Source organism: Hyphomonas sp. (genome assembly GCF_046313975.1).
Classification (GTDB): domain Bacteria; phylum Pseudomonadota; class Alphaproteobacteria; order Caulobacterales; family Hyphomonadaceae; genus Hyphomonas.
Genome location: NZ_JBKBXB010000025.1, coordinates 1 through 47,387, shown reverse-complemented (window position 1 = coordinate 47,387; position 47,387 = coordinate 1). Strand labels below are relative to the sequence as shown.

Annotated in this window: 33 protein-coding genes and 1 pseudogene; 25 read left to right on the top strand and 9 right to left on the bottom strand. The window is 62.9% G+C overall.

The genetic code is table 11. The annotated features are described in order from the left end of the window. Positions 1-214, top strand: a 214-nt coding sequence (locus ACK4TE_RS10280) for a hypothetical protein (protein ID WP_409911418.1), incomplete at its 5' end; no start/stop codon positions are given. A 172-nt stretch (positions 215-386) separates the two neighbouring features. Here the strand turns inward: ACK4TE_RS10280 and ACK4TE_RS10275 are convergent. Together ACK4TE_RS10275 and ACK4TE_RS10270 are read right to left on the bottom strand one after the other, a co-directional pair. Next, positions 387-647 (bottom strand): hypothetical protein, encoded by a 261-nt coding sequence (locus tag ACK4TE_RS10275; RefSeq protein WP_409911417.1) that lies wholly within the window; start codon positions 645-647, stop codon positions 387-389. A gap of 811 nt (positions 648-1,458) precedes the next feature. After that, a pseudogene (locus ACK4TE_RS10270) lies at positions 1,459-1,827 on the bottom strand (integrase core domain-containing protein); the annotation flags it as partial. Positions 1,828-1,918: 91 nt separating this feature from the next. Between ACK4TE_RS10270 and pelA the strand changes: the two are divergent. Genes pelA through ACK4TE_RS10255 form a run of 3 tightly spaced genes read left to right on the top strand, consistent with a single transcriptional unit; the run spans position 1,919 to position 5,177 of the window. Then, positions 1,919-3,082, top strand: a complete 1,164-nt coding sequence (pelA, locus tag ACK4TE_RS10265; RefSeq protein ID WP_409911416.1) for a pectate lyase — start codon at positions 1,919-1,921, stop codon at positions 3,080-3,082. Next, positions 3,073-4,623: a carboxylesterase/lipase family protein gene (locus tag ACK4TE_RS10260; RefSeq protein ID WP_409911415.1), complete on the top strand. Its 1,551-nt coding sequence runs from the start codon at positions 3,073-3,075 to the stop codon at positions 4,621-4,623. Before pelA ends, ACK4TE_RS10260 begins: the two co-directional genes overlap by 10 nt. Positions 4,624-4,649: 26 nt before the next feature. Then, a complete protein-coding gene (locus ACK4TE_RS10255; RefSeq protein WP_409911414.1) occupies positions 4,650-5,177 on the top strand; it encodes a hypothetical protein in 528 nt (175 codons plus the stop codon). A gap of 167 nt (positions 5,178-5,344) precedes the next feature. Here the strand turns inward: ACK4TE_RS10255 and ACK4TE_RS10250 are convergent, their stop codons facing one another. Then, positions 5,345-8,194: a TonB-dependent receptor gene (locus tag ACK4TE_RS10250; RefSeq protein WP_409911413.1), complete on the bottom strand. Its 2,850-nt coding sequence runs from the start codon at positions 8,192-8,194 to the stop codon at positions 5,345-5,347. 170 nt (positions 8,195-8,364) lie between these two features. Next, positions 8,365-9,216: a 2-keto-4-pentenoate hydratase gene (locus ACK4TE_RS10245; protein ID WP_409911412.1), complete on the bottom strand. Its 852-nt coding sequence runs from the start codon at positions 9,214-9,216 to the stop codon at positions 8,365-8,367. A 187-nt stretch (positions 9,217-9,403) separates the two neighbouring features. Here ACK4TE_RS10245 and ACK4TE_RS10240 point away from each other — a divergent pair, with 187 nt between their 5' ends. The 9 genes from ACK4TE_RS10240 (at position 9,404) to ACK4TE_RS10200 (ending at position 18,630) form a co-directional block, all read left to right on the top strand. Continuing rightward, positions 9,404-10,804 carry a polysaccharide lyase family 1 protein gene (locus ACK4TE_RS10240; RefSeq protein WP_409911411.1) on the top strand — a complete coding sequence of 467 codons (1,401 nt, stop codon included), beginning with the start codon at positions 9,404-9,406 and terminating at the stop codon, positions 10,802-10,804. Positions 10,805-10,885: 81 nt separating this feature from the next. Next, on the top strand, positions 10,886-11,977 hold the full coding sequence (locus ACK4TE_RS10235; RefSeq protein WP_409911410.1) for a LacI family DNA-binding transcriptional regulator: 1,092 nt from the start codon (positions 10,886-10,888) through the stop codon (positions 11,975-11,977). Between the two features lie 90 nt (positions 11,978-12,067). After that, positions 12,068-12,913, top strand: coding sequence for a 5-dehydro-4-deoxy-D-glucuronate isomerase (gene kduI, locus ACK4TE_RS10230; protein WP_409911409.1), 846 nt, complete (start codon positions 12,068-12,070; stop codon positions 12,911-12,913). 9 nt (positions 12,914-12,922) lie between these two features. Further along, a complete protein-coding gene (gene kduD / locus ACK4TE_RS10225) occupies positions 12,923-13,681 on the top strand; it encodes a 2-dehydro-3-deoxy-D-gluconate 5-dehydrogenase KduD (RefSeq protein WP_409911408.1) in 759 nt (252 codons plus the stop codon). Positions 13,682-13,705: 24 nt separating this feature from the next. Beyond that, the gene (locus tag ACK4TE_RS10220) at positions 13,706-14,704 is read left to right on the top strand and encodes a sugar kinase (protein ID WP_409911407.1); all 999 of its coding nucleotides are present in this window, start codon (positions 13,706-13,708) and stop codon (positions 14,702-14,704) included. Between the two features lie 111 nt (positions 14,705-14,815). Beyond that, positions 14,816-15,835, top strand: a complete 1,020-nt coding sequence (locus ACK4TE_RS10215) for a TRAP transporter substrate-binding protein (RefSeq protein ID WP_409911406.1) — start codon at positions 14,816-14,818, stop codon at positions 15,833-15,835. After that, the gene (locus ACK4TE_RS10210; RefSeq protein WP_409911405.1) at positions 15,832-16,338 is read left to right on the top strand and encodes a TRAP transporter small permease; all 507 of its coding nucleotides are present in this window, start codon (positions 15,832-15,834) and stop codon (positions 16,336-16,338) included. The genes ACK4TE_RS10215 and ACK4TE_RS10210 overlap by 4 nt, the downstream gene beginning before the upstream one ends. Next, positions 16,338-17,618 carry a TRAP transporter large permease gene (locus ACK4TE_RS10205; protein WP_409911404.1) on the top strand — a complete coding sequence of 427 codons (1,281 nt, stop codon included), beginning with the start codon at positions 16,338-16,340 and terminating at the stop codon, positions 17,616-17,618. Before ACK4TE_RS10210 ends, ACK4TE_RS10205 begins: the two co-directional genes overlap by 1 nt. A gap of 10 nt (positions 17,619-17,628) precedes the next feature. Continuing rightward, complete coding sequence (locus tag ACK4TE_RS10200) at positions 17,629-18,630, top strand: alpha/beta hydrolase (protein ID WP_409911403.1); 1,002 nt, start codon at positions 17,629-17,631, stop codon at positions 18,628-18,630. Positions 18,631-18,788: 158 nt separating this feature from the next. On the opposite strand, the gene ACK4TE_RS10195 is transcribed toward ACK4TE_RS10200, so the two are convergent. After that, entirely contained in the window at positions 18,789-20,723 is a 1,935-nt protein-coding gene (locus ACK4TE_RS10195) for a sialate O-acetylesterase (protein ID WP_409911402.1), read from the bottom strand. A 169-nt stretch (positions 20,724-20,892) separates the two neighbouring features. On the opposite strand from ACK4TE_RS10195, the gene ACK4TE_RS10190 reads away from it, so the two are divergent. From ACK4TE_RS10190 to ACK4TE_RS10180, 3 genes are read left to right on the top strand one after another with little or no spacing between them, the layout of a single operon-like run. Then, complete coding sequence (locus ACK4TE_RS10190; RefSeq protein WP_409911401.1) at positions 20,893-22,797, top strand: glycoside hydrolase family 9 protein; 1,905 nt, start codon at positions 20,893-20,895, stop codon at positions 22,795-22,797. 6 nt (positions 22,798-22,803) lie between these two features. Beyond that, positions 22,804-25,284 (top strand): glycoside hydrolase family 3 N-terminal domain-containing protein, encoded by a 2,481-nt coding sequence (locus tag ACK4TE_RS10185; protein ID WP_409911400.1) that lies wholly within the window; start codon positions 22,804-22,806, stop codon positions 25,282-25,284. 50 nt (positions 25,285-25,334) lie between these two features. Further along, positions 25,335-28,211 (top strand): glycosyl hydrolase 115 family protein, encoded by a 2,877-nt coding sequence (locus ACK4TE_RS10180; RefSeq protein ID WP_409911399.1) that lies wholly within the window; start codon positions 25,335-25,337, stop codon positions 28,209-28,211. A 10-nt stretch (positions 28,212-28,221) separates the two neighbouring features. On the opposite strand, the gene ACK4TE_RS10175 is transcribed toward ACK4TE_RS10180, so the two are convergent. Beyond that, entirely contained in the window at positions 28,222-29,283 is a 1,062-nt protein-coding gene (locus ACK4TE_RS10175; RefSeq protein WP_409911398.1) for a cupin-like domain-containing protein, read from the bottom strand. A 99-nt stretch (positions 29,284-29,382) separates the two neighbouring features. After that, positions 29,383-32,592, bottom strand: coding sequence for a TonB-dependent receptor (locus ACK4TE_RS10170; RefSeq protein ID WP_409911397.1), 3,210 nt, complete (start codon positions 32,590-32,592; stop codon positions 29,383-29,385). Between the two features lie 306 nt (positions 32,593-32,898). Here ACK4TE_RS10170 and ACK4TE_RS10165 point away from each other — a divergent pair, with 306 nt between their 5' ends. Genes ACK4TE_RS10165 through ACK4TE_RS10150 form a run of 4 tightly spaced genes read left to right on the top strand, consistent with a single transcriptional unit; the run spans position 32,899 to position 38,895 of the window. Continuing rightward, a complete protein-coding gene (locus ACK4TE_RS10165) occupies positions 32,899-34,410 on the top strand; it encodes a tryptophan halogenase family protein (RefSeq protein WP_409911396.1) in 1,512 nt (503 codons plus the stop codon). Beyond that, positions 34,407-35,834 (top strand): tryptophan 7-halogenase, encoded by a 1,428-nt coding sequence (locus ACK4TE_RS10160; protein ID WP_409911395.1) that lies wholly within the window; start codon positions 34,407-34,409, stop codon positions 35,832-35,834. Before ACK4TE_RS10165 ends, ACK4TE_RS10160 begins: the two co-directional genes overlap by 4 nt. A 3-nt stretch (positions 35,835-35,837) precedes the next feature. Continuing rightward, complete coding sequence (locus ACK4TE_RS10155; RefSeq protein WP_409911394.1) at positions 35,838-37,358, top strand: tryptophan halogenase family protein; 1,521 nt, start codon at positions 35,838-35,840, stop codon at positions 37,356-37,358. A gap of 13 nt (positions 37,359-37,371) precedes the next feature. Further along, positions 37,372-38,895 carry a tryptophan halogenase family protein gene (locus ACK4TE_RS10150; protein WP_409911393.1) on the top strand — a complete coding sequence of 508 codons (1,524 nt, stop codon included), beginning with the start codon at positions 37,372-37,374 and terminating at the stop codon, positions 38,893-38,895. Here the strand turns inward: ACK4TE_RS10150 and ACK4TE_RS10145 are convergent, their stop codons facing one another. Further along, complete coding sequence (locus ACK4TE_RS10145) at positions 38,896-40,605, bottom strand: glycoside hydrolase family 43 protein (RefSeq protein WP_409911392.1); 1,710 nt, start codon at positions 40,603-40,605, stop codon at positions 38,896-38,898. Positions 40,606-40,794: 189 nt separating this feature from the next. On the opposite strand from ACK4TE_RS10145, the gene ACK4TE_RS10140 reads away from it, so the two are divergent. From ACK4TE_RS10140 to ACK4TE_RS10125, 4 genes are all read left to right on the top strand, one after another. Further along, entirely contained in the window at positions 40,795-41,916 is a 1,122-nt protein-coding gene (locus ACK4TE_RS10140; protein WP_409911391.1) for an endo-1,4-beta-xylanase, read from the top strand. Between the two features lie 15 nt (positions 41,917-41,931). Next, positions 41,932-43,395 carry a xylulokinase gene (xylB, locus tag ACK4TE_RS10135; RefSeq protein ID WP_409911390.1) on the top strand — a complete coding sequence of 488 codons (1,464 nt, stop codon included), beginning with the start codon at positions 41,932-41,934 and terminating at the stop codon, positions 43,393-43,395. Then, the gene (gene xylA, locus ACK4TE_RS10130; protein ID WP_409911389.1) at positions 43,392-44,702 is read left to right on the top strand and encodes a xylose isomerase; all 1,311 of its coding nucleotides are present in this window, start codon (positions 43,392-43,394) and stop codon (positions 44,700-44,702) included. The genes xylB and xylA overlap by 4 nt, the downstream gene beginning before the upstream one ends. 99 nt (positions 44,703-44,801) lie before the next feature. After that, positions 44,802-45,875, top strand: coding sequence for a LacI family DNA-binding transcriptional regulator (locus tag ACK4TE_RS10125; protein ID WP_409911388.1), 1,074 nt, complete (start codon positions 44,802-44,804; stop codon positions 45,873-45,875). A gap of 3 nt (positions 45,876-45,878) precedes the next feature. On the opposite strand, the gene ACK4TE_RS10120 is transcribed toward ACK4TE_RS10125, so the two are convergent. Then, positions 45,879-46,508: a hypothetical protein gene (locus tag ACK4TE_RS10120; protein ID WP_409911387.1), complete on the bottom strand. Its 630-nt coding sequence runs from the start codon at positions 46,506-46,508 to the stop codon at positions 45,879-45,881. A 229-nt stretch (positions 46,509-46,737) separates the two neighbouring features. On the opposite strand from ACK4TE_RS10120, the gene ACK4TE_RS10115 reads away from it, so the two are divergent. Then, the coding region (locus ACK4TE_RS10115; RefSeq protein ID WP_409911419.1) for an MFS transporter at positions 46,738-47,387 on the top strand (650 nt) is incomplete at its 3' end.

Below are 47,387 nucleotides of genomic sequence, written 5' to 3'. Positions count from 1 at the left end.
GGGAAGTCCATACGTCATCGCTTTCCTTGCCCATGTCGAAAACTGGCAGGCAATCCTGTCGAGCGCGGCGGGGGCGGTGTCGCAAGCCGACGAAATTGCACCTTATCCGGAAGACTTCTCCCGACGGATCGAAGAAGCCTACCTTGACGTTGCGCGCCGGCACACAAAGCTCGTCGGCAAGGTCCGCGGAAAGGGTTTGCAGAAGCTGACGTAAAATCGAAAAAACCGAGATTGGGTCGTCGCTTCGAATCTGGATTCCTGATAGGGAAAAAGGACGCAAAAATATTCCTACTGAAATTCCTACAAATCTCCCTACAAATCGAAAATTAAACACCCCTAAGTGCTTGATAAATAACGTAATTAAATTTTGGATGGAGCGCTTCGCCCTATTCGGTCTGCCGCTTTGGATTTTCAGAATCTGTGTCATTGGTCGGCAGGTACGCGTTCAGCCTGTCTTTGCGGCTATTTCGCTCCTTAAGCTCCGCTTCGAGGCGTTCAAACAGCGGCCAATATGCATCACCGTAACGGTCTATAAGCCTGGCTAAGGAGCGGACAGCTTTCTCGAGTTCGGCATCGCTCACAGCCATCCGAACCGCTTGATCACGCACCTCAGGCGAAAAATGAGGTCTCTGCTTCTTGTCTGTCATTGGGCCACTCTCTCAAAGAAAATAGCCTCAGGCAAACCTGGCGCGGTTGGCTTTGCCGGTAATGGCAAACCGACGCCCGTGCCCTGATGTGTCGTGACGAAATCGGCAAATCACATTAGTAACGAACTTGTCGCTGATGGGCAGCGTCGAACTCAGACAAAAAGGAGAACGTGCACTACAGTTTGCACTACAAGTTGCCGACTTTTTGCACTACAATTGGCGAAACGTGACCGACTAATAGGTTGAAAAACATAGGATTTTAGGTGGGTTTTAAGGCGCGTCACTCGCGCCATCTGGCACAATGGTATTCAATAAAATCAAGAACGTAGGGCGCAGCCCAAACTGCTGATCCCTTCGCCCCACAGGCGATGGATGGATCGGTTTGACTCAGCAATTGGCTCTATCTGGATTGAATTGTTTCCAGGGGCTTCTTGCATGAGCTGGCCGTCGTTTTGAACGAGCCTGCCTGTAAAGATCCCATTGAGCGCGCGAGCCCCAACTTGAAGCGCTCGCCAGGGCAGGGGTCTGGCTATTTCATCGCGTCCAGGTCTTCAGGGCAGAGGCCCGGATACCGAACACAGGCATGGTGATGGAGAGCCGCTGACGTTGGGCTTTCGGCCGGCGAGAAAGGCGCTGCACCCCGTGCAAGAGTGCGTATCACCGCTTAGCCAAGGCGCGCATCGATTGCCGGACCGTGGCTTGTCCGGGCATCATGCATCCGTCAGCATACGGAGTTCATGCCTTGCTGCCGGTGGATCGTGTGCGGAGTCCATCACTCATTCTGGTCCTGACCCCGACTTTGGTCCGACCGTCATGCGACTTTTCGGGCTGGTTCAAGTAGGGCCGCAAAGGCGCTTGGCGTCAAGTTTCCAAGCGCGGAATGCGGCCGGTTTTGGTTGTAATCATCTCGCCATTCATTCAGCCGGCCTCGGGCGTCGGGCATTGACAGGAACCAGGCGGCGTTGAGGCACTCCTGCCGAAGCCGGCTGTTGAAGGTCTCAATGTAAGCATTATCCGTGGGTTTTCCGGGCCTTGAGAAGTCGAGTTCGACCTTGTTGAGATACGCCCATTGATCGAGCAGCCGCCCGGCGAACTCCGGACCGTTGTCGATTCGAATGCTTCGAGGTTTTCCCCTCAGCCGGGCGATCCGGTCGAGTTCGTAGATCACCCGGAAGCTGCGGGCGGCAAGGTCTTGCTCCCTTGACCTTGTGATACCGGTATCATTATTCTTGTTTCCAAGCGCTCGCAGGTGCGCGCGAGGGAGCAGGGATATGGTGCGGTTCAGGTTGCGCCGGGCGGTGCTGGCTGCCCTCGTGGGGCTGGTGACTGCCGCCCCGGCGGCGGCGCAGGCCCTGCCGCTGGACGGGTTCGAGGATGCCATCCATCACTCGCAGATGAAGCGGGGCGCGGCTTATCCGCGTCACGCGCCGGAAGATGTCGCGGCCATCGCAGATAACCTCCTGCTGATGCAGCGCGATCATGGGGGCTGGGTGCAGAACCTTGATCCGCTGCAGATCATGACGCCGGAAGACGAAGCGGCACTGCTCGCCGCCAAGGCCGAGCCCGGTGGCAGCTTCGACAACCGGAACATCTTTACACAGATCGAATACCTCGCCGGGGCGTACGCGCAAACGGGCGATGCGCGCTACAAGGCCGGGGCAGAGGCGGGCCTCGGCTACCTGCTGGAACACCAGTTCGAAACCTGCGGAGGCTGGCCGCATACGGTGCCGGCTCAGAATGACTATCAGGGCCGGATCACGGTGGCAGATGAGGTCTTCTCGGGGCCGCTCACATTGCTCCGGCGCATTTCAGAGGGCGCGGCGCCCCTCGACATGTTCGGCGAGGCGCAGCGCCTGAAGGCGTCGGAAGCCCTCTCGCGCGGCGAGGCCTGCCTTCTGCGCCTGCAGGTCCGGCAGGAAGGCCGTTTGACCGGGTGGGCGGGGCAGTATGATCCCGAAACGCTGGCGCCGATGGGCGGGCGCAGTTTCGAGCTGCCCGCGATCGTGTCCCAGGAGACGGTGGAGGTGGCGCGCTACCTGATGTCCATAGATAATCCGTCCACGGAAGTCATCGACAGTGTCAGGGGCGCCGTGAGCTGGCTGCAGGATGTTGCCCTTGAGGGCGTCCGGCTCGAAACCGTGCCGCTCGAAACGGGCGCGGAATATGCCTATCACAATGCAAAGTTTGACCGGCGGCTGGTTGACGACCCGCAGGCGCCGCCGCTCTGGGCCCGGTTCCATGACCTGGAAGACAATTCGGTCGTCCTCGCCAACCGGGACGGGTTGCGCGTGGTGCGCTATGACCAGATCCACCCCGAGCGGCGCACCGGATACAGCTGGTATGGAGACTGGCCGGCGCGGCTGATCTCGAAAGACTATCCGAAATGGGAATGCCGCGTTGCCGGCACGCGCCCGGATGGCAAGCCGTGCCGCTGACGCGCCGGCACCTGCTGGCCGCACTTGCGGCCGCGCCGCTGGCAGGCCGGGCAAGCGCCGGAACGGATCCCGCCGTGTACACCACGAACGGCCCGGTGCGCGGCCTGCGGGAGAGCGGCGTCTGCGTGTTTCGCGGCGTGCGCTACGGCGCTGATACGAGCCTCACGCGTTTCGCCCGCCCGGCCTTACCGCAGCCTTGGATAGAAGCCGTTCCGGCCACGGAATATGGTGCATCCGCACCGCAAAGGGGCGGCGAGGGCGCACAATCCGAAGATTGCCTTTTCCTGAATATCTGGACGCCAGGCACCGGCGATGGCGGGCAGCGGCCGGTAATGGTCTACATTCATGGCGGCGCCTACAATTCCGGCTCTGGGTCTGATCCGCTCTATGACGGTGCGCAGCTGGCTGCCGCGGGCGATGTCGTAGTCATCACGATCAATCACCGGCTCAATGCGTTCGGATATCTCTATCTCGAGCCGTTTCCGGATTCCGGCAATGCGGGGCAGTGGGACATAATCCTCGCGCTGCACTGGGTGCGCGAGAACGCAGCCGCGTTTGGCGGCGATCCATCGCGCGTGATGGTGTTCGGCCAGTCCGGCGGCGGCGCGAAGATCGCAACGCTGATGGCCGCGCCGGCCGCGGCGGGATTGTTCCATTCGGCCGCGACCATGAGCGGGCAGCAGGTAACCGCGTCGGGCCCGCTCAACGCGGCGCGGCGCACGCGGGCCTTCCTGTCGGCCCTGAAGCTGAAGCCGGATGAAGCCGCACAGCTCGCGGCGATGCCGGCCGCGCGCATCATCGATGCTCTCGGCACGCGTGACCCGCTGGACGAAACGCAACCGGTCTATTTCGGGCCGGTGCTCGACGGGCGATTGCTGACGCGCCATCCCTTCTGGCCGGACGCGCCCGCGCAGTCCGCCCGCATCCCCATGATCCTCGGCAATACGCGCGACGAGACGCGCACCCTGATCGGGCGGCGCGAGCCGGAGATGTTCGATATCAGTTGGGACGATCTGCCGGCAGCTCTGGCGCGGCATATGCGCAGCGATATCGATCCGGCACTCGTGGCGGCTGCCTACAGGGAGGACTATTCCTCCTATACGCCGGGCGAGGTATTCTTCGCGGCGACGACGGCGGGCCGGTCCTGGCGCGGGCAGGTCGAAGAGGCAGACGCGCGGGCCCGGCAGGGCGCCCCGACCTGGGTCTACCGGTTCGATATTCCGTGGACGGAGGATGGCGGAAAATGGGGCGCGCCGCACACGGTGGATATCGGCTACGCCTTCGGAAATCTGGATGCAGCTGGTGCGATGCCCGGGGAGGCAGCCGCAGCGCGGCGTGTCAGTGATCAGCTAATGCAGGCCTTCGTCTCGCTCGCCTCGTCCGGAACGCCCGACCATGCGGGCCTCCCGCGCTGGCCGCAACATCGCATTCCGGCGCGCGAGACGATGATCTTCGATACAGAGACCCGGGTTGAACGCGACCCGCGCGGCAAGGAGCGGGCGCTGTTCGCGGCCGTGCCCTTTATCCAGTGGGGCAGCTGATGCCCGCCAGCAACAGGAGACAGCTTATGAAAAACGTTTACTGGATGGCCTCGGCAGTCCTGCTCGCCGGTGTTGCATCATGCGGCGATGCGCCGGCACCGGCAGCGGAGGTTGCTGCGGAAGTAGAGATCACCGAGATCGCGCCTGAAGACCTTCCCGCAGATGTGCGCGCCCTCGCCGAAAGCGCGGCCGAAGGGTTTATCGTTTCCGAAGTTCTCCGGAAAGTGCGCGACGGGCGCACCTATTATGATGTTGAAGGCGGCCTGCCGGATGGCAGCGAGATCGAGTTCGATATCCTGATGACCGATGCCGGGCCGGAGATTGTGGAGATACAGCGCGATCTTGACTGGGCGAATGTACCGGAGGCGGTGAGGGCAGCGGCAGACGCGGCGGCGCAGGGCATGTCTCCGGCGCGCGTGATCGAAAGTACGCAGACGGACGGTGTCATAATCTATGAATTGTTCGCGCCCGGCGCGCCTGTAGACCCGGCCATGGAAGTCTCGCTCAGCCCGCAGGGCGACGTCTCCGTACTCACAGAGCGCTGGCCGCACTAGACCAAGCCACGGCTCACCTTCCCGGCCACTGGCGCTCGCGCGCCGCTCGCCATCATATCCGTACACTGAAATAAAACCGCCGGCTCGGGGGCGAGCCGGCGGCCGGGGATGAGCATGAAGGCAGGTGCGGAGGGAGGGTTCGTTCCGCACCTGTCGCCGTTCAGGCCCTAATAGCGATACCGGATGCCGAAGACGAATTCGCGGCCGGTATGTTCATAGTTCAGGCTGTTCTGCCGGTCGCTGTTGATCCAACGCTCGTCATACACATCCGTCAGGTTGATGGCCTCGAAGGTCAGCTCGATCTTGTCGGTCAGCTCGTAGGATGCCGAGAAGTCGAGGTTCAGCGTTGCGGCCTTGCCTTCCACGTCATTGCCGCTCGCGGCAGGAACGGTGGTGAGGTATTCGTCGCGCCAGCTGCTCGAGATACGCGCCTCGAACGGGCCGCGCTCGTAGTAGAGCGTTGCCGACAGGGATTCCGGCGACTGGCCGACCAGCGGCTGGGTGACCGTTGCGCCCGAGTTGACGTTGATGATGTAGTCAAACTCCGAGTCGATCTTCGTGTAGCTGATGATGCCGCCAAAGCCCTGGAGCGGCTCGGGGATGAAGTCGAAGTTGAACGGCGTTTGCGCCGTCACCTCGACACCGTTCAGCACACCGCCCGGCGTATTCACGAAGGTGGTCACGTTGAACAGGTCGTCCGGCGTGACACCCGGCCCGAGCAGGGAGTTCGGGAAGCCTGTTTCCGAGTACGGAATAGTGCGCAGAAGCCGCTGGTTGAAGCTCTCGATGTTCTTGCGGAACAGAGCAACCGAGAACAGCGCCTCTTCATATGGATACCATTCCAGTGAGATGTCCACATTGTTCGAGCGGATCGGCTCGAGAAACGGGTTGCCGGCGGTCAGCGACAGGCCGGGCGGGCTGCTATCGATAGAGCCGCCAGGTGTCAGTGCCGTGAGATTGGGGCGCGCCATGGTCTTGGCCGCCGCGAAGCGCAGGAGCACATCTTCGAACGGCTCGAGCACGATGTTCATAGCCGGCAGCGTGTCTTCATACTTGAAGTTCACGGTTTCCTCGGCGCCGCTCAGAATGCCGAAAGAGGTCAGGTCTGTCTCGACATATCTTACGCCGATATTGCCGCGGATCGGAACGTAGCCGAGATCGGCATTCCAATCGACCTGGACATAGGCGCCTGTCGATTTCTCGATCGCGCCGCGGGTTTCACCGTCAAAGCGCGTGAGCCGCCAGTCGCCATACTGGTTGATGCAGTTACAGTCGAAGCCCGTGATCTGCCGAACGGCGTTGAGGTCCGGAATGATCCAGCTCGTCGGTGTGCCCGCCGGCAGGTCCATGCCCTGGCCGAAATTCGTCAGCACAGTCGTGTAGTCCGCCAGCGTGTAGCCATTCGCGGCGAGCGCCGTCAGCGTTGTCGCCGTCACGCCTTCGCTGGCCTTGCGCCATTCCTTCACGTCAAAGCCGAATTCCTTGTAGGAAACGCCGCCGGTGATCGTGAAGATGTCGTTGATGTCGTAGGCGAGATCCAGCCGGCCGGTCTCGTAGGAGTTCAGCGTCTTGTTCGGCCGCAGGCGGATGATCGAAGCATCGCCAAGGGCGGTTGAGGACGAGAAAACATAGTTGGCCGGATTGTTGACATCGAAGTTGTAGTTGAAGAACGGCAGGTTGGGGTCCGAGTAATCATACTGGTAGCCGTCGATGTCATAGGCTTCAAGTGAGATGGTCGTCTGCTGCGGGTTCTTGCCGATTGCGCGCGAGACACCGGCCATGCCGGACAGGCGCAGCTTGTCGGAAATCTCCGACTCGAAGCTCAGCGAGTTCTGGAAAAATTCGGTCGCCAGAATGTCGATCCGCTGCTCAGTGCGGACATCCACATCATTGAACGTTCCGGAAACCAGGGTCCGGTTGTCGTCCAGGACGCCGGAGACGAGATCGACAGTCCGCAGCCCCTGCACACCGGCTTCGCGGGCGAAGGAGATGACTTCCAGGAACTCTTCCGAGCGGGTCTGGTCGAGCTGGGCGTAGAGCGAGTCGAATGTGATCTCGGTACCGGCCCAGGGCTCGAACTGGAGCGCGCCCGTGACGCCGAGCCGCTCGCGGTCATATCCGATGCGGCCATAGCGCGGGATGCGCGGATGGGCGCCGTTCGCGGCGGCCGCCGCTGCAGCCGCGCCGGTCAGCACCGTGCCGTCGGCTGTCGTGATGGTGCCGACTGACTGATAGCAGCGCGTGAGATTCACGAACGGGGCCACGCATCCATCGTCTGCCGGAACGCGGAAGCGCAGGGAGCTGGAGCCTTCCTCGAACGTGTTGCGCGTAGAGTAGGCGACCGAGAGCAGGCCGCCGAGGCGGCCGTCGAGCCAGGTGTTCGACACAAGGGCCGTGATTCTCGGATCAGTCTCTTCCGACAGGTCGTTATAGGAGGCCTGCGCGCCGGTTGCGAAGGTGAAGCCGTCATAGTCGAAAGGCTTGGCGGAGCGCAGCTGCACCGTCGCGCCGAGCGAGCCCTCATCCGTCTTGGCGTCCTGAGACTTGGCCACTTTTACGCTAGTGAAGAGGTCGGCTGCGAAAACGTTGAAGTCGAACTGCCGGTTCCGGTTGGCGCGGCCATCGCGGCCGCCCGTGGTCGCCAGCGCTTCCATGCCATTGATCTGCACCCGGACGAAATCCGAGCTCAGGCCGCGCACGTTGATCGAGCGGCCTTCGCCGCCGTCCCGGTCGATCTGGACGCCGGGTACGCGCTGCAGGGCTTCTGCAAGGTTGAGGTCCGGAAAGTCGGCAATGTCTTCTGCGCTGATCGCGTCGACGATCCCGGTTTCATTGCGCTTGACCGCAATGGCCTGCTGAAGGCTCTGGCGGAAGCCGGTGACGACCACCGTTTCCTGCCGGGCCTCGGCGTCGCCGGAAGTGTCCTGCTCCTGCGCGGCGGCGCCGCCAGCCATCAGGCCGACAGCCGCTGCGCTCATCAGCAAGCGGAAATTGAAGCTGGTGTCTCTGAAACGCATCTTTGCTCTCCTCCCAGGATTGAGCGTTGGTCATTCGGCGACGTCCTGCAAGGGCAGCCGCTCATTATGTCACCGGTAGCATAATTCTTTATGTCACCGGTAGCAATTACAAAACTTTCAGTCCCTTCATGTTTCGTCAGATTCCTGTCGACTGTTGCAGAAAGGTCGCCTTAATCCGCGCGCCGATGCGGCTGTCCGGCGACGGATGCTGCGCATACGGAACACTTTATCGGGGGCAGGCCGGCCATCTCGATCACCGCGGTCTGTCCTGCCTTGATGAGGTGCACACCGGTCACTGCGCCGGTCGAAATCTGCATGCCCTTGCGGATCGGCATGCCTCTTCGGGCGCAGATTTCCAGAAGGACGCGGAAGGATTCGAGCGGGCCGCCGGGAATGGACGCCGCAGTGGCCTCCCCCGCAACGACGCCATCAATCAGCGTGCGGAGAGTCCAGTCAGAAGGGTCGGCAGACGCCCAGCCCTCGATCTCGGCTCCGAGGATGAGGCCGTTATTGTTGCCGAAGTCTGATATGGTCACGAGCGGCCCGTGATCGTTGATCGCGGCCAGCGGGCTGGACGCCACTTCAGCCCCGATTCGTATGGATTTTACGAGGTTTTCAGCTTCCGCCAGTGTCCAGTCCAGCTTGGCCTCGGGCGCGTCGGAAGCCGTCTCGATGACGATTTCGCCTTCGATGGCACCGAACCCGCCGGGGATGATCTCGGCTTTTACAGAATCTGCACCGGCGAGGGTGATCTGCCGGCTGAAAATCGGACCGGCGAGCCGGTCGGTCCCGTAATCTGCATCGAAGGGCGGGTTGATCCGGCCGACTTTCCAGCCCGCAATCTTGTCCGGCCACAGATGGATCGCGTCGCGCTGGATGGCATAGGCTTCGTCCAGCGAAACGGGCAGGGCGCCGGGATAGGCCGCGACGGAACGGGCCGACAGGCGCGCCTCCACAAAGGCAGCCGCGCGCGGGTCCGTGCGAACGGCGACGCGCGACACATCAGGATTGGAATCTGCCATCTGGCCCGTCCCTTTTGGCGGCGCACTCTGGTATCCAGGGGCCGTCTGATCTCTAGCATTTTTACCAAGGCAGTCGCTGGACAGCATTGGAAACCGGTGTCATAAATTCTTGAAACCGAGCTATGTGTCAATCGAATTCTCAGCGAACGGGCACATAAAGACGATAAAGACTGACCGGGAGGACTTCATGCTGAACCGTTTCCATCAGGGCGCTGCGCTGTGTGCGCTGGCCGCAATCCTGCCCCTTTCGGGATGCGCCATCGACCTCGCATCCGCGCGCGCCGCGCCCGCCACTCTGGTGGAGGCTCCGGAAACCCCGCCCGCCCTTCCAGGCAAGGTCTGGTTCTTCCCGGCGATCGATTGGCAGGCCATCACGGATGGCGGGCGCGGCGGCGACATCGTCCGCGTCACCACCCTTGCGAATGACGGCCCCGGCAGCCTGCGCGAAGCGCTGGCGATGGACAAGCCGCGGATCATCGTCTTCGAGGTCGGCGGCACGATCGATCTGGAAAAGGAGACCATCTCGATCACGCATCCGCATGTCACCATTGCGGGTCAGACTGCGCCGTCTCCCGGCATCACGCTCATCCGCGGCGGCATTGATGTGAAGACGAACGACGTGATCATCCAGCACCTCCGCATCCGCCCGGGCGACAATGACGAGGCGCGTGCTTCCGGTTTCGCGGAAGATTCGATTTCCACGCTGCGCGCGCACAACCTGATCGTCGACCATTGCTCGCTGACCTGGGCGGTCGACGAGAACCTGTCCGCCTCCGGTCCGCGCTTCACCGGCGAGACGCCCGAAGACTGGCGCAATGGCACATCCCGCAACATTCTCTACAGCCACAACCTGATTGCCGAAGGGCTGGCGGATGCCACGCACCCGAAATTCGAGCATTCGAAAGGCTCGCTGATCCACGACAATATCAGCGGCATCCTGATCTATGGTAATCTGTATGCGCACAATTACGAGCGCAGCCCGCTGTTCAAGGGCGGTGTGCAGGGCCAGATCGTCAACAACTTCATCTATGATCCCGGCCAGCGCGCCATTCACTACAATCTTCAGGCGCTGGAATGGGGCGATGTGCCGTTCCAGGTCGGGCGGATGGATGTCATCGGTAACGTGATGCGGGGCGGCCAATCGACCCGCGAAGGCCTCCCGCTGATCATGCTGGGCGGTGACGGCGACCTGTCGCTCCATGCGCGCGACAACCTTGCCGTCGACTGGAAGGGCGATCCGCTGCCCGAACGGGGTTACTACACAACCGGCCGCGCAAGAATTCTCGATGCTGACCAGCCCCAGCCGCTGCCGGCCGGCCTGCCGATTCTCGCGCCGCAGGATGTCGAGCGATTCGTTCTGGCCAATGCCGGCGCCCGGCCCTGGGACAGGGACGGCCATGATGTACGCGTCTTCGCAAATGTGGCCGAAGGCCGGGGCGAGATCATCGACAGCCAGTCCGAGGTTGGCGGCTATCCCCAAATGCCCGAAACCCGCCGTGCGTTTGATCCCGAAGCCTGGGACCTGGACACCATGCTGCCCCGCACACCCGCCGCGCTGGATGCCAGCCAGAGGGGCCGGGGCACCTGACGCGCCGGGCCGCTTGCCAAATCCGGGTAGGCGGGCGAGACAGGTCAAAACCGTTCCTTGCGCGTACACCAAAGGCCTGTTGTGACCGAAACACCTCCCCCTGATGCCGAGACAGAAGTCGCCGAAGCGCTGCGTGAAGCCGCTGAGTTCCGGCAGCAGGGCAGGGCGACGATCAACGATATCGCCCGTATCGCAAAGGTATCGAAAAAGACCGTTTCGCGCGTGATCAACGAAAGCCCGCTGGTCAAGCCGCGCACGCGGCATCTGGTCAAGGCAATCATCAGCGAGCTCGGCTTCACGCCCGACCCGCAGGCGCGGGCGCTCGCCCTGCGTCGTTCATTCCTGATCGGTCTCGTCTACGATAATCCGAGCCCGCAATATGTCGTGAACATGCAGCGCGGCATTCTCGACGGGCTCGAGGCGACGGATTTCCAGCTCGTGCTGCGGCCGGTGAACCGCGCCGATGCAGACCTGAAAGACCGGCTGAAACAGTTCATCCTGCAGCACAAGCCCTTCGGCCTGATCCTGCCGCCCTCAGTGTCCGAGGATGAAGAGCTCGCCGCAATGATGCGCGCGCATGAAGTCGATTATGTGCGCATTGCGTCAGTCGAACTCGACACGCCCGGCCGGATGATCCGCACGCATGATGCCGAAGGCGCTGCGCAGGCGGCTCGGCATCTCTGCGCGCTCGGCCACACGGCGATCGCGCACATCCACGGCCCGGAAAGCTTTCGCTCGGCGCATGAACGGCGCAGCGGTTTCATCCGGGGGCTGACGGAATCCGGTCGCAGCCTGTCGGCGGATATGATCGTCGAGGCGGGTTATACCTTCGACTCCGGCCTGCTGGCCATGGAGAAACTGCTGTATGCCCGCCGCCGCCCGACCGCGATCTTCGCCGGGAATGACGAGATGGCAACCGGGGCCTATGTGGCCGTGCGCAAGGCGGGCCTCCGGATCCCGGAAGACATCTCGATTGTCGGCTTTGACGACACGCCGATCGCCGCCCGGCTCTGGCCGGCGCTGACCACCGTGCGCCTGCCGATCCGCGAAATGGGCCGTGCGGCGGCAAAGCTCCTGCTCGACCAGGCAGCGGGGAAGGAGCCGGAAGGGCAGCTGTCCTTTTCTCCCGAGATCGTGGTGCGGGACTCGACGGCTTCGCCGCCCGCGAAATGACCGTGGAAAGATGCCGTTTCATGGCTTGCGAAGCCCGTTCGGGCTTGTTATGACACCGGTTACCAAAATCAGAACAGCAGGGAGCGACACATGTTCGAAAAAACCTATCACGCCACCCATCCGGACATGATGGACGGCGCCTCGACCGAAGACCTTCGCGCCCGCTACATCGTCTCCGGCCTCTTCGCGGCAGACGCCGTCAAGCTCAACTATTCGCACAATGAGCGGATGGTGATCGGCGGCGCCATGCCGGTCAAAGGCAAGGTCGCGCTGCCGGCGCAGACCGAGCCGGCCTCGGCGTCGGGCAAGCCCTTCCTTGAGCGCCGCGAACTTGGCGTCGTGAATGTCGGTGCTGGTGCGGGTACGGTGACGGTCGATGGCAAGGCCTATGACATGGCGCCGCGCGACGGGCTCTATGTGCCGATGGGGTCGGAAGTGGAGTTCGCCTCGGCTGATCCGGCATCGCCTGCGAAATATTATCTCGTCTCGACACCGGCGCATGCGCGCTTTGAGACCGTGAAGATTTCCATCGACAAGGCTGTACCTCTGGAGCGCGGCTCCCTGGCGGAAAGCAACAAGCGGGTGATCTATCAGTATATCGTCCCGGCGACGGCGAAATCCTGCCAACTCCTCCTTGGGCTGACGATCCTCGATACCGGGTCTGTCTGGAACACGATGCCGCCGCATCTGCACGATCGCCGCTCGGAAGTGTATTTCTATTTCGGCCTCGGCGAGAATGACCGCGTGTTCCATTTCATGGGCGAGCCGGACAAGGCACGCCATCTCGTGATGAACAATGATGAAGCCGTGATCTCGCCGCCCTGGTCGATCCATATGGGTTCGGGCACCAAGAGCTATGCCTTCATCTGGGCAATGGGCGGGGAAAACCTCGACTATACCGACATGAATGTGCTCGATATCTGCCAGCTGAAATAGGAGCGGCGGATGTCCTCGCCTTTTGATCTCACCGGCAAGGTGGCACTCGTGACCGGCGCCAACACCGGCCTCGGCCAGGGGCTGGCCGTCGGGCTCGCAGCCGCAGGCGCCGACATCGTGGCGGCGGGCCGCTCCGCGCCATCGGACACGGAGAAGGCGGTCAAGGCGCTCGGGCGCAAGTTCGCTTTCGTCCCTGCAGACTTTTCGGATCCCTCCGTGGCCGGCGAAGTCGCCCTGAAGGCCGAGGCGCCCTTCGGCCCCGTCGACATCCTCGTCAACAATGCCGGCACCATCAAGCGCAATGACGCGCTCGACTTCACCGAGGCCGACTGGGACGAGGTGATGGATGTGAACCTCAAATCGGTCTTCTTCCTGAGCCAGGCCGTGGCGCGCTCGATGGTCTCCTCCGGCAATGGCGGCAAGATCATCAACATCGCCTCGATGCTGTCTTTCCAGGGCGGCATCCGCGTCGCCTCCTACACCGCCTCGAAAAGCGGGATCGCCGGGCTGACCAAGCTGCTGGCGAACGAGTGGGCAAAGCATGGCATCAACGTCAACGCCATCGCGCCCGGCTATTTCGAGACCAATAATACCGATGCTCTGAGGGCGGACGAAAAACGCAATGCGGAAATCCTGGGCCGGATTCCCGCCGGGCGCTGGGGGCGGCCATCCGATCTGGCGGGCGCCGCCGTGTTTCTCGCATCGCCCGCCTCGGACTATGTTCACGGCACCGTGCTCGCCGTGGACGGCGGCTGGCTGGCGCGCTAGTCTGCAACCGGGAGGCTGTGGGTCATGGGCGCGAAGGTTGTCTGCTTCGGAGAGCTGCTGCTGCGCCTGACTGCGCCGGGGGCCGAACGCCTGCTGCAATCCGCCGCCCTCGATGTCTGCGTCGGGGGCGCCGAAGCAAACGTCGCCGTCTCACTCGCGAATTTCGGGCATGAGGTGGACTTTGCCAGCATCGTCGCTGCCAACCCGCTCGGCTCTGCCGCCCTCGGCGAACTGCGCCGCCACGGCGTCTCCACACGCGCCGTGCAGCGCTCCCAGCACCGGATGGGTCTCTATTTCCTCGAGCCCGGCGCTGTGCGCCGGCCGTCGGCGATCACCTATGACCGGGCCGGCTCCGCCTTCGCCGAAGCCGCTTCTGACCAGGTTGATTGGCGCGACATCCTTCCGGGAACGGACCTTTTTCATATTTCCGGTGTCACCCCCGCGATCGGTCCCAACGCCGCCGCAGCCGCCATCCGCGCCGTGAACGCCGCTGCGGAAGCCGGTGTCCCGGTCTCGTTCGACGGAAACTACCGCGCACTTCTCTGGGACGCCTGGGCCGGCGACGGCCCGGCCATCCTGCGCGAGATACTCTCCGCCGCCACCTATGCCTTCATCAACGAACGCGATATCGCGCTTATCCTGCGCAGCCGGTTCGAGGATCGCGCCTCCGCTTTCGCCGCCGCGTTTGAGGCGTTTCCGAAACTCCGGGCCATCGCCGCCACGACCCGCCAGCAGGCCTCCGTCGACGATCAGGCGCTTGCCGGCGAACTCGTCACGCGCGAGGGCAGATGGGCATCTCCCGTCCACGACCTGCCCGGCGTCATCGACCGGATCGGCGGCGGCGACGCCTTTGCGGCCGGCGCGCTGCACGGCTTCCTCACCCGGCGCGATGCGCAGTACACGATCAATTTCGCCGTCGCCGCCGGCGCGCTCAAGCATTCCATCCCGGGTGACTTCAACCGCGTCTCCGTCGCCGAAGTCGAGGCCGCCATGGCCGGTGGCAGCCTGGACGTGAAACGCTGAATCCCGCGACAAAACAGTATTGACACCGGTTACCAAAAGGGGAGTATGGCCCCACAGGATGATAAGGCGGGTGCTGCAATGCGGCGTAAACCGCGCGCCGGGGAAACGCAGATGAACACCCTTCCGAACCCCCTGCGGACCGGCCTCAGCCGCCGCGCTGTCCTCATCGCCGGCGCTGCCGCGGGGGCCGTTTCGGCGTGCGGCGCGCCCGCAGGCCGGGCCTTCCTTTCGACCGACACGCATCCGGAAGAATACCCCACCGTGCAGGCCGTCAAGGAGATGGGCCGGTTGCTCAGTGAGCGGACGGAAGGACGCCTCGGGGTCAAGATCTATGCGGGTGGGCAGCTCGGCTCGGAACAGGATACGCTCGAGATCACGGTCTTCGGCGGCCTCGACATGAACCGTGTCAATCTCGCCCCGCTGAACTCGATTGAGCCGCTCACGGCAATTCCCGCCCTGCCATTCCTGTTTCAGTCCAATGATCATATGCGCCGCGCTCTCGACAGCGCGATCGGTGACGAGATCCTCGCCTCCCTCGAGCCGCACGGCCTCATCGGCCTCTGCTTCTATGACAGCGGCGACCGCAATTTCTACAACACCCGCCGCCCGATCCTCACGCCGGCCGACATGCGCGGCCTGAAGATCCGTGTGCCGAGTTCCGATCTCTACATCTCGATGATCCGCGCGCTCGGCGCGGACGCAACGCCGATGAGTATCGCGGAAGTCTATCAGGCGCTCGTGCAGGGCGTCATCGACGGGGCGGAGAACAACTGGCCCTCCTACGAAAGCGGCCGGCATTTCGAAGCTGCCAGGTATTACAGCCTGACGCAGCATGTCATTGCGCCGGAAGTCCTGGTCATGTCGAAATCGCGCTGGGACAAGCTGGACGCTGAAGACCGCCAGGCCGTCCGACAGGCGGCGAAGGATTCCGTTCCCTTCATGCGCGGCCTCTGGGACCAGCGCGTCGCCGATGCGCGCGGCCGGCTGCTGGCAGCAGGCATTGCGGTTAATGAAGTCGAAGACAAGTCCGCCTTCGCCGCTGCGATGCGTCCCGTCTGGGATCGCTACATCACCAGCGACACGGCGCGCCGGCTGGTCGCCGGAATTGAATCCATGGGGGCAGGCGAATGATCCGGATACTGTCGAATGTCACGCGCATCGCCGCCGATCTTCTCATCAAGGCCGGCGCCCTCGGCCTGGTGCTGATGACCATCATCATCGGCTGGCAGGTCTTCGGCCGCTATGTGCTGAACTCGACGCCGTCCTGGTCCGAACAGGCCGCGCTGGCCCTGATGATCTGGTATGTCTCGCTCGCGGCTGCGGCGGGCGTGCGGCAGGGCTTCCACATCCGCATCGTGGCCCTGGAAGAGGCCCTGCCGGTCGGGGCCCGCAAGGCGATGCAGATCGTCTCGCACACGATTGTCGGCCTCTGCGGCGCGGCGATGCTGGTCTGGGGCGGCGAGCTGGTGATCCGCACCTGGAGCCACGCTGTGCCTTCGCTCGGTATTCCGCGCGGGCTTGTCTATCTCGGCCTGCCGATCAGCGGCGCGTTGATGGCGCTGTTCGCGCTCGAGCAGGTGCTGGAGAAGTTCGGATTGTCTGCCGAAGCAGCAGAAACAGGGGAGGCCGTCTGATGGAACTCCTCATCCTCATGGGCGTTCTCGTGCTCCTGCTCGCCATCGGCGTGCCGGTCGCCTATTCGCTCCTCGGCGCCGCTATCGCAACCTTCCTGGCCATGGACATTCCTCTGGTCGTGGTCTTCCAGCGCCTCGCCGGCGGCATCAGCGTGTTCTCGCTCATGGCCATCCCGTTCTTCATTTTCGCGGGCGATCTGATGTACAGGTCAGGCATAGCCCAGCGCCTGGTCGAGGTGGCCGAGGCCATGCTGGGGCGCACGCGCGGTGGCCTTGGCCTCGTCAATGTCGGCGCCTCGACCCTGTTCGGCGCGGTGTCCGGCTCGGCGATTGCGAGCGCGTCGGCCATGGGCTCCACACTCATGCCACTGATGAAGCAGAAGGGATATGACGCAGACTACGCCGTCAACGTGACCGCCACGGCCGCGATTGTCGGCCTTCTTATTCCGCCCTCGCACAATATGATCATCTACTCCGCCGCCTCCGGCATAGGCGTGCCGATCAGCGACCTGTTCCTTGCGGGCATCATTCCGGGCCTTGTCACGGCGGCCATACTGATGGCCGTCACATGGCTCGTGGCCGTCCGGCGCGGCTATCCCAGCGGGTCATTTCCGGGCTGGCGCGTCTTCTTCCGCACCACGCTGCTGGCCATTCCGGGCCTGATGGCAGCGGTCATCATCATGGGCGGAATCCTGTCCGGCATTTTCACCGCCACCGAGTCTTCCGCCATCGCGGTGATCTACACCATCCTTGTCGGCGCGCTGGTCTACAGGTCGCTCGGCTGGTCGCGCTTCGTCGATGCGGCCCAGCAATCGGTCAAGGTCACCTCGATGGTGCTGTTGATCATCGGCGCGGCCACTGCATTCGGATATGCCCTCGCCATACTCGAGGCACCTGCGCAGCTCGCCGAACTGATCACGTCCATCACCAGCAACCCGCTGCTGGTCTTGTTGATCATCAACGTCACGCTCCTCGTGCTGGGCACGTTCATGGACATGTCGCCTCTGATCGTGATCACCACGCCGATCCTGTTGCCGGTGGCGATGGAAGTCGGCGTCGATCCGGTCCACTTCGGCATCATCATGATGCTGAACCTGGGCATCGGGCTGGTCACTCCGCCGGTCGGCTCGGTATTGTTCGTGGGCGCCGCGGTCGGCAACCTGAAGGTCGAGGAAGCCGTCAGGACGATCTGGCCCTTCTACCTGGCACTGATTCTCTCGCTGCTGCTGATCACCTTCATCCCCAGCCTCTCGCTCGCCTTGCCGCAGATGGCGCGCTGAGGCCCGTCCGATGCACCGTGTACTGACGATAGTCCTTGCCGCGCTCCTGCTGGGGGCCTGCCAGTCGGTTCCGCTGGAGGGCCCGGCACGCGCCGAAGTGCCGGAAGTCATCCTGCTCTGGCCGGAAGGCCCGCCCGGCGGCGTGCCGGATGGCTTGACCGAAATGGTCGTAGAGCGGGTAAATCCATTCGGCCTGCTGGACCGGGCCGCGCACGAGGTCACCGCGCCGAGCCTCACCCTGTTCCGACCGGAAGATTCGGATGGCTCCGCAATCCTGATCATTCCGGGCGGCGGGTATCGCTGGGTCGTCATCGACAAGGAAGGCTTCGAAGGCGCGCGCCATTTCTCGGCGCGAGGGGCAACGGTCTATGTCCTGCGCTACCGGCTGCCGCATCAGGGATGGCAAGCCGGGCCAGATGCTCCGCTGCAGGATGCTCAGCGCGCCATCCGTCTCATCCGCAGCCGCGCCAGCGAAGACGGCATCGATCCTGCCCGTGTCCTCGTGATGGGATTTTCCGCTGGCGGCCACCTCGCGGGCGCGTTGCACACCGGCGCCGACGTCAGCACCTACGCCCCGCTCGATGCTGCCGATCTCCACTCCGCCCGGCCGGATGCAACCGCGCTGATCTATCCGGTCGCCACGATGCAATTGCCCCACGCCCATCCTGGCTCGCGGCTGAACCTGCTCGGCGACGCGCCATCCCCCAAGGCAGAAACTGCCTGGTCCCTCGAGTCGAGAATCGAAGCGGGCCAGCCTCCGGCCTTCCTGATGCACGCGGAAGACGACCCCGCCGTCCCCGTCGAAAATGCGCTCCTTCTTTATGATGCTTTGCGCACCGCAGACGTGCCGGTCGAGATGCACCTCTTCGAAACCGGCGGTCATGGATTCGGTCTTCGCGGCATAGCCGGGACACCCCTCGAAGCATGGCCGGACCTGGTCACGAGTTGGGGGAGGGCGAAGGGCATTTTCGCGCCCGGAAACCGGACCGGACTCGCGGGTCCGGCGGACTAGGAATCGCGATTTTCAGGTCCTCTCCGAAAGCTGGAAAAAGCTGGAAAAAGCTGGAATCTTCTGGAATCGGCGAGAAAAATCCCGGAAAAATCAGCGAGAAATCTGCTCTGTATCGGGCCGTTTGAGGCCAGGTCAGTGCCAATCAGGACCCCTCCGGCTCAAGGCAGACGCAGCTCGAACGGCGTGACAAGTGTGCCGTCCGCCGCCGTGAGATTGCAGACGGGCGTGTCCCCCCAGCAGTAGCGGACAGTGCTTGTACCTTTCGGAACCTTCTTGAGGTCGATGGTCCGGCCCGACAGTGTGGAAGTGTGGAAGCTGCAGCTGCCGGCTGTTGTGCACACGGCGAACCCGACGGGCTGGTTGGTGCCGGGGGTGGTGTAGGGGCCTGTGGCTTCCGGCAGTGTAATGCGGATGGTGCGGCCCTTTTTCGAAATGGTTTCAGGGCTGTATCCGGTGCGGACGGGGCTGCCGGTGCCGATGGCGTCCCAGACGGCGGCGGCGCGGCGCGCCGGTTCCTGCTTGTTCGGCGGGTGGATATCCCACTCATCCCCGGCGCCGAGAACGGCCACCAGGCCGCTGCGAACATCCCCCTCCACGAAGCGCCGCTGTGCATCGCGCAGCGAGGACCACCCGGAATTTCCAGCTTTTTCCAGCTTTGCCCCGAATTCCGGCAGCTGGAAAACCAGCACCGGCAGCCCCGCCCCGAACTGCCCGCGAAGGTCTGCCGCCAACCGGTCGAGCAGGTCTTTGTATTTCTCTGCCTCACCCGTGTTCGACTCCCCCTGATACCAGAGCGCCCCCGCAAATTTCAGGCCCGCGAGCGGGGCGATCATGGCGTGGTGCATGCCGGAGAGACCAGAGACACTGCTCCAGGGTGTCACCGGCGGTGTGCCGAATGAGGTGGGGACTTTCTCATAGGACCAGCTGCCCCAGAGGGGGATGAGGGTGCCGTCTTCGAGGATGGCGTTGAGGGCGGCGTCCGGGCCTGTCATGCCACCTGCGCCCCAACCGTTGTGGACATTGACAGTGATGCGGTTTTCGCCCGGTTTCAGGATACCGGCGGGGAGCGCGTAGGTGCGCGGGGTGCCCCAGCCGAAGGTGGTGCCGATGAAGGCGCCGTTGACCCAGACGGAGTCAATCTCGTCCATCGCGCCGAGGGAGAGGGTGGCAGAGCCGGTTGCGGCGTTGGCGGGCAGGGTGAAGGTGCGTTCGAACCAGACTAGGCCGAAATGGTTTTCCAGTTCGGGGTCACCATAGGTTTTCCAGTCGCGCATTTCGCCGGGAATGCGTTTGGCAGCGGCGAGGCCAGTCACCCACGGGGCGTAGTTCGGTGAGATTGAGGCCCACCATTTTTCCCAGTTGGCGCCATAGCCGCCAATCGCAGGGGCGGGATCGAGGGCGTATTGTTTCAGAAGGGCGAGGCCATCGGTGAATTTCGGATCCGAGGCGAGGCTGGCCGGGCTGATCCAGGCTTCGATGCGTGAGCCGCCCCAGCTGGAATCGATGAGGCCGACGGGATGGCCCGTGCGCGCCTGATGGCTGCGGCCGAAGAAGTAGCAGATGGCGGAGAAGCCGGAGACCGTGTCGCGGCCTGCAGCTTGCCAGACAGCCCCATCGGGCAAGGCGGGCTCAGGCGCGGGGCTGGACTTCTGCGGCACCTTGAGAAGGCGCAGGTCAGCGGAGAAGGGGCCGGCGAGTTCTATGTCCGGGTTCAGCGCGCGGTTGACCGGATATTCCATGTTCGACTGGCCGGAGCAGAGGAAGACATCGCCGATATGGATGTCTGAGCGGGTGGCTGCGCCCTCGATGCTGGTGGCCGAGAGGGTGAGGCCGCGCGCGGGACTTTGAGGCGGGAGGACCGCTTGCCATGTGCCGGTGCTGTCTGCGGTTGCGCTTGCGGAGGCTTCGCCGAGGGAGACTTCGACGGCTGAGCCCGGCGTTGCTGTGCCGGTGACGGTGATGGGCGCGCCCTGCTGCAGGACCATGCGGTCTGCGAAGCGGGGGGCAAAATCCGGTGCCTGCGCTGATGCGAAGCCAAGGGGCAGGGCGGCTGCCATTCCGGAAATGAAAAGGGCTCTGGCCGAACCAAACATCTGAATCCTCCGCCGTGTCGTTTTTATCTTGATAGCGCTATCATTATCTCGCTAAAGTGCAACTTATCTGATGCCGACTCATGGCGGCAGGCAATGGAAACGCAGCGATGTTCCCCCCGGTGGCCGCAAGGCGCCGCGAGACCGGAGCAGGTTGCAGGGAGGACGAAGCATGCGGGCCAAGAGGCTATTTCTGAGCGTTGCGGCGGGCGCGGCGCTGCTGGCATCCGGTTGCACGACCAAGCCGGCGGCGGGCGAGCTGACGGCGCAGGCGGACAGCTGCGAGTTGCGGCTGACGCAGCACGGGTTTCTTCCCTCTGCATCGAAGACCGTGATCCTGCGGACGGCGCAGGCAGAGCCGGTTGCGTATGAAGTGCGCGATGCGGCGGGCGCCGTGGTGGCGTCCGGAATATCCGTACCCGGAGGAAAGAATGAAGCCTCCGCCGACAGCGTGCATACGATTACGCTGGCGCGGGACTTGCCGGAGGGCGAGGGCTATACCGTTTCGGCATGCGGCGCGGTGAGCCATCCGTTTGCGGTGCGCGCGGATCTATATGCGGGCCTGTCGGAAGATGCGCTTCGCTATTTCTATCACAACCGGATCGGCACGGAGATAAAGGCTGAATATGTGCAGGGGTCGCAATGGGCACGGCGCGCGTCGCTGACGCCGCTGAGCGTGACGTGTTTCTCCGGCGAAGACATGTTCGGCAACACGTGGCCGGGATGCGCCTATGAGCTGGAGGTGACCGGCAGCTGGTTCGATGCCGGCGATTTCGGTGTTTATCCGGTGAACCTCGGTGTGTCGGTCTGGACGCTGCAGCACGCGTATGAACGCATGGCGGAGTGGGACGCGGTGGCCGAAGCCGGTTGGGCAGATGGCCGGATGCAGTTGCCGGAGACTGGCAATGGCGTGAGCGAACTGCTGGACGAAGCGCGCTGGGGCATGCAGAGCCTGCTGAAGCTGCAAGTGCCGGACGGCGCGATGGTGTGGGCGCCGAAGGCGGGTACGCAGATCGAGCAGGGCAAGGCCGCAGACCTCGAACAGATCGATGCGGGCGGCATGGTGCATCACAAGCTGGCGGGGCGCAAATGGCCGCCGCTGCCGATCTGGCCGTGGAATGACGATCAGGAGCGGCTGCTGTATCCGCCTTCGACCTCGGCGACGCTGGGGCTGGCGGCGACGGGCGCACAATGCGCGCGGCTCTGGGCAGGCGTGGATGATGCCTTTGCCGGCAAGTGCTTCGCCGCGGCTCTGCGCGCCTACGAGGCGGCGAAAGCGCATCCGGAAATATATGCCAGCAACAGCTTTGATGGCAGCGGCGGATATGGTGACGGGCGGCTGTACGATGAGTTCGCGTGGGCAGCGCTGGAGCTGTATGAGACGACGGGCGATCCGGCCTATCTGGCAGACCTTCGCGCCAATCCGGCTTTCGGGCCTGTGAAGAACGCTTTCGGCTGGGCGGATGTGGACCTGATGCCGGCGCTGACCCTCTCTGTACGGAAGGATGTGCGCGACCGGAAACTTTCTGCGGAGGGTCAGGCGATCATTGTGCGTGCAGCAGAAGAGATTCTCACCATCCGCGACGGTGAAGGTTATCGCTTCCCTCTCGGTGTTTCGGAATATTACTGGGGCTCCAACAGCCTTGTGCTGAACCGCGGCCTTGTGCTGGCGGCGGCATTTGACCTGACGGGCGAGGCGCGCTTCCGCGACGGCGCGCTGGACGCGATGGAATATGTACTGGGCCGCAATGTGCTCGATCAGAGCTATGTGTCCGGCTACGGCGTGCGGGCGATGCGCGCGCCGCATCACCGCATCTGGGCCGGCGCCGTGAACCCGGAGTTTCCGTTGCCGCCGCCGGGGGCGCTGGCAGGCGGGGCGAACAATACCGCGATGGCAGACCCCGTGGCGCAGCAGATGAAGGGCAAATGTGCCCCGATGGCCTGCTGGGCGGACGATGTTGAATCCTATGCGATGAACGAAGTTGCCATCAACTGGAACGCGCCGCTCGCCGCGCTTGCCATCTATCTCGACCATACCGAACGGCGCGCGTCTGCCGCCGCCAGCCTCAAGGAGTGACATTGGATGACATTGTCCACCGTTTCAAAATTGATGCTGCTGACCTGTGCAGCGGCCCTGCTGGCCACGCCAGGATGTAACTCCGCCATGGAGCAGCCGGACAAATGGCCGTATGAGGACGTTTCCGTCACTCCGGAGAGCTGGCCGCAGCTGACGGTTGCGCCGCTGGATGCGGCGATCGAGGCGCAGATTGATGCGATCCTGCCGAAGCTGACGCTGGAGCAGAAGGTCGGGCAGGTGATCCAGGGCGATAGCGAATTCCTGACGCCGGAAGATGTGAAACGCTATCGGCTGGGTTCCGTGCTGAGCGGCGGCAATTCCGCGCCTAGCGAGCAGCCATTTGCGGATACGGCGACATGGCTGGCGGCGGCGGATGCGTATTTCGAGGCTTCGCTGGATACCGAAGGTGTCGAGATCGCCATACCGGTGATCTGGGGTATTGATGCCGTACACGGACATACGAACCTTGTGGGCGCGACGGTGTTTCCGCACAATGTCGGCCTGGGTGCGACGAATGATCCGGATCTGATCCGGGATATTGCGGCTGTGACGGCGGCGGAGCTGGTGGTGTCCGGGCATGACTGGACGTTTGCGCCGACGCTGGCCGTGCCGCGCGATGATCGCTGGGGCAGGGCGTATGAGGGCTTCTCAGAAGACCCCGAGATTGTGCGCAGCTTTGCCGGCAGGGTGGTCGAAGGGTTGCAGGGTGTGCAGGGTGCGGAAGGCTGGCTGCGCGACGGGCGCGTGATCTCGAGTGCGAAACATTTCGTGGCCGATGGCGGCACGGAAAATGGCCGCGACCAGGGCGATGCGCGTATCAGCGAGGCGGAGCTGCGCGACATTCATGCGGCAGGCTATATGCCGGCGATCGAGTCCGGTGTGCAGACGATCATGGCGTCCTTCTCCAGCTGGAACGGGATCAAGATACACGGCAGCCATGCTCTGCTCACGGACATTCTGAAGGACCGGCTGGGCTTTACCGGGTTCATTGTCGGTGACTGGAACGCGCATGGGCAGATACCAGGTTGTACGAACACGGATTGTCCGCAGGCGCTGCTGGCGGGGCTCGACATGTACATGGCGCCGGACAGCTGGAAGGGGATGTATAAGTCGACACTGAAACATGTGCAGGACGGCACCATACCGATGGAGCGGCTGGATGATGCCGTGCGGCGCATCCTGCGTGTGAAGATTGCCTATGGCCTGTTTGACAAGCCGAAGCCGAGCCTGCGGGCGGGCGCGGGCGACACGTCGCTGCTCGGCTCGGCGGCGCATCGGGATGTGGCGCGGCGCGCTGTGCGCCAGTCGCTGGTGCTGCTGAAGAACAATGATGGCACGCTGCCATTGGCGGCGAAGCAGACGGTGCTGGTGGTGGGCGATGGGGCCGACAGTATCAGCAAGGTTTCGGGCGGGTGGACACTGTCCTGGCAGGGCGGCGGGTATGACAATGCGCATTTCCCGAACGGGCAGACGATCCTGTCGGGCATCCGCGAGGTGGTCGAAGCGGCGGGCGGCACCGTGATCCATGATCCGGGAGGCACGAGCAAGGTGAAAGCCGATGTCGTGATCGCGGTATACGGAGAAGATCCGTATGCGGAATTCCAGGGCGACCGGGACAATGTGGACTTTGTGCCGGAGGGATTTGATACGGCGTTGTTGGCGGGGTACCGCGCGAGCGGGGCGAAGGTGGTGTCGGTGTTCCTGTCGGGACGGCCGCTGTGGACGAACCCGGAGATAAATGCGTCGGACGCGTTCGTGGCGGCGTGGTGGCCGGGCTCTGAGGGTGGCGGTGTGGCGGACCTCTTGTTCCGCACGAAGCCGGAATATGACTTCACAGGGCGGCTCTCCTTCTCCTGGCCTGCAAGCGCGGTGCAGACGCCGCTGAACCGGGGTGATGCGAACTACGCGCCGCAGTTTGCCTATGGCTACGGGCTTTCCTATGCCGCGCCGCAGACTGTTGGTGTGCTGACGGAAGAGAGCGGGCTGGCCTCTGAAGCGAATGGCGCGCGAGGCGCGGTGTTTGCGCGCGGGCAGGCGGTGGCGCCGTGGAGCATGCGGTTCGAGGGATCGGACGGCCCGCCGGCGCGGGTGGATCACGGCGCGCAGGAAGACGCGCTGGCCTTGTCGGCGAACAGTGCACCGGCGGCACTTTCCTTCGAGACGGCGGGCGCGGGGCTTGACTGGTCGCGCGAGTCGAACGGGGCGATGGAGTTGAGCTTCTTCGCGCGTTCGATGACAGCGGAGACGGCGAATGTGAACGTGTCCATGGGATGCGCGCTGGAAGGTGGATGTGCGCGGCAGGTGCCGGTGGCGGTGGGCGCCGAGTGGGCGGAGCATCGGATTTCGCTGAGCTGTTTCGCGGATGCCGGTGTTGACATGTCGAAGCTGACGAGTGCTGTGCGGTTCGGACTGGACGGCGGACGCGTGGCGTTAGCGGGCATCGCTCTGGCTGAGGATAAGGACGGCCAACCGGATTGCGGCGGCTGATCCGGCCCGCGCTGCTTGACGACGGCGCAATATGAAGAGGAGACGGACCAATGGCCGGACTTTCCGCCCTGCGCCTGGCGCTTGTCGTGATACTTGCATTCGCTCTCGTTTGCGGACGTGCGCGCGCGGAGGGGCCCGCGTGCAGCCAACCGCTGGATGTGTGCGCGGGGCAGATGAAGGGCGCGTTTCCGCTGATAGCGGGCGGGGTGCCTGTGGCGGTGATCACCGACGCGGCGGACTGGCCGGGCGTGCTGCGGGCGGCGGGTAATCTGACCACGGATCTTTCGGAACTGGCGCGCGGCGAGGCGGCGGCGGGGGAGTTCGTGGTCATTGCGGGCACGCTGGGGCGGTCTGCGGTGATCGACCGGCTTGCGGCTGAAGGGCGGCTGGATGTTTCGGCGATCGAGGGCGTGTGGGAAGGCTATGTGCAGGCCGTCGTTGATGCGCCTTCAGAAGGTGTATCGCGCGCGCTGGTGATTGCCGGGGCGGATAAGCGCGGCACGATTTACGGTATCTATGACCTTTCGGAGCGCGCTGGCGTTTCGCCGTGGAAATGGTGGGCGGATGTACCTGTGCCGCACCGGCCGGAATTGTCTGTGATCGCCGGGAGCCGGGCCGACTGGCCGCGCGTGAAGTATCGCGGCATCTTCATCAATGATGAGAAGCCAGCGCTTTATGGCTGGGTGAACCATCACTATGGCGGCTTCAAAAGCGGTTTTTACGAGCGCGTGTTCGAACTCATCCTGCGCAACAAGGGCAACTATCTGTGGCCGGCGATGTGGGGCGAGTCGATCTATGATGACGATCCGCTGAGTGGTCCGCTGGCTGATGAAATGGGTGTACTGGTCGGCAAGTCGCATCACGAGCCGATGGGGCGCGCGCATGTCGAATGGGCGCGCTATGGTGAGGGGCGCTGGGATTATACATTGAATGATGAAGTTCTGCGTGGCTTCTGGCGCGACGGCATCGAGCGGATGAAGGATTGGGAGACAATCGTTACGCTAGGTATGCGCGGCGATGGTGACGAGGCGATGACGGAGGGCACCGCGATTGCGCTCCTTGAGCGCATAGTCGCAGACCAGCGCGAGATCATCAGGGATGTGACCGGCAAGCCTGCGTCAGAGCAGCCTTCTATCTGGGCGCTCTACAAGGAAGTGCAGGACTATTACGACCAGGGTATGCAGGTGCCTGACGATATCACCCTTCTGTTTGCGGATGATAACTGGGGCAACATTCGGCGATTGCCGAAACCTGGCAGCGAACGGCCGGGCGGATATGGCGTCTACTATCATTTCGACTATGTGGGCGGGCCGCGAAACTACAAGTGGCTGAACACAAACCAGATCGAACGCGTATGGGAGCAGATGAACCTCGCCTGGGAGTTCGGGGCGCGGCAAATCTGGATCGTGAATGTCGGTGATATCAAGCCGATGGAGTTTCCGATCTCGTTCTTCCTGGACCAGGCCTGGAATCCGGAGGCAATGCCGCGCGAGCGGATGTCAGGCTATACGGAAGTGTGGGCAGCGCAGCAGTTTCCGGCCGAGCATGCGGGCGAGATAGCTCAGATCACGGACCTTTACACCAAGTATGCCTCGAGGCGGAAGCATGAGCTGGTTGATCCGGAGACGTTCAGTGTTGTGAATTTCGATGAGTTCCGGCGTGTGACGGCTGAGCTGGAGGCGCTGGCGGCAAGGGCGGATGCGGTGCGGGCAAAGCTGCCGGCGGAGTATGATGACGCTTATGTGCAGCTAGTCTGGTTTTCCGTTCTCGCAACAACGAATCTTTACCAGCTTTATGAAGCGGCGGCGCTGAACCGGCTTTACGCGGCGCAGGGGCGAGCCCCAGATGCGCGGGCGCAGGCGGAACGCGCAGAAGCATTTTACGCGCGCGATGCGGAGCTGACGCGCATCTACCACGAAGACGTGGCGGACGGGAAATGGGTGCACATGATGTCCCAGACCCATATCGGCTATACCTACTGGCAGCAGCCGGAAGAGCAGGTGATGCCGGCAGTTGAGCGGCCGGATATTCCGGCGAAGAGCGCGGCCGGGGTTGCGATTGAGGGCGACACGCGTGGCTTGCGGCTCGGCAAGAAGGGCGCGGCGCTGCCCTTGTCGGATGTGTTTGAGCAGCAGGCGCGTTGGATTGACGTGTTCAGTACGGGTGAGGAACCGGTTACAGTGCGGGTATCGGCCCGGGAAGACTGGATTCAGGTTGCGGAGGGAAAACGCTCCGTAAGCGGATCAGAGCGGATCGAGGTGCGCATTGACTGGGAAAAGGTGCCGGAAGGGCGCCATACCGGTGAGTTACGCGTCAGGTCCAGATGGTGGAACAGCCTGAAGATTGCTGTGCCGGTGTACAAGCCCCGGGGCTGGGAAGCGGCGAGAGGCTATCCGCTGGCGAGCGGGTTTGTGGCCATCGATGCGGCTGCAGCAAGCCGCAGATCAGACGGACCGCAGGCAAGCTGGTCTGTCATCCCGAACCTTGGCCGGACAGGAGATGGCATTACGCTGGTGCCGGGGACGGCGCCCGAATTTGAGCCAGGCAACGACGCCGCGCCGCACCTTGAGTACGACCTGCACCTGTTTGAGGCGAAGCCGGTGACGGTCGAGGTGGAGCTCGCGCCGACGCTGGACTTCAAGGGCGATGGCGGGATGCGGTTTGCCCTGTCGCTCGGCGGGAGTGAGCCGGTCATCGTGAATGTGCACACGCAGCTGACGCCGGCGGATTGGAGCGAGTCGCATTGGGAAGCGACAGTGGCGAAGAATTCGCATCACCACACGGTGACCTTTCCGGATGTGGCGGCGGGCGCACAAACATTGACGCTATGGGTGATCGATGCGCCGCTGGTGTTCCAGAAGCTGGTGGTGAGCCAGGCAGATGTGCCGGAGAGTTATCTCGGGCCGCCGGTTTCGGCGCCAAGATGAGAGCGTGGCCCTAGTTCATTGGCGGCGGCGCGAGGCCGAGGGCTTTGGCGAGGGATGTCAGGAGCGTGAATTTCAGCTTGCGGCGCATCTCCGGCGAATGGGGGCCGAGGGCGCCCTGCGAGTCTGCCGGAAGGTGCGCGACGGGGTCGCCATTGGCGGCGAAGACATAGTGATCGAACATCCCGCGCCAAACCTCGCGCTCGCGGGCCGGCAGATCGCGGAGGGCGATCAGGGCGTGCAGCATTGCGTCAAAAGGAGAGCCGAGGTCCGGCCGCGCTTCGCTCCACCAGTAGTTCACGAGAACGTTGAACGAGGTGAGGGACTGGACGTGGTGCCACCAGCAATAGGGTATGTAGATCGCGTCGCCGGGGGCAAGTTCGGCGGTGCGGGCGTGAGCGAGCGCTTCGGCAAAGCGCGGGTGGGTTTCGGGGTTCCAGGATTCGGGGCGCACGAGGCTGACGGGCGGGCCGGCGAGCGTGTGTTCGAAAGGGCCGACATAGAGGTTTTTCAGCTGGTGCGGCGGGAACAACGTGAAGCGGCGCCGGCCAGCGATGACGCAGGCGATGTTTTCCGACAGGTCGAAATGGGTTTGCACCGTGAGACGGTTTCCGATCCAGATGCGCGGCGACACGCTGGCGGGAAGGAGGGGCAGGGGCGTCTCGTTCAACAGGCCGGGCAGGTGGTCCGCGATGGGGATCGACTGCACATAGATCGAGGGCGGAGACGGAGCCGCTTCCAGGCTGACGAGTTCCTGCAGGGACCGGGAGATGCGCTCGGGCCGGCGGGAGAAGTTCAGTCCACGGAGGTCTTCCGAGTAGAAGAAGCGGCCACCGATATCCGGTGGTCCGAAAATGGTTTCGGCCGGGCGGCCGTTGTCGAAGCCTGAAAGATAGCGTGCCATTGCGGCGGTGCCTGCCGCGCCGGCGGATATGCCGGGCCATTGCGAGACCAGGCCGCGCAGGACGACCGGCTCTGCGCGCGCCTGTATCTCATGTCGGAAAATCTCGGGCGTAACCCCTTCCCTGACAGGGAGGGCCGGGAGGTGTTCGAAGGCGTGGGCTTGATCCGGCATTGTGTGCTCCTCAGCCAAGCCTACCGCTCCGCCGATGCAGAAAAAAGATGCGCCGCGAAACAAGTTCGCGGCGCATCCCGGGAGGTCTGACGGTTCAGGTCAGAAGTTGAAGCGGGCCGAAATCGTGACCCGGCGATCGTTCCGGTACCAGGACCGGCCGCCACGGCGTCCGTCTGCGTTCGGAATGTACGACGTCGTCTCGGTGATCTCGTCGAGCAGGTTTGCGCCCTGGATACCGATCTTCAGGTTTTCGTTCACCGTGTAGAAGAAGGATCCGTCAAGCTGCCCGGTCGACTCCTGGAAGATCGGGTAGAAGGGCGTGATCACGTCCCGCGGGGTGACGAGGTAATCGCTGCGCCAGTTATAGGCGAGGCGGGCCGAGATGGGGCCTTTTTCGTAGATGGCGGCAACGTTGTAGGTCACATCCGACAGGCCCTGCAGCGGCAGGTCACCAAGATCAACCAGCGGATTGTTGGCCGCGGGGGTCGTGTTGGTGTTGTTTACCGCGGATGACTGGACGCCTTCGCTTTCCAGCAATGTCAGTGCGACCTGCGTTCCGAAACCATCGAAGGGCTTGGGCAGGAAGTCGTAGAATTGCTGGTAGGCAATTTCGAGACCTTTGACCTTGCCGGTTTCATCCGAGTTGGTCGGCTGGCGGGTGAAGACGTTGGCTGCCGACGCACCCGTTTCGGGGTTGATGAAGACAAGGTCGCCTTCACCGGTGACGACGATGTTGTCGATCTCCTTGTAGAACACCGAAGCCGTGAACGAGCCCGCATCGGCGAAGTACCATTCGAACGACAGATCGTAGTTGTCAGCTTCCGTCGGCTTGAGGAACGGGTTGCCACCCGAAGCCGTGAAGCCATACCAGCCTTCGTTGAAGCCGGGCGGAGGTGCATCTGCTTCAGGCGTCCGCGGATCGTCCTGTGTCAGCGGCGTAATCGTGAAATAGTTCCGCATGAGACCGAGATCGGGCCGCGAGATGCCTTTCGAGTAGGCCGCACGGATGATCATGCTGTCATTGAGACCAATCTTGAAGTTGATGCTCGGCAGCCAGTTTTCATATGTGTTCGTCGAAGTTACGCCAAGGCTCGCACCATCTGCGAATGCGCGGATGGCAGCCCGCTGATCAGCCGGCAGTGCGCAGAAGGCGGGCGGGAGATAGGGATCCGCATCCGGCGGCCGGTTGGTCGGCTCGAGACAGCGGTTCTGGCCACCGGCCAAAGGATCCAGTGCGTCCGGCGGGAGGCCGAAATCGATCGGGATCGAACCCGGCGTCGGGAAGTTCCAGCCACCTTGAGAGTCGAACGAGGTTTCGACGTAACGCAGGCCGATGTTGCCATCGAGAGTCCAGCCATTGCCGAACGGATTGTCATGCCCGAAGCGGAGCATGGCGTAAGCCGACTGGGTTTCTTCCAGCGTATCGTTGATCTCGCCGGGCAGGTAAGGCGTTCCGGCCACGACGCCCGGACGCTCGCTGAGGCGTGTCCAGCCACCGCCGCCACCCGTGGGTGCACCCGCACCACCAGCTGCGAGCCAGGCTGCGACGACCGTGTCGGCGAAGTCAGCAGCCTGATCATAATTCTGCGCGACGTTGTAGGCGTAGTACGGGAAGGCCGGGGGAACAGCTGCTCCACCGCGCTGGAAATTGCTCCAGTAATAGTTCTGGATCATGCCTTCCGGCGCACCGATCTCGTCCATCCAGACCGGGCCACCATTGCCCCAGATTTCGGAGAGGGCACCCCAGTTATAGGTCGAGAAACGGGTTGTCTGATCGCGTTCGGACCAGCGCACACCGGCACGGGCCGATTTCAGCCAGCCGCCATCGTCGAATTCATACTCGGAATCGGCGCGGAAGGCTTTCTCGGTGCCTTCGCTGTCTTCCAGGTGGTCCATCGCTGCGCGCCAGAAGGAGTAGCGCGGGTCTGCGTAGGATGCCTCGTTTCCGGGGGTGACATAGGCCGGGCAACCGCCTGACTGGCCGAAACCGCCGGAGCAATCCAGAGCGGGGCTCCCGGGGAAGCCGGTCGTATTGGCACCGAGGAAGCGAACCTGGGGGATTTCGCGGCGAAGGTCGAGGGCAACATCCTGGAAGGTCGAGCCCCAGATGCCGAAATCGACGTTTTCGACGGTCGAGTCGACATGCTGGAAGTCCACGTTGAACGACCATTTGTCCGTGGGCGTCCATTTCAGGTTCAGCGACGTATCCTGAGTGACCTGTTCCTGCTCGACATCGCGGCGGATATTGTTGGATTGCAGGCCATAGACGGGTGTGCGGCGACCGCCGACCTCAATCGGATCGTTCTGGTCCTGACGCCAGCCAACGGGTGCCGAAATGGTGCCGTGGGTGAAGAGGTCGTCAGAGCCGAAACCGAACTCAGTACCCGGAAGGAAGTTGAATGCCGTATCGCCGACGTTATCCGTTGCGATCTCGATGACATGTTCCGTCCAGGAGGTCGACGCTTCGGACCGCAGCAGCTCGAACGTGGCCATCAGGGTGCGGTCGGGGTTTTCCCACTGCACGGATCCGCCATAGCCGATGCGCTGACGGTCATAGTCCTGTGTCCGCAAGGCGGCGCCTTCCGGCACCCAGACAGTTCCCGGGGCAAGGTCCGTACGCGGCTGGAAGCTCGAGATCTGCGTGCCGTCCGAGCGGGTGTTCAGTTCGGAGAAGACGCCATTGAGCAGGATGCCGATATCGCCGGCTTCGGTTTCCCAGCGGTTGCTGTAGATGGCCGAACCTGTGGGAGCCCATTGTTCGCGGAAATCAGCGTAATTGTATTCCAGCGTGCCGGCGATGACGCGGCCGCTGGCATCGAAAGGCTTGCGGGTGACGAGGTTGACCGTGCCGGCAACGCCGCCTTCGATCAGGTCGGCGGTCTGGTTCTTGAAGACCTGAACCGAGCCGAGGAGTTCGGGCGCAACGTCCGAGAAGCTGAGCGCGCGGCCGTTGTTGGCGGAGAAGGTGTCTCGGCCGTTGATCTCGGAGCGGACATAGGTGAGGCCGCGGACGATGACGCCCTGGCCTTCGATCGAGAAGTGGTCCGGGTCGTCTGCCGCAGCAAAGCGGCTTATGGTGATGCCCGGGACGCGCTGGAGGGCTTCGGTGACCGAGCGGTCCGGCAGGGCGCCGATGTCTTCCGCGGTGATCGCATCGACAAAGGTTTCCGCGTTGCGCTTGATTTCCTGGGCGCTCTGGATGGAGGAACGGATGCCGAGAACGACGACCGTTTCCTGACGCGCTTCGGCGTCTTCACCCGGCGCGGTGGTCGCGGCAGGCTCATCTTCTGTCTGAGCAATAGCCGGCATCGCCGTCAGGAGTGACAGGGCGGACGCGCCGCATGCCAGTGCTGACCACGATGCCAGTCGGCGAGTCGTTAAGTAACCGTACTTCTTTGCCACGATGGGCCCTCCCTGTGCGAACGCTTATACCACCCTTGATGGGCGGCCGGACTTTTGCCCGGTCTGTTATAGCGCTAACGAAACACAAAATGTTTGCGCTATCAAGCCGCAAAAATTGCATTATGATAACGCTCTCGCCAAGCATGGCAAAAATGTTACGGTCTGAATCAGGAAAGGCCGCGTAAGACGGCTGAAAACATGAGGAAAACGCCGATGGCGCCGCAGATCCGGCGGATCGTGATCCTTGGGGGAGGCACTGCCGGCTGGATGACGGCGGCGGCTATTTCGCACGTTCTGGCGCCCCGGAAGGTGTCGATCACACTTATAGAGTCCGACGAAATCGGAACGGTCGGGGTCGGGGAAGCGACCCTGCCGCATATCCGCTTCTTCAATCAGCGAATCGGGCTGGACGAGCCCGAGCTGATGCGGGCGACGCAAGCGACGATGAAGCTGGGAATCCAGTTTTGCGACTGGGCCCGCAAGGGCGATTCCTACATTCACCCCTTCGGCGATTATGGCCAGCCGGCGGGCGGCGTGGATTTCCTGCAAATATGGGCCCGGCTCAGGGCGGCCGGGCTGGCCTCCAGGATTTGTGACTATTCGCTTCCCGTTGTGATGGCGGAGGCTGGGCGGTTCGGATTTCCGGGCACGGACATGGCGTCGGTCATGTCGACATTCTCCTATGCCTACCAGTTTGATGCCGGCCTGTATGCCAGGTACCTGCGCCGGGTGTCGGAGGGACGCGGTGTCCTGAGGGTGGAGGGCAAGGTCACATCGGTGCGCCAGAATCCCGAGACGGGGCATGTCGAAACGCTCAGCCTCGGGAAAGGGCGCGAGATTGAGGGTGACCTCTTCATCGACTGTTCTGGATTCCGCGCCCTGCTGATTGACGGCGCGATGGGGTCGGGATTCGAATACTGGTCGCGGTGGCTGCCCTGTGACAGGGCGATTGCGATTCCGACAGAAAGTGCAGGGCCTTTGATGCCGTACACGCGCGCGACGGCGCGGACGTCAGGCTGGCAGTGGCGTATTCCGTTGCAACACCGGGTGGGCAACGGGCATGTGTATTCCTCGGCCTTCCTGGATGATCAGTCGGCGGAGGATGAACTACTCCGGCATCTGGATGCGCCGGCCCTGCGCCAGCCGAACCGCCTGAGATTCAGGCCCGGGCAGCGGCGCCGGCAATGGGTGGGGAATGTCGTGGCAGTGGGCCTGTCGAGCGGCTTTCTGGAGCCGCTGGAATCGACATCCATCCATCTGATCCAGCAGGGAATCACGACGCTCCTCGAGCTGTTCCCGGACGGGCCTCTCGATGCGCGCGATATCACGGAGTTCAACCGCGTGATGTCGCTTGAGTATGACCGGGTGCGCGACTTCCTGATCCTGCATTATCACGCCACAGAGCGCGATGATTCCGACTTCTGGAATTATGTGCGCACAATGGATGTGCCGGGATCCCTCGAAGAAAAGCTGACCCTGTTCCGCGAGCGGGGCATCGTGATGAAGTATCGCGATGGCCTGTTCCTGTTCCCGAGCTGGATTGCCGTGTACGTCGGCCAGCGTGTCATCCCGCAGCATTGGGACCCGCGCGCGGATGCCCTGCCGCTGGAACAGGTTGCGGAAACACTATCAGCTCTCAAGCGGCATATCGCGGACGTCGTGCACTCACTGGATACGCACGAAGAGGCTCTGAAGCGATACTGCCCTGCAGAGGTGATCGCATGACCGGGGTCCTGAAGCGCGTCGCCGTAGTGGGCTCGGGCGTCGCCGGGGCGCTTTCGGCGGCGTATCTCTCGCGCCTGCTGAAGCGGCTGGGAACGGAAATCGTGTGGGTGCCGGCGGGCGATGCGCCTGTACCGCCGGTGCTGGCGAGCTTGCCGAGTTTCGAAGCCGTGCACCAGGTTCTGGGATTTGACCTGCGCGACCTGATGCGCGCGACGGATGCGACATTCCGTCTTGGTACGGAGTATTCAGTCAGCGGCGGCATACATGCCTATGGTGACACGGGCGCGGCGTTCGGCAATGTGCCCTTCCATCTCGCCTGGCGGGCGCATTCGGAGGATACGTCGCCGGGCGCCTATGGCGCCTGTTCCCTGGCGGTGCTTGCGGCCCGGGCAGGCCGGTTTGCGCCGCCGCTGGACGGCGGGCCGCCGGGCAGTGTCTTCAGTCCCGGCCTGCACCTGGATGGTCCGGCCTATCTGAGCTTTCTGGAACGCGCCGCGCGGCATTATGGAGCCATTGCTTCTGCGCCGCTGGCCTATGGTCAGACGGCAGCCGAGAGCGGCACCCTTGTGCTGTCGGATGGATCCGTGCTCTCGGCAGACCTCGTGGTCGATACGGTCGGGATTTCTCCGTCTGCGGACTGGATGCCTGCCGGGGGGGTACCGGACGCGGTGCAGGTCCTCTGGGGCAAGTCCGAGGAGCGCCGGCCGCTGGGGCTTGCGCGATTGCGCGGTGTTGCCGGCAATGTCGCGGTCGATATGCCGATGAATGCAGATGTGCACCGGGCGTTGATTGCAGGCAGCGAAGCGGCGGCTCACCGCGCGACATCTGTCTTGCGCCGGGAAGGTTTTTCGCCTGTTTCCGCCTCGCCGCAGGCGTTCGGGCCGGGATGGTGCGGCGCGCCGTGGACGGGGGGGGTGGTGCGGATTGGCGATGCGGCCTGCCGTTTGCCACCTGTCGAGGCGCCGGAATTGCGGATCATCCAGATCGGGCTGGAGACACTTGCGATGTTGCTGCCCGGGGGAGGTCCGGCTGAGCCGGAGCGGGCGGAATATAATCGGATGACCCTGGAATCCTGGCGGTCGCTCGCAGACTTTGTGTCACTGGCATTCATGTCGCCGGGTGAACTTCCGGAAACGCTGCCTGAAACATTGAGGCTGCGCCTTGAGAACTTTATCAGCCGTGGACGGACCATCCTGATGGATGGGGAGAGCTTCACGAGAGAGAGCTGGGTGGCTGCCCTCATCGCGGCAGGATGGCGGATGGAGCGCGCGGACGCACACGCGGCGGCGCTGCCGCAGGAGCGCGTTCGCTCCAGCCTTGCCGGAATTGCCGGAACGCTGGCGGCCAGTTGCGAAACACTGCCGGACCAACGCACCTTCCTGCGCCGTGCGGGACTTGTGCCTGCGATGACGGGAGGTGCCTGAGGCATGAACTCACCCCACACACTTTCGCATATCGTGATTGCGGGCGGCGGAACAGCAGGCTGGATTGCGGCGGCTGCGCTTTCCCGTCTCACCAACAATGGCGAGACGCGCATCACCCTCGTCGAGTCCGAAGAAATCCGCACTGTGGGGGTCGGCGAGGCGACAATTCCGCCGATTGCGATGTTCCTGCGCCTGCTCGGTATCGACCTCTCGGAGTTTATGCGCGAGACGCAGGCGACCATAAAACTCGGCATCGAGTTTGAAGGCTGGTTGCGTGAGGGCCATCGCTATGTTCATCCGTTCGGGGACTATGGGCGCGATATCAATGCGGTGCGCTTCTATCAGTACTGGCTGAAGCTGCGCGCGCTCGGCTACGACGTTGGTGAGATCGAGGAATACTGTCTTTCGGCGATGGCTGCGCGCCTCCGGCGGTTTGCGCCGCCTGACCCGGACCCGCGCACAGTGCAGTCCAGCATGGCGTATGCGTTTCATTTCGATGCGGCGCTGTATGCAGCCTATCTGCGCCGGTACTCGGAGGCCCGCGGCGTAAAGCGTGTCGAGGGCAGGATCGCGGATGTGAAGCTGCGCGGTGAGGACGGATTTGTTTCATCGCTGCAGCTAGCAGACGGGCGCGAGATCGAGGGCGACCTTTTTGTTGATTGCACGGGCTTTCGTGCGCTGCTGATAGGCAAGGCGTTGGGCGTGCCGTATGTTGACTGGTCGCACTGGCTGCCGATGAACAGTGCCCTCGCGGTGCAGAGCGAGCGTGTTGCCGAGCCGCTGCCCTATACGCGGTCGACTGCGCAGCCGGCGGGCTGGCAGTGGACGATTCCGTTGCAACACCGCACAGGCAACGGCCATGTCTATTGTTCCGACTACATGAGCGATGACGAGGCCGGGCAAATCCTGCTGGCCAACATATCCGGAAGGCCGCTGACAGCGCCCTCGCAGCTGCGCTTCACCACGGGACGGCGCGAAGCATTCTGGTCCCGGAATGTCGTCGCGCTGGGGCTTTCGAGCGGCTTCATAGAGCCGCTTGAGTCCACCTCCATCCATTTCATTCAGGCAGGCGTGACCAAGCTGATTGCCCTGATGCCGGACAAACGCTTCAATCCGGTCGAGCGGGACACTTACAATCGCCTCAGCATCCTGCAGTTCGAGCAGACGCGCGATTTCCTCATTCTTCATTACAAGGCGACGGAGCGCACCGGACCGTTCTGGGACTATGTGCGAAACATGGATATTCCGGACACGCTGGCGCAGAAGGTTGATCTTTTCAGGTCGAACGGGCGTCTGTTCCGCTTCGAGGATGAATTGTTTGGCGAGGCGAACTGGCAGTCTGTGCTGATGGGGCAGGGTATCATGCCGGAGCGGTGGGATCCGATGGCGGATGCACTGGATGTGAATGTTGTGGCAAAGCAGGTGCAGGGGATTCGCGAAGCGGTGCGGGAGACGGCGCTGCGCCTGCCGACGCACCAGGAATTCCTGACGCGCTTCTGCGCGGCGCCTGAGCCTGTTGAGTGAGGGAAATGATCCGATGACGAACAACCGGGTTCGCAAGATACTGATCGTGGGCGGCGGCACGGCCGGCTGGATGACAGCGGCGGTTCTCGCGAAACTTCTGAAAAACGATTATGCCGACATCCAGCTGGTCGAGTCGGAGGAGATTGGCACAGTCGGTGTCGGTGAGGCGACGATCCCGCAGATCGGGACATTCAATCGCACGCTAGGTATTGACGAAAATGACTTCGTCAAGGCGACGCAGGGCAGCTACAAGCTCGGCATCGAGTTCGTGAACTGGGGCGCGCTGGGCGAGCGCTATATCCATCCTTTCGGCGCCTATGGCCTGGATATGGACGGCGTGTCGTTCCATGCCTTTTTCCTCAAGCATCATGCGTCCGGTTATGGGCCGGAGACGATGGACCAGTACAATTTGCAGGCGCTTGCCGCGCGGCAGAACCGGTTCATGCGGCCCGTCAATGCGGGTAACTCGCCGCTCAGCAAGATTGCCTATGCATTCCATTTCGATGCGAGTCTCTATGCGCGGTATCTGCGGAAGTATTCCGAGGCACGCGGGGTGACGCGGCATGAGGGCAAGATCACGAATGTCGCGCTACATCCGGAGACTGGCTATGTACAGCATGTTCAGCTTACGGATGCACGCATCCTGGATGCGGACCTGTTTGTCGACTGTACGGGGTTCAGGGGGCTGCTGATCGAGCAGGCACTGAAGGCGGGATACAATGACTGGTCGCACTGGCTGCCCTGTGACCGGGCAGTGGCGGTGCCCTGCGAGAGTGCGGAGCGGCTGACCCCGTACACGCGGTCGACGGCGCGCGAGGCGGGCTGGCAATGGCGGATTCCGCTGCAGCACAGGATTGGTAACGGCCATGTCTGGTCGAGTGCGTTCACGACGGAAGAGCGCGCAACGGAGATCCTGATGTCCAACCTCGATGGCAAGGCGCTGGATGCGCCGCGCCATCTGCGCTTTGTGGCGGGGCACCGGAGGAAATTCTGGGACAAGAACTGCGTAGCCATCGGCTTGTCGGCGGGTTTCATAGAGCCGCTTGAGTCAACCTCCATCCACCTGATCCAGTCCGGTGTCGCGAAGCTGATGCAGATGTTTCCGTCGGGCGGTTTCAACCAGCCTGACATCGACCGCTATAACCGGGTGACCACGTTTGAGTATGAGCGCATCCGGGACTTTATTGTTCTGCACTACCACCTGAACCGCCGCGACGATTCAGAGCTGTGGAAATACACACGGAACATGCCGATTCCGGACTACCTTGCTGACAAGATGGAACTGTTCAGAAGCCATGGCCGGGTGTTCCGCGAGAACGAGGAACTGTTCAATGACACGAGTTGGTTTGCCGTGATGATCGGACAGGGGCTGAAGCCTCTGGATTATGATCCTGTGGCAGATGTTCAGTCTCCGGAGGAGACGGCGAGGCGTCTGCAGAACATCCGCGAAACCATTGCGACGTCTGCAACCTATATGCCCACGCACGAGCAGTTCATTGCGGAAAACTGCGATGCGCGGACTTATGTGGCGGCCTGATCAGGGCTGTCCAGCTTGCTCGGCATAGACCCCGAAAACGGCGCCGACGAACCCGCCCGCCGTGCGCGTGGAGAGGAGCTTCCCGTCGAGTTCGGGGCCGATGGCCTGCCAGTCTTCTCCGGGCAGGGACCAGCTTGCCTGATAGCGCGCGCCTTGGCCTTCGAAGCGCAGGTGAATGGGTGTGCCCTCAGGGATGGCGGCTTCGGCAAGAACCTCGCCGGTTTCCGCTTTGTCCGGGCCCGAGCGCTGGCGCAAGCGAAGAACGGCAGTGCCTTCGTCATCGCGGGTGACGCCCAGCGCGAACCAGAATTCGTCGCTCTGGAAAGCGGCCAGGCCGGCTTCGCTGCCGGAGGCCGGCGTGAAGGCGAGCTCGACTTCGACGGACGCGTTCATGTGCTGCTGGCGGCGGGCAAGGAACGAGGGTTGGCGGCTGCTGCCGAGACCGTCCGTACGCGGAGTCAGGGTCAGGGTGCCATCTCCGGTGCGGAACCAGTCAGACTTGGGAACACGGGGCGTCATCCAGTGCGGCTGGAGAGGGCCGGAGAAATCTTCGGTAAGGGTAAAGCTCCCGGTTGTCGGCAGGGCCGGGGGGGCTGAGGCGGGAAGCGATGGGCGCGGGAGGCTGACGGGTACGGGGGCGTCACGCTCGAGGATCACCGGCCAGCCATCTTTCCAGGTGACGGGCAGCAGGAAGGTTTCACGCCCCGTATTGTAATAGTCGCCTTTGTAGGGGCGCACACCAAGGAACACCGCCCACCAGGCGCCCGCATCATCAATGACATAATCGGCATGGCCGACAGACGTGATCGGGTTGGGGCGGTCTTCCGGCAGGTCGCGCTGGGTCATAACCGGGTTGCCCTCATAGGGCGTGTACGGGCCTGTAACCGTCCGCGAGCGGAGGATCACCTGCGAATGACCAACCGCTGTGCCCCCTTCGGCTGCGGAGAGGTAATACCAGCCATCTTTCTTGTAGATATGCGGTCCTTCGATCCAGATCGGCTTTTCTTCAGGCCGCACACCCCCGTCGATAAGGACTACCGGCTCTGTAAGCGGGGCGAACGTCACAGGATCGACCTGACGCATCCAGATGGCACGGTGGCCGTCATAGAGGACCTCGCCTGGAGGGCCGTCATTGTTCATCAGCCAGACCTTTCCGTCCTCATCGAAGAATAGGGAGGGATCGATGCCGCCGACATGCGGCATCCAGATCGGATCAGACCATGGGCCTGCGGGGTCCTTTGCGGTCAGGATGAAGTTTCCATCGCAATCGACACAGGTGTTGGCGATGTAGAATGTGCCGTCATGGTGTTCGATCGTCGGGGCGAAGACACCGCGCGAGAGACCGAGCCCGTCAAAATCCAGCATGCCGGGCCGGTCGATGGCATTGCCGATCTGCGTCCAGTTCACGAGATCTGTCGAGTGCCAGACCGGGATGCCGGGGAACCAGGTGAAGGTCGAATGTACGAGGTAGAAATCCGGGCCGGCCTGCGTGATGGAGGGGTCGGGATAGAAACCGGATAGGATGGGGTTGATGTAGTTTCCGTCGGTGGCCACCGCTTCCGGGTTCGGGTCTTCGCCGGAATAGACGAAGTTGCGGAACACGGCTTCGGCCACCGCTTCGGGCTTGGCGGGGCCCGCGCATCCTGAGATGAAAAGCAGTGCAATCAGGACTAGAATGGCGGCGGTGCGCGTGCTGCGGAATGGGGTCATGATTTCCTCCCGGATGCGGCTTTCAGGGCTCGTTGGGAGCTCGCTTCAGCCTGTCGATAATTTGGTCTGGACGGAGCGCGAAGCTTCGTGATAGCAGCAAATGATAGCGTTACCAAAATCAATGGGAAGCCCGATTCTTCTGGGAAATGGGCAAAAACCCGAAAAAATGGGAGGAGCAACATGACAGGCATGTCCCGCAGGACCGCACTAGGGCTGTTGGCAGGCGCTGGCGCGATGGCCGCCTGCGCCAGTCCCGGCGCTCCGGCACCTGTGTTCCCGGTTGATCCGGAGCCTCTGAAAGACCTCGCAAAAGCCAAGGGTCTGCTCTTCGGCACGGCCATGGCAGCCTATCAGGTGGATGATCCCGAATATGTGCGCCTGGTGCAGGCCGATTGCGGCGTGATCGTCGCCGAGAACGAGCACAAGTGGTACACGATCCATCCGCAGCCGGATGTCTGGAATTTCGAGCCGGCGGACAAGCTGGTTGGCTTTGCGCAGGCCAATGGACTGAAGATGCGCGGACACACGGTGATCTGGCATCACCCGCGCTGGTTTCCGGACTGGGTGAACAATCTTACCTTCTCGAGCGCGGCCGAAGCCGAGGCGATGCTGTCAGACTACATCACGCGCGTCGCTTCGCGGGCGCATCCGTTCATTCACGAATGGGACGTGATCAACGAAGCCGTGGACGACAAGACGGGCGAACTGCGTGAGACCAGTTTCTCTCGTGCGATGGGCGGCCCGCTGAATGTGATCGAATTCTGTTTCCGCAAGACAGCCGAAGTCAGCCCCGGAACGCGGCTTGCTTACAATGACTACATGAGCTGGGAGAGCGGCAACGAGAACCACCGCGCCGGCGTCCTGAAGTTGATGGAAGCCCTGCTGAAGCGCGGCGCACCGCTGACCGTGTTCGGCATGCAGAGTCATTCGAATTTCGACATGCCGGATGAATTTACGCCCGCGAAGCAGAAAGCCTGGCGCCAATTCTGTGATGAGGCGGCAGGCATGGGGCTAGACTTCTCGCTGACCGAGTTTGATGTGAATGACACGCGCCTCGGGCCGGATGTTGCGCGCCGCGACGAACTGATTGCCAGCTTCACCAAGGACTATCTCGATATCATGCTCTCCTATCCGCAGACAAAAGAGCTGCTGATGTGGGGATTGGTCGACAAGTATAGCTGGTTGCAGAGCTTCCTTCCGCGGACGGATGGTGTGGAGAAGCGGCCGACGCTGTTTGATTCAAACTATCAGCCCAAGCAGATGCGCGAGGCAGTGGCTGCTGCCCTGCGCGCCGCACCGGTGAGAAGCTGACCCGGACACGCTGCCATGTTTCTTGGAATCGACATCGGCACATCAAGCGTCAAGGCGGTCGTGATAAATGATACCGGTGACGTAATCGATCAGGCGTCCGCGCCGCTAAGTGTGTCGCGTCCGCAGCCCCTGTGGTCTGAGCAGAATCCGGCGGACTGGTGGGCGGCAACCAACAAGGCGGTGCTCGATCTTTCGCCCGACAGGCGCGCGAAAGTCGAAGGCATTGGCCTGTCCGGTCAGATGCACGGTGCAACTCTGCTCGGCGCTCGCGATGAGCTTCTTCGACCGGCGATACTTTGGAATGATGGCCGCAGCTTCCAGCAATGCGGCGCACTTGAAGCGGCTGCGCCGGGCCTGCACGAAATTGCGGGTAACCTTGCGATGCCGGGATTTACCGCGCCGAAGCTGCTATGGGTGCGCGAGAATGAGCCGGAGATTTTTTCGAAAGTCGCGCGTGTCCTGCTTCCGAAAGATTATGTCCGCCTGCTGATGACGGGCGAAGCGGCGTCCGACATGTCTGACAGTGCGGGAACGCTCTGGCTGGATGTGGCGAAACGCGCGTGGTCGCCAGAAATCCTCGCGGCGACGGGCCTTTCCGAAAGCCATATGCCGCAGCTCTTTGAAGGATGCGCTATTACCGGCACGCTTCGCGCAGATATTGCGAAAAGCTGGGGCATGCCTTCTGTCCCGGTTGCGGGCGGCGGAGGAGACAATGCGGCTGGCGCGGTCGGGGTCGGTGTGATCAGGCCAGGAGATGCCTTCCTGTCTCTGGGAACATCTGGCGTGTTGTTCCTGTCTGGCGACAAGTTCCTGCCCAATCCAGCTCAGGCGGTGCACGCCTTCTGTCATGTACTGCCGGACCGTTGGCATCAGATGACCGTTATGCTGTCCGCTGCGAGCTGCGTGGATTGGGCGGCGCGCCTGACCGGCTTTCACGATGCTGGCGAACTCATTGCCAAGGCTGAAGCGCGCGGAAGCATCGGCGGGGCGGAAGTGTTTCTGCCCTACCTTTCCGGGGAGCGCACGCCGCACAATGATCCGCATGCGCGCGGCGTGCTGCTGGGGCTCGACCATGACAGCGATGCAGCAGCCATCGGGCAGGCCGTCCTGGAAGGTGTTGCCTTTGCCTTTGCGGACGGAATGGATGCGTTGGCGGCGGGAGGTGGTACGGTCGGCGACATCACCGTCATCGGTGGCGGGGCACGCTCTGCCTATTGGGGCCGTATCCTTTCCGCTGCGCTGGGCCGCCGGCTTGTCTATCGCCGCGATGGCGCGGTTGGCCCGGCCTTCGGCGCCGCAAAGCTCGCCCTGATTGCCGTCACCGGCGCCAGCGCGGAAGAGGCGTGCGCGCCGCCGCCTGTGCTGAATGAAATTGATCCGGCCCCGGAGGATGTGGAGCGCCTTGCGGCAAACCGCGCCCGCTTTCGCCAGGCCTATCCCCGTCTGAAATCCCTGTTTGCCTTGGAGTCTCTCCCATGACCGCGTCTTACTTCTCGTCCATTCCGGCGATCCGCTATGAAGGCGCGGAAAGCCGCAATCCACTGGCTTATCGCTGGTATGACAAGGACCGCGTGATCCGCGGCAAGCGGATGGAAGATCATCTGCGTCCGTCCGTCTGTTACTGGCACTCCTTCTGCTGGGATGGATATGACATCTTCGGTGAAGGCACCTTCCGCCGCCCTTGGCACGAGCTGACAGGGCAGGAGATGGCCGATGCCAAGATGGACGTCGCCTTCGAATTCTTCACAAAACTCGGCGTGCCCTACTTCGCTTTCCACGATGTGGATGTGATGGCGCCGGCGGCGAATATCCGGGAACATGTCAACAATTTCGCGGTCATGGTCGACAAGATTGAAGCGAAGATGGCGGCGACGAAGATGAAGCTGCTTTGGGGCACGGCGAACGTGTTCAGCAACCGCCGGTACATGGGCGGCGCCTCGACCAATCCGAACCCGGAGGTTTTTGCCTGCGCCGCAACGCAGGTGCGCCATGCAATGGATGCGACCCATCGCCTTGGCGGGGAGAACTATGTCTTCTGGGGCGGCCGCGAGGGCTACGATACGCTGCTCAACACCCGCATCGGCCATGAGCTGGACCAGCTGGCGCGACTTCTGACGCTCGCGATCGAGCACAAGCACAAGATCGGGTTCAAGGGCACGCTGCTGATCGAGCCGAAGCCGCACGAGCCGACCAAGCATCAGTATGATCGCGATACGGCGACCGTCTATGGCTTCCTCAAGAAGTACGGTCTCGAGAACGAAGTTAAGGTCAATATCGAGACCAACCACGCGACCCTCGCCGGCAATGCGATGGACCATGAGATCGCCACTGCATTCGCGCTCGGCATCTTCGGCTCCATCGACGCCAATCGCGGTGACCCGCAGAATGGTTGGGATACGGATCAGTTCTGGATGGAGCACCTGGAGATAACCCGCTCCATGCTCGAGCTACTCCGCGGGGGCGGTTTCACCACCGGCGGTTTCAATTTCGACTCCAAGGTCCGCCGCCAGAGCATTGACCCGGCAGACATGTTCTACGGCCATATCGGCAGCCTCGACGCGCTCGCCCGCGGGCTGATCGCGGCGGCAGACATTCTTGATTCGGGCGAAATCGACGCTTTTGTCGACGAGCGCTATGCTGGCTGGAAGGGTGAGCTTGGCCAATGGTTGCTCAAGGAGGCGAGCCTTGAGGCGATCTCCGAGCGCGCCGTGAAGGAGGGGCTCGACCCGCAGCCCCGCTCCGGCCGTCAGGAATGGCTCGAAAACGTGCTTAACCGTCACCTCTGAGGCGGGGTGCGGCCCGGGCGACCGTTGACAGTTCAGGCCGCAGCCGGGCTATAATTGCTTCAACCCGGACTTTTCCGGTGATTTGAGGGGTAGCCCCATATGAATGAAGTTCTGCGTCGCCCGGCTCGCCGGTCGCATGCGACCATCAAGGAGGTCGCGGAACTTGCGGGCGTCTCGCAGATGACGGTCTCGCGTGTTCTCAACCGGCGCGAGACGGTGAAGGAATCCACCCGGGTCAAGGTCGAGGAGGCGATCCGCGAACTGAACTACCGGCCGAACCTTCTTGCGCGCGGACTTGCCGGCGGCAAGTCGCTGTTCATCGGCCTCATCTTTCATAACCCCTCCAACACCTATCTCGGCGAGTTGCTGGTCGGCGCGCTGCAGGCGTGCCGCGACGAGGGCCACCACTTGGTGATCGAGGATTTCACCTCGGAGGATATCCGTGAGCACGGTCCGAAATTTGTCGAACGTCTCGGAGGCGCAGGTCTTGACGGTGTCATCGTGGCGCCGCCGATCAGTGAGGATGACGATATTCTCGACGCGCTCACAGCGGCGCAGATCGTGACGGTGCTCATCGCGCCGAAAGATGTCTCGGCAACCGACATCAGCGTGTCGATTGACGATGCTCAGGCGGCGGAGGAAATGACACAGCACATCATCGAGCAGGGGCACCGCCGGATCGGGTTCATTCGCGGGCCGGACAACCAGTCGTCGTCCCGCCGGCGTTTCCGGGGATTCAAGGCCGCCATGGCGCGGAACGGCCTCACGGTTGAAGACGGCTGGATCGCGCAGGGCGATTACACTTACCGGTCCGGTATGCTGGCCGCAGAATCCATCCTCGCGCTGGAGGGCAAGCCAACCGCCATTTTTGCCAGCAACGATGACATGGCTGCGGGCGTTGTGTCTTCTGCCCAGCGCCTTGGAATCAAGGTGCCGGATGATCTCTCGGTCGTCGGCTTCGACGATACCATGTTCGCCACCGCGATCTGGCCGCAGCTCACGACGGTGCGCCAGCCGATTGCGGATATGGCCGCAGAATCTGTCCACCTGCTGTCCCGCTTCCTGCGTGCCCGCGATGGCGAGGGCGAAGGGGAAGACGCTGCGGAGACCATGCAGCGCAATGTTGTGCTGGATGTCGGGATCATCTCGCGCGGATCATTGCGGAAGATCTGACGCTTAAAGGTCCTCTGGGGCGGAGGGCAGGCTGTCGAGCCGCACGCCGGGCCCGAGGTTCATCACATAGACCTGCCCGAACTGAACGGTCTGCTTGTGCTTGCCGGCGTTGAAGGCGAGCGCAATCCTGCCGGTGTCATAGCTCGCCGGGGAAATGCCCTTCACATAGTGCAGCTGCCATTTCGGCTGCACCGTCACCTGCGCTTCGGCTATGCCCGTGTACGGAGCAGTTGTCTCCTGAACGCGCACCTGCATGACTGCGCCTCCGGTTTCCGCAGCCGGTTTTGAGGCCCGCGCCCAGAAGGCGACGAGGACAGCGTCGCCCTGCGCCACGCCGGCCGTCAAAGGCGTCGTCACTGAAACATCCCAGGCATTCCTGTTGGCCTGTTTCACCCTGACTTCATAGGCGAGGCCGCCGGGAACTTCCGGCGCCTTCACCACTTTGGTCGAGGCACTTGTCCCGTGAGTGGTCCAGCCGGGCGCCATCGGATTGTTCATCAGCGTGCCGGGGAGCTCGGCTTCCAGCGCGGCGAGCGCGGCGGCCTCTTCGGCGGTCATGCCCCCTTGCGCGAGCGCAGGCGTCGCGAGGCTGATCAAGAGTGTTGCAAAGATACCGGCGCCCAGACTGCGCATCGTTCATCCTCCCCGTATGTGGCCGCCGCGCGGCTCTGATAGCGGTATCATGCCAGAGCTTTTGCGCTTGTAAACGGCCTCCCGCAGGGCTGGCTTCTCGGGCCTTGAGCGCCTCGGAAGGCCGGTGAACCGCAAAAGTGTTAGCGCAAACAAAAATCTATGGCTTTTCCCGGCGAGCCGTTTCATACTCCGGCAAAAGAACACACAAGGCGGGAGGTTAGCTTTGACAATTTCAGTCGCTCAGACCGGGCGGGCAGGGGGCGATTTCGCCTTTGTGTTGCTGGTGACGATCGTTGCGACGATCGGGGGCTTTCTGTTCGGGTTTGACAGCGGGGTGATCAACGGGACGGTTGATGGGCTTCGCACGGCGTTCAATTCGGACAGTGTGGGCACGGGCTTCAATGTCGCCTCGATGCTGCTGGGGTGTGCGTTCGGGGCGGCGTTTGCGGGCTGGCTGTCGGACAAGTTCGGGCGGCGCTCGATGATGATCGTGGCGGCGGTGTTCTTCATCATCAGCGCCTGGGGCTCGGGCATTGCCGGCTCGTCCGGCGAGTTCATGTTCTACCGCGTGCTCGGCGGGCTTGCCGTCGGCGCAGCCAGCGTCATGGCGCCGGCCTATATCTCCGAGATCGCGCCGGCGCACCTGCGCGGGCGGCTGACGACGATCCAGCAGGTGGCGATCATCACCGGCCTGTTCGTCGCCTTCCTGTCGAACTATTTCATTGCCGGTGCTGCCGGCACGGCGGAGAGCATCTGGCTGTGGGGCTATGAGGCCTGGCGCTGGATGTTCTGGGTCGAGCTTGCCCCGGCACTGCTTTTCCTCGTCGCGCTGCTGTTCATCCCGGAAAGCCCGCGCTTCCTCGTGGCGAATGGCCGGGC

Bases quoted from the DNA above. Each gene is read 5' to 3' on its own strand.
- ACK4TE_RS10155 (WP_409911394.1), top strand. From the start codon at position 35,838: ATGAACTCACCCCACACACTTTCGCATATCGTGATTGCGGGCGGCGGA.
- ACK4TE_RS10150 (WP_409911393.1), top strand. From the start codon at position 37,372: ATGACGAACAACCGGGTTCGCAAGATACTGATCGTGGGCGGCGGCACG.
- ACK4TE_RS10275 (WP_409911417.1), bottom strand. From the start codon at position 647: ATGACAGACAAGAAGCAGAGACCTCATTTTTCGCCTGAGGTGCGTGAT.
- ACK4TE_RS10210 (WP_409911405.1), top strand. From the start codon at position 15,832: ATGATCCGGATACTGTCGAATGTCACGCGCATCGCCGCCGATCTTCTC.
- ACK4TE_RS10145 (WP_409911392.1), bottom strand. From the start codon at position 40,605: ATGACCCCATTCCGCAGCACGCGCACCGCCGCCATTCTAGTCCTGATT.
- ACK4TE_RS10120 (WP_409911387.1), bottom strand. From the start codon at position 46,508: ATGCGCAGTCTGGGCGCCGGTATCTTTGCAACACTCTTGATCAGCCTC.
- ACK4TE_RS10205 (WP_409911404.1), top strand. From the start codon at position 16,338: ATGGAACTCCTCATCCTCATGGGCGTTCTCGTGCTCCTGCTCGCCATC.
- ACK4TE_RS10255 (WP_409911414.1), top strand. From the start codon at position 4,650: ATGAAAAACGTTTACTGGATGGCCTCGGCAGTCCTGCTCGCCGGTGTT.
- ACK4TE_RS10250 (WP_409911413.1), bottom strand. From the start codon at position 8,194: ATGCGTTTCAGAGACACCAGCTTCAATTTCCGCTTGCTGATGAGCGCA.
- xylA (WP_409911389.1), top strand. From the start codon at position 43,392: ATGACCGCGTCTTACTTCTCGTCCATTCCGGCGATCCGCTATGAAGGC.
- ACK4TE_RS10165 (WP_409911396.1), top strand. From the start codon at position 32,899: ATGGCGCCGCAGATCCGGCGGATCGTGATCCTTGGGGGAGGCACTGCC.
- ACK4TE_RS10190 (WP_409911401.1), top strand. From the start codon at position 20,893: ATGCGGGCCAAGAGGCTATTTCTGAGCGTTGCGGCGGGCGCGGCGCTG.
- ACK4TE_RS10215 (WP_409911406.1), top strand. From the start codon at position 14,816: ATGAACACCCTTCCGAACCCCCTGCGGACCGGCCTCAGCCGCCGCGCT.
- ACK4TE_RS10195 (WP_409911402.1), bottom strand. From the start codon at position 20,723: ATGTTTGGTTCGGCCAGAGCCCTTTTCATTTCCGGAATGGCAGCCGCC.
- ACK4TE_RS10220 (WP_409911407.1), top strand. From the start codon at position 13,706: ATGGGCGCGAAGGTTGTCTGCTTCGGAGAGCTGCTGCTGCGCCTGACT.
- ACK4TE_RS10185 (WP_409911400.1), top strand. From the start codon at position 22,804: ATGACATTGTCCACCGTTTCAAAATTGATGCTGCTGACCTGTGCAGCG.
- ACK4TE_RS10245 (WP_409911412.1), bottom strand. From the start codon at position 9,216: ATGGCAGATTCCAATCCTGATGTGTCGCGCGTCGCCGTTCGCACGGAC.
- kduD (WP_409911408.1), top strand. From the start codon at position 12,923: ATGTCCTCGCCTTTTGATCTCACCGGCAAGGTGGCACTCGTGACCGGC.
- ACK4TE_RS10125 (WP_409911388.1), top strand. From the start codon at position 44,802: ATGAATGAAGTTCTGCGTCGCCCGGCTCGCCGGTCGCATGCGACCATC.
- ACK4TE_RS10140 (WP_409911391.1), top strand. From the start codon at position 40,795: ATGTCCCGCAGGACCGCACTAGGGCTGTTGGCAGGCGCTGGCGCGATG.
- xylB (WP_409911390.1), top strand. From the start codon at position 41,932: ATGTTTCTTGGAATCGACATCGGCACATCAAGCGTCAAGGCGGTCGTG.
- kduI (WP_409911409.1), top strand. From the start codon at position 12,068: ATGTTCGAAAAAACCTATCACGCCACCCATCCGGACATGATGGACGGC.
- ACK4TE_RS10200 (WP_409911403.1), top strand. From the start codon at position 17,629: ATGCACCGTGTACTGACGATAGTCCTTGCCGCGCTCCTGCTGGGGGCC.
- ACK4TE_RS10180 (WP_409911399.1), top strand. From the start codon at position 25,335: ATGGCCGGACTTTCCGCCCTGCGCCTGGCGCTTGTCGTGATACTTGCA.
- ACK4TE_RS10160 (WP_409911395.1), top strand. From the start codon at position 34,407: ATGACCGGGGTCCTGAAGCGCGTCGCCGTAGTGGGCTCGGGCGTCGCC.
- ACK4TE_RS10170 (WP_409911397.1), bottom strand. From the start codon at position 32,592: ATGCCGGCTATTGCTCAGACAGAAGATGAGCCTGCCGCGACCACCGCG.
- pelA (WP_409911416.1), top strand. From the start codon at position 1,919: ATGGTGCGGTTCAGGTTGCGCCGGGCGGTGCTGGCTGCCCTCGTGGGG.
- ACK4TE_RS10175 (WP_409911398.1), bottom strand. From the start codon at position 29,283: ATGCCGGATCAAGCCCACGCCTTCGAACACCTCCCGGCCCTCCCTGTC.
- ACK4TE_RS10240 (WP_409911411.1), top strand. From the start codon at position 9,404: ATGCTGAACCGTTTCCATCAGGGCGCTGCGCTGTGTGCGCTGGCCGCA.